The sequence below is a fragment of the Urbifossiella limnaea genome (genome assembly GCF_007747215.1).
Taxonomy (GTDB): Bacteria; Planctomycetota; Planctomycetia; order Gemmatales; family Gemmataceae; genus Urbifossiella; species Urbifossiella limnaea.
In genome coordinates this window covers 3,604,323-3,661,993 of the sequence record NZ_CP036273.1, presented here as the reverse complement: position 1 = coordinate 3,661,993, position 57,671 = coordinate 3,604,323, and the positions used below count along the sequence as shown (strand labels likewise).

The window sequence follows — 57,671 nt, the reverse complement described above, 5'->3', positions numbered from 1 at the left end:
CGCGGCCAGCGACGGCGGCGCGGCGCGGCGGGGGGCGGAGTGGGTTCCGGGGTCATGCTCGGCCTCCTGCCGACGGACCTGGAGTTATCGGCCGGGCGGGTGCGGATTAGACCGGGAATGACGGTCGTGCGGCAACCGCAATCGGGGGCTGGGCGAAAGGCGTGCGTTACAACCCGCACGACCGGACGGCGTGGACCATCGCGTCGGCGATGCGGGCGAGCGAGTCGTCGGACGTACACAGTGGCGGGAGCGCGTAGAGGACGTTGCCGAGCGGCCGGAGCAGGACGCCGCGCTCGAGCGCGGCCAGCCGCATCGCGCGGCCCACGTCGGCGAGGTAGCCGCCGGGCACGTCCAGCTCGGCGGCGAGGATTAGCCCACGGACGCGGGCGTCCTTTACACCGTGGAGCTTGCGAAGGCCTGCTGCCGCGGCGAGCCAGTGGGCCTCGATCCGTCGCACGTCGGTCCGCCAGCGGCCGGTCTGGAGCAGCCGCCAGGACGCGACTGCGGCGGCGCAGGCGATCGGGTTCGCGGTGAACGAGTGACCGTGGAAGAACGTCCGCGTGCGGTCCGCGGTGTCGAACGCGGCCACGACCTCGGGCGACGCGAGCGTCGCGGCCAGCGGCAACACGCCGCCGGTGATTCCCTTCGCGGCGCACACCAGGTCCGGGGCGATGCCGGCCTGCTCGAACGCCCACAGCGAGCCGGTGCGGCCGAACCCGGTCATCACCTCGTCGGCGATGAACGGCACGCCGTGCCGGCGCGTGACCTCGAACAGCGCGCGTAGCTCCTCGGGCGTGTGCAACCGCATCCCGCCGGCGCCCTGAACGAGAGGCTCGACCAGTACGCCGGCTACCTCACCGGCGTGGTGAGTCAACGCGGCGTCGAGCGCGTCGGCGGACAGCGGCACTTGTAGCGCGCGGAATAGCAGCGGCTCGAACCGGCCAAAGAAGACGGGATCGCGGCTCAGGCTCATAGCGCCGAACGTGTCGCCGTGGTAGCCGTGCTCGAAGCCGACGAACAGCGTGCGGCCCGCCTCGCCGCGGTGACACCAAGCCTGATACGCCATCTTCAGCGCCACCTCGACGGCCGTGCTGCCGTTGTCCGAGTAGAAGACGCGGCCGCCCGGCCCCCATGGCATCGAGCCGAGTAATGATGTGGCCAGCTCGACGGCCGCGGGGTGTGTCGCGCCGGCGAAGAGGACGTGGTCGAGTTGGTGCGTGGCGTCGCGGACCGCCTGCATGATCGCGGGCGGACGGTGGCCGTGGAGAATCGTCCACCACGACGAAATGCCGTCGATCAGGCGTCGCCCGTCGTCGAGCGTCAGGAATTCGTCGTCGGCGGCGGCCACCGCGAGCGGCGCGTCGGGAGATTGAAGCGGCGTGTACGGGTGCCAGACGGCACGGGCGTCGGCTGCGGCAATGTCCGTCGGACGGCCGCCGAAAGTGGGTCCGGCACGAACGATCGGCTCGACCCGTTGCAACGCCCACCGAGATCGTTCGGCCGCGGCGGCGAGACTGTCTCGCGTCCACTCGCCGGCCGGGAATTCGTGACACGCGACAGGAATTCCGCCGAGTCGCCGCGTGATTTGGTCGCACGCGAAGGCGTCGTCCGCGCCAGTCAGGGCGACCGCGACCGGTCTAAGTCCTGCGTGTTCGAGTGCGGCCGCGGCCTGGAGTGTGCGCGCCACCGCGCCAACGGCAGCCGACGACACCAGCACGACGGGGAGTGCGAACGCGCGGATCAGGTCGAGTTGCAACACGTCGTCGGTCAGCGGCGACATCGGCCCGCCGAACGTCTCGATCAGAAGTGGCCGGTCGGCAGACGGGCGGGCCGCGAGAATGTCGGCGACGCCCGGCATCGCCCGCCCTTCCCGCCGGGCCGCGAGTACCGGCGCGACGGGTTCGCTGAACCGCGCAAGTGGCGGTAGCACGACCGCGCGGGGCACCAGCCGCCGAACCTTCTCGGCGTCCGAATCGCCGGTTTCGACCGGCTTCCAGTACGCAAAAGTGTCAGGGAACGCGGCGAGAAACATCAGCGAGAACGCGGTCTTGCCCGCGTCGGTGTCGGTGCCGACGACGACGAACCCGGTCACGGGCGGAGTACCCCGGCTGTGGCGGCGGCGAGCTGGTCCAGGACGGCGGGGTCGTGGTCGGCGTGGACCGACACGCGGAGCCGACACGTGCCCGCGGGAACGGTCGGCGGGCGGATCGCCCGAACGTCGTAGCCGCGGGCCTGGAGTTCGGTCGCGGCACGGACCGACGGTTCATCCTGACCAACGATCACGGGCACAACGTAGTCGCGGCCCGCCGGCGCGACGCCGTGGCGGGCCAGGGCGGCGCGAAAGCCGGCGGCGTTATCGTGGAGGCGGCGGCGGCCGGCGTCGTCGGCCTGCACGCGGGGGATGTGTTCGCGCCACCACGCCCCCACGGCCGCGGGGAGCGCGGTCGTGAAGATCAGGTGCCGGCAGGTGTTCGTCAGGAACTCCTTGAGCAATTTCGACCCGCAAACGTATGCGCCCGGCAGTCCGAGAGCTTTTCCGCCCGTGTGGACCGTCGCCAGCACGCGGCCGCGCAGGCCGGCCGCGTCCACGTAGCCGGAACCGCGCGGGCCGAAGCAGCCGGTCGTGTGCGCCTCGTCCACAATGAGATGGGCGCCGTACCGCTCGCACAGGTCGGCCACCTCCCGCAGCGGGGCCGTGTCGCCGTCCATGCTGAAGAGCGACTCGGTGACGACGAACAGTTCCCGCCCCTCCGGCCGCTTCGCGCTCTCGGCGCGAAGGCCGTCTTCGAGGTTGTTCAGGTCGTTGTGCCGGAACAGGAACTTCCGGGGCCGGGCAACACGGAGGCCGTCGATGATGCAGGCGTGGCTCACTTCATCGACGGCCACCCAGTCGCCGGGCTCGGCCACGGTGGCGAGCAGACCCTCGTTCGCGGCGTAGCCGCTGGTCATCATCAAGGCGGACTCGGCGCCGTGCCACGCGGCCAGCATCGCCTCCACCTCGTCCCAAACGGCGTGGTGCCCGCGGAGGAGGCGGGACGACATGCCACTCCGCGGCAGCTCCGGAGTGACAGCGGGCTGACACTGTGGGCCGTAGCCGAGGTAGTCGTTCGAGGTGAAGTCGATCCCCGCGGGCGGGCGGAACGCGCGGTACCGCCCCTTGCCGCGCAGGTCGTCGAGCGTGGCCGTCCAGCGGCCGGCGAGGGTCATGGGGCGGTCGCCGGTTCACAGCGCGGCGGGTTCACGCCGATGGCCCGGAACAGCGCCTCGTCGGCGCTCTCGTGCGGGTTCGGGGCCGTCAGCAGCTTGTCGCCGAAGAACACCGAGTCAGCCCCGGCCAGGAAGCAGAGCACCTGGAGTTCACGGCTCATCCGGTCGCGGCCGGCGCTGAGGCGAACCCGGGCCGTCGGGAAGGCGACGCGGGCGGTGGCGACGAGGCGCACGATTTCGAGCGAGTCCACCTTCGGGGCCATCGCCAGCGGCGTACCCCCCTGCGGCATGAGGCAGTTGATCGGCACGCTCTCCGGCGGCGGGTCCAGTTGCGCCAGTTCGCACAGCATCATCAGCCGGTCGTCTTCCGTCTCGCCCATGCCGAGGATGCCGCCGCTGCACACGCTGATGCCGGCGCGGGACACGGCGCGGAGCGTGTCCAGCCGGTCGTCGTAGGTGCGGGTCGAAATCACCTCGGGGTAGTGGCGGCGCGACGTGTCGAGGTTGTGGTTGTACGCCGTCAGCCCGGCGTCCTTCAGCCGGCCGGCCTGGCTGTCGGTCAGCATCCCGAGCGTGACGCACGCCTCCATGCCGAGGCCGCGGACGGTGCGGACCATGTCCAGCACGCGGTCGAACTCGGGGCCGTCCTTCGGCTGCCGCCACGCCGCGCCCATGCAGAAGCGGGTGGCGCCGCGGTCACGGGCCTCCGTGGCACGCTCGCGCACCTCCTCGACGGTGAGGAGCGGCTGGCGGTCCACCGGGGTGTCGTAGTGGGCGCTCTGCGAGCAGTACTTGCAGTCTTCGGGGCAGCCGCCGGTCTTGATGCTGAGGAGTTCGCAGCGCTGGATGTCGCGGTAGTCGCGGAACTGCTGGTGGGCGGCCGCCGCCTTCAGGATCAGTTCCGCCAGCGGCAGGCGGTAGACGGCGCGGAAGTCGTCGAGCGTCTTCATGCGGAACAGGGTAGGAAGTGAGTCGACGAGCGGCCCGCGTGAGCGGGCTGTTCCTGAGCACATCGAACCGCTCTGGAACAGCCCGCTCACGCGGGCCGCTCGCCCCGGTAGCTCGTCAGCGCCCGAGCTCCTGTCGGAAGAGTGCGGTCATCCGCTTCCACGAGTCCTCGTCCGCCGCCTTGTCGTACTTCATCCCGGGGTTGCCGACCTTGTCCGCCCCCGGGACGGTGAAGCTGTGGACGACGTTCGGGTAGCCCACGAAGTCGAGCCCCACCTTCGCGCCGCCGAGCGCGGCCTTGAAGTCGGCGACGGCCTTCGCCGGGATGAACGAGTCGGCGTCGCCGTGGCACACGAGTACCTTCGCCTTCACCGCCGTCGCCTCGGCCGCGGTCGGCGTCGGCAGCGCGGCGTGGAACGTGGTCACGGCCTTCAGGTCGGCGCCCGTGTACGCCAGCTGGAGGGCCGTCGAGCCGCCGAGGCAGTAGCCGATGGCGGCGACCTTCCTGGCGTCCACCTGCGGCCGCGAGGTCAGCTGCTTCATCGCCGCCTCGGCCCGGGCGCGCCACGCCCCGACGTTCGCCCGCAGCGTCCCGGCCATCTTCGCCGCGTCCTGCGGGTGGGCGGTGTCGATGACCTTCCCGTCGCCGTACAGGTCGGCGGCGAACGCCACGTAGCCCATCCCCGCCAACTGCTTCGCCCGGTCCTTGGCGTAGTCGTTGAGACCCCACCACTCGGGGAACACGATCACGCCCGGCCGGGTGGCGCTGACCGCGTCGTCGTAGGCGAGGAAGCCCTTGAGCTTGGTGCCGCCGGCCTCGTACTCGACCGTCTCGGTCTTGACCGCGGCCGGGGCCATGTTCGCTCCCAGGGTCAGGGAAAGGATTGCTACGGCGTACCGTATCATCAGTGCCTCCGGATGGGCGAAGGGGTTCGGATGTGATAGGCCGTGGGGTGGAAACGAACAACGCCCGGGGGAGAATCCCGGGCGTCGTGCGGCCGTCGGGTGACGGTCACCCGGCGATGTCGTCGGCGAGCTTGGCGAGAACCTCGTGTGTGAGTGCGAAGGCGACCTGCTCGCGGCCGGGATTCGCCTTCGAGCCGTGGAAGCGGCGGACGACGGCGCGGCCGTCGGCGTGCAGGTTCACCTCGTAGTACGCGAGCGCCGCCCCCTTCGCGCTGGGGGCCGTGCTCCGCAGCACCGCCTCGCCACGGCCGGCATCGACCTCGTGCAGCGTCAGCGGTTCCACGAGCCCGGTGGCGCGCTTCGCCACGGCCGCGGCCCAGTCGCGCAGGGCGGCGGGCTCGGTGGTCGTGACCGCCAACTCCCACACGAGGCACGACAGGGAGTCGGCCTTGTCGGCGGTGAGGTGTACCGTACGGGCGTCGGCGGTGTGGGTCATCGAGTGCCGACCGACCCCGGCCGGCGCCCACTCACTAAGCTTTGGCAGCAGGCTTTCGCTGAGCGTCATCGGTTCCTCCGGTCGGCTGCTGGGTGTGGTCGGTGCCGTCGAAGCACAGCACCGTCGGCTTCCCGTCCAGTACCGTCTCCAGGCACACCGGCCGCGACCACAGGTACTGCAGGTTCACCAGCGTGTCGCGGGCCTCGTCCAATTTTAAGTCTACCCCGTTGTGGTCGTGCCGCAACAGCAGTTCGCCGCGGTTGTGGTGGTTGCCGTCCACGACGTAGATCCACGGCTTCCCGAAGTTGGTCAGGCTGTGGAGGAGCCGCTGCTTCACCTTCTGGAACTCGCGGCTCTCGATGACGTAGTTCTTCGTCGGGTCCTGGTAGTTGAACGAGAACAGCCGGTGCTCCTTGCAGAACTCGGGCGTCAGGAAGGTGTCGATGAAGGTGATGTCGTTGTGGACGCGCCGCACCTCGAAGATCTTCTTGCGGCCGAGGCCGAGCTGCTTGTCCCAGGTGCGCTTCTTGTCCATGTCGTCGCAGTCGTCGTACTCGGGGCCGAACTGGCCCATGTTCCAGCGCCGCTCCACGTCGCGCAGCAGCTCGATGCCGAGCTTGTAAGGGTTGAGCCGGCGCGAGCTGGTCGCCATCGTGCCGGAGTGGTGGTCGGCGTAGTCGATGACCTCGCTCGGCTGCAGCACCTTCTGCGTCATGATGGTGCTGTGCCAGTACGAGGCCCAACCCTCGTTGAGAATCTTCGTCTGCCCCTGGGGGTGGAAGTAGTACGCCTCGTCGCGGATGATGCTGAGCACGTCGCGCTGCCAGTTCTTGAGCGGGGCGTGCTCGATGAGGAACAGCAGCACGTCCTTCTCCGGCCGCTCCGGGAAGTGCGCCACCCGCTGGTCCTGGAGCTTCTTCCGCTCCTCTTCGGCGGCCCGCAGTTGGTCGCGCGGGTTCACGAACTCGTCCATGTACCCCTTCGACTTGAACCGCGTCGGCCGATCGTCGGCGTCGTCGCCGTCCTTCGGGGCGAAGTCGTACTTCGAGTGGTCGTCGCGGCGGCGGATGGCGACGGAGTGGATGTCGATCAGGTCGTCGACGGACATGCAGCGGTCGACGAACGCCTCGACCTCGTCCTCGCCGAACCGCTCGGCGTACCCGCGGATGCGGGCGGCGTGGTTGGCGATCTCGTCCATCATCTTCCGCGTGGTGTGGCCGAAGTACGCGTTGCACTTGAAGAAGTCGCAGTGGCCGTACACGTGGGCCATCACCAGCTTCTGGTCCACGGTGTGGTTGCACCGCATCAGGTAGGCGTAGCACGGGTCGTTGTTGATCACCATCTCGTAAATCTTCGACAGGCCGTACTCGTAGCTCTTTTTCAGCTCCTCGTACTGCATCCCGAACGACCAGTGCGGGTAGCGCGTGGGGAAGCCGCCGTACGCGGCGATCTCGTTCAGGTCGTCGGCGTCCACGACCTCGAAGATGGTCTCGTAGAAGTCGAGGCCGTAGCCGCGGGCGTACCCCTCGATCTCGTCCTTGAGCACCCGGAGGTGGGCGGGGAGGTTCGTGTTGTAGAACCCGAGGTTCATCGGCGGCCCTCCGGCCGGGTGGTCAATTCAGAAAGCCGTTGTTCACGAACAGCCACAGGAAGTAACCCTGGGCGGGCAGCGCCGCGATCAGCCACGCTACCCGCATCATACGCGACCGCCCCAGTAGCTCGCCAAGCTCGAAAGCCGCCGGGAAGCTCGTTAGCACGATCCGCTCGATGCTGAGTGTCGTCCCGGTGCTGAGCGCCTGCCCGACGGGGATGAGAATGAGGCACCCCCACAGCGGCCCACGCTTCACCCAGCCGCGGATGCCGAGCGCGAGCGTGCCGAACAGCGCGATCGGCTTCACGACGGGAAACGGCCGTTCCCACTGCCCGAGTTCCTGGACGGCTTGCAGTAGCGCCCGCCCGACCCCGCCGAGGCTCGGCGACTCGCGGCCCCACGCGGCGTGGGCTTTGAAGTGTGCAAACGGGTCACCGAGCGCCAGCCACAGGTAGCCGACGAGGACCGCGGCGCCCGCCGCGGTCGCGGCAGAAACCAGCCACGCCCCACGAGACGGCCAACGACGTGCCAGCATCGCCTCGACGAACAGCCCGATCGGGAACGCGACCGCCGTGAGCCGAGCCGTCGCCGCGATCAAGCCTGAGAGCCCGGCGAGGGCGGGCCTTCGGTCGTACCAAGCCAACAGGCCGCCAGCCGCGGCGAGGAGGTACAGCGATTCCTGGTACGGGGCCGAGAAGTAGAACGCGAACGGGTATGTCGCCAGTACGCCACACCCGAGCCAGACAGTCCGGTGGCCCCCGGTGACACGAAGCGCGGCCCTTCCGGCGCAGGCCGAGCCCGCGACGAACGCGACGTTCGGAATCACCACGCCGGCGAGGACCGGGTTCACGCCGACGGTCGCGGCGAGCGCGATCAGCGCCGGCAGCAAGGGGAGGAATCCGGCGTTCGGCCCTTCGCCCTCAGCCGGCGGGTGGTAGCCGTCGCGGGCGATGGCGAGGTAGAAGCCGGCGTCGAAGCGGACCCACGGTTCGAGCCAGGGCACAGGCCCGGCCAGGACTTCCGCACGGAAGGCGAGTTGGTCGGCGGTCCAATGTGGGCCTGCGGCGGCGGGGGCGAGAAAGAGGCCGGCGGTGAGGGTGAGGACGCGTGAGACGAGCGCGAAGAGGGCGAGGCGCCCCCACGTCGGGGCGTACCAGTTCTCGGATTCGGGGCGGGGCATAGACATCGATTACCGCCCCGTCTTCAGGAATTCCTTGATGCTGCCGAGGATGGCCTCGCGGTCGGGGACGCGGCTCACCACCACGTTCTCGTGAGCGTCCACCAGTTCGTGGACGTGCTCGTAGAACTCGCCGCTGCCGTACGGCGACTCCACCTGCCCGTACCCGAACAGGTTCAGCTTCGGGAGCAACTGCTCCGTCAGGAGCGCCAGGCACTTCGGCACGTCGTCGCCCCAGTTGTCGCCGTCCGAGAAGTGGAACGCGTACACGTTCCACTCCGACGCCGGGTAGCGGGCGTCCACGATCTTGTTGCACAGCTCGTAGGCCGAGCTGATCTTCGTGCCGCCGCTCTCCCGGGTGTGGTAGAACGTCTGCTCGTCCACCTCCGCGGCCACCGCGTCGTGGATGATGTAGACCGTCTCCACGCCCGAGTAGTGCTTCTTGATCCAGGTGTCGATCCAGAACGACTCGATCCGCACGATCTCCTTCTGCTCGTCGGTCATGCTGCCGGAGACGTCCATCATGTACACCACGCACGCCACCGCGTCCGGCTTGGGAACCTCCTTCGCGCTGCGGTACTGCTTGTCCTCCCGCACCGGCACCACCACCGGGTTCCCGGGGTCGTAGGTGCCGGCAGAAATCTGCCGTTTCAGGGCGCGCTTGTAGGTCCGCTTGAAGTGCCGCAGGCCCTCCGGGCCGACGTTGCGGATGCTCGTGTACTTGTCCTTCTGCGTCACGACATTCTTCTTGCCCCGCGGCTCGATCCGCGGCAGGGCCAGCTCCTCGCCCAAAATCTCGGCCAGTTCCTCCATCGTGAGGTCGACTTCGAGGATGTGGCCGCCGGGGGAGTCGCCGGCCTGCGGGTCGCCGTCGTCGTCCTGCGGGCGCGTCAGCGGCTGGCCCGGCTGCCCCTCGCCGACGCCGACCCCGCCGGAGCCCTTCTGCCCGTACCGGAACTGCGGCAGGTTAATCGACGGGACTGGGATCGACACCAGGTCGTTCCCCTTCTTGCCGATCATCTCGCCGCGGCTGATGTACTTCGACAGGTTGCTCTTCACCTTGCCGCGTACCAGCTTCCGGAAGCGCTGCAGGTCTTGCTCGATCTTCTGTCCCACGGGGAGCCGCCTGGGTTGTAGGGTTCCGATCCCTCTACCCCAATCGTACCAGACGCGGAGCGGCAAAGTGAAGCGGAGGCGCACGACGAGAGGGGTTCGGCAAACGGAAAAGCCCACCGGTTGCAACCGGTGGGCTTCGCCCGGATCGAGTCGGCTTAGCGCCCGGCGACGGTCGCCGGGTCGGTCACGGCGGCGAGCAGCCGCGGGAACGTCTCCACCAGGTCGGCCCCGGCGGTCACGACCACCCGCTTCTCCTCGGTCACCGTCTGGCCGTTCACCACGACCTCGGCCCGCACGTCGTAGAAGTAGCGCTGGCCGGCCTGGAGCGGCGGCGTGTAAAAGGCCCGGTCGGCCCCCTGCCCCGCGACGCGGTTACCGTCCACGAACAGGGCCGCGGTCGGCGGCAGCTGGAACCGCAGGCTGGCCCCGTCCTTGCCGGCGCCACCGCTCTTCGGGAGCGGGTTGGTCTTCGGCGCGGGCTCCGACATCGGGGCCGCCGGCGCGGTTTCGACCGGGATCACGACGGCCGGTGGGGCGTAGCCGGCGCTGCCGTAGCTCGAGCCCCAGCAGCCGTAGCCGCCGCCGTACACGGTGCCCCAGCAGCCGGCCGCCGACGGGCCGTAGCTGACGGTGCCGTGACACCCACCCCACGCCGCGTACGCCGACGAGCCGAAGCACGCCCAGCCGCCGCAGCAGCCCGAGCTGTAGCCGCCGCAGCAGCCGCTGCTGTGCTTGTGACGATGGAACAGCCCGCCGCGGCCGCCACAGCAGCCGGCCGAGTAGCTGCCGGTGCACGAACCCCAGCAGCCGACCGAGTAGCTGCCGGTGCAGCCGACCGCCACCCCGCCGCAGCACCCCGCCGCGACCGGAGCGGCGACCACGACCGGCGTGTGGTCCGCGGCCGGCGCGACCGGCCCGCCCGTCGTAGCCGCCATAAGAACGATGCTGTACATCCCGTTGCCCTCCTCATTCCGTGATTCACGGGCCGGCGCGCGTCTGCGCACCGACCGCCCCCGCGGTGAGGATAGTAGTTCTGGGCAAAATGGGGGTCAAAGGGAAAGTGCGGGAAATGGTGCGGTCGTACCGGTCGGGCCGGCGTTACGACCGTCACAGCCGCACCGACGCAGCCTACTGCCAGCCCCGACGACGGAAAAGCCACCCGGCCGCGGTCAGCCAGATTACCGCGAGCAGTATCGCCCCGCCGAGGTGCCCCCAGTGTCCGCTGTGAACCTCGCCGGCGAGTGAGGCGTGCAGGATGCGTGGCCCGTGGTACTCGACCGCCAGGTACGGCAGGAACGGAATGCCGTTCGTGGCGCAGATGAGCAGCAACATCGACACCGAGAGCAGGTAGCACATGCCGCCGAGGAACGCGGCCCGCTGCGTCTTCGCCAGCGTGGCGACGGTCATGCCAATTCCGAGGAACCCGCCGGCGACGGCGAACAACGCCAGCCAGAAGAACAGGCTTTGAAGAATCGCAACCTTGTAGACGCCGGCGATGATCGCCGCAAGGATGATTCCCGCCGTGGGGTAGAAGAAGAACTTCGCCGCCACGATCTCCGCCGGCGACGCCGGGGACAGCGCCTGCGCCAGCAGCACGCCGCGCTCGCGCTCCTCACAATTCAGCGTCGGCAGCAGGTATACACACGAGAAGTACAGGGCGAACACCACCATCCCGGTGGCGATCGCGGCGCGGAAGTCGAGCACTTTACCGCCGAGCCCCTTGCGGTCGATCACCAAATCGGGGATCAGCGGCCGCGCCTCGTCGGTCCCGCGGGCGGCCTCGACGCGCTCCTGCAAGCGGACGTGCGCCTCCGTCACGAGCCACGTCCCGCCGGCTGCGAAATCGGGGTCGGCGGGCACGTCCGCCCCGGGCAGCGTCTTGCGGGCCTCGGCGGCGAAGTAGCGGCGCGTCTCTTTCCAGAACCACGCCTCGTAGGGCGCCAGCGCCAGCGGGTCGCCCTCGGGGTGCCAGATGTCCGCCTTCACGGCCGGGCGGCGCTCCGGGGCCAGCGTGTCCTGCCGCAACTGGATCGCGCCCGTGCCCGGCGGGTAGACGATGACCGCGTTGATGGTGTCGGCATTCGCCAGTTCACGGAACTGCACCTTCAGGTCGGTCGGCTTGTTGTCCTGGAGATGCTTCACGAGCGGCGTCGAGCGGTCGAACTCGACGAAGCAGTGGTGGACGCCGCCGACCATGCCGGTGCCGCTGGCGGTTTCTTCCGGCGCGAACACGGACAGCAGCACGGCGGACGCCACGAGAAGGACGGCGAGTACGATGCCGCCGCGGTTGGCGACGTGCCGCTGCGCCTCCTTCGTCACCAGCGCGTGGATCACGTACGGACGCATCGGCGACCCCGCTACTCGAACGCCTGCCCGGTCAGCTTCAGAAACGTGGCGTGGAAGTCGAACTCGCGCGTCCGCAAGGTGGCGACGCCGCCGGCCGTGACGAGCGCGGCCAGGGCGCGGCGGCCGGCTTCGGCGTCCAGGTCGAAGACGACGCGCTCGCCGTCCGGGCGCGTCACGTCGACCATCCGCTCGGTGTGGGCCTGCTTGAGCGTCAGCGGCGAATCCAGCGCCACGAGCTTGCCGCGGCAGACGATGCCGACGCGGTCGCAGATGCGTTCGACCTCGTCCATGTCGTGCGTCGTGAGGACGATCGTGGCGCCGTGCTTTACCCGCTCGCGCAGGATGCGGTGCACCACCTCGGCCGAGTGGATGTCGAGGTTCGCCGTCGGCTCGTCGAGGTACAGCACCTGCGGCTCGTGGAGCAGAGCCCGCGCCAGCAGCAGCTTCTTCCGCATCCCCAGCGAGTAGCCGCGGACGGGCAGGTCGGCGACCTCGCCGAGCTCGACCATCTCGAGGCACTCGAGCGCCCGGCGACGGGGGACGCCGTACAGGCGGCCGAAGAATTCGAGGTTGCGGCGGCCGGTGAATTCCTCGAAGTGGTTCTCGCGGTCGGGCACGTAGCCGAAGATCGGCTTCACCTTCGCCCACTCGCGGACCACGTCGAACCCGCCGACGGTGACGCTGCCGGCGGACGGCCGCCGCTGGCCAATGAGGACGCGGATGGTGGTGGACTTGCCGGCGCCGTTCGGGCCGAGGAGGCCGAACAGCTCGCCGCGGCGGATGTCGAGGTCGAGCCCGTCCACGGCCGCGAACGAGCCGTAGAGCACGCGCAGGCCGGACAGGCGAATCATGGCGTCGCTGTTTCCCACGCCACAGGTATAGGACACGCTGCAAATGGGGCTTGAGTTGGGGAATGACCAAATCCCAGTGACCCACCAATGACCAAGGAAGACGATTGCATTCTCCCCTTGGTCATTGGTGGGTCACTGGGATTCGGTCATTTCGGCAGAGGCGCGGCGACGAGCAGTCCGCGCGAGCGCATCCACTCCGCGAGCCGGTCCGGCCACGTCGCCACCGACGGCTCGCCGCCGGTCCACTTCGGGTCGCGGCCGAGCCCGACGCCGTGGCGGCCCTTCTCGTAGATGTGGAGCTCGCACGGCACCCCCGCCGCCTTGCACGCCAGGTAGAACCGTACCGGGTTGTCGGCCAACACGGACTTGTCCTCGCTCGTGTGGAAGAGGAACGTCGGCGGCGTGTCCTTCGTCACCTGCTTGTCGTTGCTCAGGTGCTCGACCAGCTTCGCGTCCGGGTTGGCCCCCAGCAAGTTGTTGCGGCTGCCGCCGTGCGTCACGCCCTTCTCCATCGAGATGACTGGGTAGGCGAGGATGGCGAAGTCTGGCCGGCAGCTCGCGCCGTCGATCGGGTCGCCCTTCTTCCCGGCGTCGAAGTGTGTGGCCGCGGAGCTCGCCAGGTGCCCGCCGGCCGAGAACCCCCAGATGCCGACTCGGCCCGGGTTCACCCCGTACTCCGCAGCCTTCGACCGCACGAGCCGGATGGCCCGCTGCGCGTCCTCCAGCGGGGCCGGGTGGAGCGGGCCTGGCCGGTCCTTCGCCACGATGCGGTACTTCAGAACGAATGCCGTCACGCCGAGGCCGTTCAGGAACTCGGCGGCCTGCTTCCCCTCGTGGTCGTCGGCGAGGAAGCCGTAGCCGCCGCCGGGGCAGATCACGACGGCGGTGCCGTTCGCCTTCCCGGCCGCGGGGCGGAACACGGTGACGTGCGGCTTGTCGGCCAGACTGTCGCCGACGGCGTGCGGCGCCTTCCCCTCCCAGAGAGCCACGATGGGCGGGTTCGTCTGGGGTTGGGCCGGCAAGAGTGAGGCGAGCAGGAGAGGGGCGGACAGCATGACGGACTCCGAGGACGAGCGGGCACCGGGCGACATCCTAGCCGGCGGGCCGGCCGGTCGTCTCGATTTTTCGGTTGACAACCGGGAAACGGGACGTGATGCTTCGAGGTGACGGATTCTTTCCGTCCCCCGCCTCCGCCCCCGTCCCGGCCTCGGACCCGTTCCCATGCTGAACCTCCGCACCGGCACAACCGCCGACTGCACCGGTCTGTCGCGCCGCTCGTTCCTGCAGGTCGGCGGGCTCGCCGCGTTCGGCCTCGGCCTGCCGGCGTACCTCCGTGCCAAGTCTCAAGCTCCGGCCGCGGCGCGGGCCAAGAAGTGCATCCTGCTGTGGATGCAGGGCGGCCCCAGCCACCACGACAGTTTCGACCCCAAGCCCGACGCCCCGGCCGAGGTCCGCGGCGAGTTCGGCACCGTCCCGACCACGCTCCCCGGCGTCCGCTTCGCCGACCCGCTGCCGATGCTCGCGCGGCAGTCCGACCGCCTCGCCGTCATCCGCGGGCACGACCCGCAGAACGGCTCGCACGGCGTCGCGGACCACCTGATGATGAGCGGCCACAAGTTCAACCCGTCGCTCCCCTTCCCCACGTTCGGCTCGGTGGTGGCGAAGGAGCGCGGCTACGTCAACGGGATGCTCCCGTTCGTGCAGCTCGGCCGGGCCGTGGACCGCCGCTTCAACGGCGGCGTCGCCGGCTTCCTCGGCGACGAGTTCAACCCGTTCGAGGTCCACGAAGACCCGAGCGCCGCGGTGTTCCGCGTCCGCGACCTGAGCGTCGGCACCGACGCCGAGCGCGCCCGCCTCGACCGCCGCTACGGGATGCTGGCCGAGTTGGAGAATTATCAGCGGGCCGCGGAGAACGACCCCGGCGTGCTACGGGCGCGCGACGAGTTCTACGAGCGCGCCCACGGGATCATCACGAGCCCCGCGGCGAAGCGGGCCTTCGCGGTGAACGAGGAACCCGAGCGCGTCCGCGAGCGGTACGGCAAGAACATGTTCGGCCAGCAGTGCCTGCTGGCCCGCCGGCTGGTCGAGGCCGGGGTGCAGTTCGTGACCGTGACCGACGGCGGCTGGGACACGCACACCAACAACTTCCGCAGCCTCAAGGACCGGCTGCTGCCGCGGGTCGATCGCGGGTTGTCGGCGCTGCTCGACGACCTGGCCGCGCGCGGGCAGCTGGACGACACGCTGGTGGTGTGGTTCGGCGACTTCGGCCGCACCCCGAAGGTGAACCCGACCGCCGGCCGCGACCACTGGAGCACGGCCGGTTGTGCCCTGATGGCTGGCGGCGGCCTGAAAGTGGGCCAGGTGGTGGGCCGGACGAACGCCCTCGGCGAGTACGTGACGGACAACCCGGTCCGCCCTAGCGACATCGCCGCGACGATCTACACGACGCTGGGCGTAAACCTGCACACGTGGTACCGGGCGCAGGACGGCCGGCCGATCGAGCTGTGCCCCGAGGGGAAGCCGGTGCGGGACTTGGTCGGGTAAGGCGGGTTGGCCGCAAAAAGGCACAAAAGACACAAAATAAGAACAAATTGCAATCAGAATAAATTTCCTAATTTATGTCTGATCAATTTTGTGTATTTTGTGCTTTTTTGCGGCCAACCCGTATTCACCCTTCGCGCTTCGCCCGCGTCTCGGCGTAGCCCGCTTCCAGGCCCGTCATCAGCGCCGGCAGTTTGTCCATCAGCCGCTTCAGCGGCCGCTTCTCGACGCGGGTCAGCGTGTACGCCGTGAGCAGCGGCAGCGCGATCGTCGAATCGACATAACACGTCACCGAGTCGGGGAGCTTGTCCGGGTCCACCTTGCCCCAGGTCATTGCTTCGCTCGGCGTCGCGCCGCTCAGGCCGCCGGTGTCCGGGCGGGCATCGGTGAACTGAAGGAAGTAGTCGTGCCCGGCCTCGGCCAGACCCAACACCTCCTGAATCTGCGGCTCCGTTTGCAGCATGAAGTTCTTCGGGCTGCCGCCGCCGAGAATTAGCACCGAACTCGTTCCGCCGCTCACCTTCGCGTCCCACACCAGCGCCGCCGACTGGTTCACGTCGCGGAGCGGGTCGATCCGCAGGGCCGAGCCCTCCAGCGACAGCGCGGCCAGGTTCATGCCGATGGAGCTGTCGCCGGGCGAGCTGGTGAACGCCGGCACGCCGGCCCGGTAACACGCAGCCAACAGGCTCTTGCCGCGGCGGCCGGTTTGGTCCTCGCGCTCGGCCAGATACTTGCCGACGAGGTGGTGGAACTCGGCCGTGCCGAAGGTGTGCTGGAAGGCGTCGCCGCGACACAGCGTGCGGAAGAAGGCGTCGGTGCCGAGCAGGTTCTCGTAATCGAAGATGATGTCGTAGATGCGGATGACCTGATTCTCGCGCAGCTCGTGGTCCGGGAGGTTCGGGCCGGCCTGAAACAGGTCCATGCCGAGGGCGTAGTGCGTGTCGTGGTACAGGTTCGCCCCGGTGCTCACGATCCAGTCGATGTACCCGGCCTCGACCAGCGGGACGAGGCAACTCATGCCGAGCCCGGCCGGCGTCAGGGCGCCGCTGAGCGCGAGGCCGACGGTGCCGTTGTCCGCGAGCATCTTGCGGGCGAACAGCTGACACCCCTCGCGGAGGCGGCCGCCGTTGTACGACAGGAACGCCGCGTCGATGAGATCGGCAACCCCGGCCCCGGCGGTGACGGCGGGCGGGTCGATCTTCTGCCGGCTGATGCGGTGGAGGAACTGCTTGTTGGCGTCAGTGCCGGCGTGGCGGTCGTAGTGCGGCTTGTGCGGGTGCATCGGGGCTCGGCGTCGTGGGAACGGACGCGGAGATTGTAGCAGCCGGCCGCACTCACGGCGGGCCGAGTTCGGACAGAAGTCGGGCATACTCGTCGGGCGTGTTGACGTTGCGGAGCGACCGCAGCTGCGGATCGATGTCTGCCAACTCGGACGGAGTGACGAGGCGGGTGGGAACGTGTTCGAAGAGTGCGCCGAGCCGCAGCCGCCCGGCCGCGAGCAGCGCCCGCACCTCCGCCAGCACAGCGACGGCGTACACCCCCGGGAGCGGGCGTGGGATGTCGTCCGTGACGGTCACACACGTCGAAGCGTCGGCTCGAATCTCGACGAGTCTTCGGAGGACCGCGGACGAGAGGAGCGGGCAGTCGCACCCGGTCACGACCGCGGCGTCCGCCCGGCCGGCGAGCGCCGCGAGTCCCGCTGCGAGCCCCTGAAGCGGCCCGTTTCCCTCGGCCTCGTCGCGGACCACCGCAACGCCGTCGGGTAGCGTCGGCAACTCCTGCCCCGCCGCGGCCACGACGACGACCGGGTCGCCGACCGCCGATACGACCCGCAGAACGCGCAGCAGCATCGGCTCGCCGCCGACCGGGAGCCAACACTTCGGCCGGCCCATCCGCGACGACAGTCCTCCGCACAGGACGATTCCGCCGGTCCGCGTTCGCATCGTCACCGGCCCTCGGGTACGCTGGGGCATCCTACCATCGGCAGCGTCCGGAGTCGCCCGTGGCCGGTCCGTATCGCGTCGCCGTCGTCGGGGCCGGGGTCGCTGGCACGGCCACCGCCTTCCTGCTGGCCCGCGACGGGCACCACGTCACGCTGCTCGAACAGGTTGCCGACCCGGGGCCGATCGGGGCGGGTATCTTGCTTCAGTGTTCCGGCCAGGAAGTGCTGCGGCGCCTCGGCGTCCTCGACGAGGTGCTGGCGCACGCGGCCGAGCTCCAAGAACTGCACGCCCGCCACCTGTCCGGCGGCACGCTGATCCGCACCCGCTACCCGGAACTGGACCCGAGTTGCCGGGCCTACGGCGTCCACCGCGGCGTGCTGTTCCAAACCCTATACCGGCTCCTGCCGACACAACCCCTCGACGTGCGAGTCGGCTGTGAAGTCGTGGGCCGGCTGCGATCGTCGGACGGCGAGTTCGTCCAGGACCGCAGCGGCGGGCGGCACGGGCCGTTCGATCTGGTGGTGATCGCCGACGGCTCGCGTTCCCGGCTGCGGCAGGTGTTCGGCTTCCGAGCCCGCGTCCACCGCTACGCCCACGGCACGCTGTGGGTCACCGGACCGTCCACGGCGGTGCGCGGCAAGCTGCTCCAGGTCGTCCGTGGCTGTCGCCAGTTGCTTGGGTTGCTGCCGCTCGGCGACGGCCTGTGTTCGCTCTACTGGGGGCTGCCGGTCCGCGACTTCGAGCGGGTGAAGGCGGGGAAGTTGGAGCCGCTCAAGGACGAGATCCGCGCGTTCGCCCCCGAGGCCACCGAGTTGCTCGATTTCGTTCACGACACGGAGCAACTCCTCTTCACCGGCTACCAGCACGTGTGGGTGCGCCGCCGGCACGACGACCGCGTCATCCTCATCGGCGACACCGCCCACGCGATGAGTCCGCACCTCGGCCAGGGAATCAACCTCGCCCTGGTGGACGCCTGGCGGCTAGCGGCCTGCCTGCGAGAACAGCCGTCACCCGCCGCCGCGTTTCGAGCGTTCTCGCGGCTGCAACGCGAGTACCTCCGCTACTACAGCGTCGTGACGTACCTGCTGTCGCCGTTCTTCCAATCCGACTGGCCAATTCTCGGCTGGGGCCGCGACATCGCCCTGCCGGTGATGCCGCTCGTGCCGTGGGTGAAGCACCAAATGCTGCTCACGGTGACCGGGCAGAAGGGCGGCTTCTTCCGGGGCCGGATGACCGTCTAGAATCACCGGACAACCCCACTTCGGAGACGACCCGTGCCGCAAATCCTGCTCGTCATCGGCGACGCCGCCGAGGTGCTCGACACGTTCTACCCGCTCCACCGGCTCCAGGAAGAGGGGTACACGGTCCACGTCGCCGGGCCGGAGAAGCGACTGTACCACCTCGTGCTTCACGAGCGGCCGCCGGGCTGGGACATCACCGAGGAGCGGCCCGGCTACCACCTCGCCGCCGACGTGGCCTTCCGCGAGGTGGACCCGGCCTCCTACGCCGGGCTGGTGATCAGCGGCGGCCGCGCCCCGGAGTACCTCCGTTACGATACCGACCTGCTGAACCTGACGCGGGCGTTCTTCGCGGCGAACAAGCCGGTGGCGAGCGTGTGCCACGGCATCGAGATCGTGGCCGCGGCAGACGTGATCCGCGGCCGGGAGGTGACGACGGTGGCGAAGTGCAAACTGGACGCGGAGTTCTCGGGCGGCAAGTATGTGGACCGCGAGGTGGTGGTCAGCGGCAACCTCGTCACCGCCCGCACCTGGCACGACAACCCGGCGTGGATGCGGGCGTACATCCGGCTGCTGAAGGAGTCGCGGTAGCGGTCACCACATCCACGGCAGAAAGCGCGACTCGCCCGGCTGGAACGGAAAGAAAGGCCCAGTTTCGTCGTCAGCCGGGGGCAGGAGTTCGTCGCCGGGGTACGGCGCGGAGCCGGGCGAGCGCGGCGTCGTGGGCGGGACGTAGTACGCCGACACGACCCCGCGCCGCGACACGAGCAGCGGGTTGTAAGCGACCGACGGCGGGGCGAAGTCGGCCGGCGGAATGAGGAGGGGGAACGGCGGCGGGATTCCGGGGTTGAACGCGGCCGGGTTGTTCGGCACGCCCGGATTCGGCAGCGGTACGAACGCGGGCGCCCGTGCCTGTCGAGGCTGGAATCGCGTACCTGGCGAAACCGACGGAAGTATCGACATCCCCGCGAACGGGTTCACGCCACGGGCGGCGGGCGCGGTGGACTGGGTCTGGTACGCTCCGCCAGCAACCTGCGGTTGCAGGCCCGAACCGCCGGGACCGACCACGCGCGGCGTCGCTTGCTGGGCTGCCGCGGTAGTCCCCGCGACCAGCGCGAGGGCGACGGACAGGGCGTGTGATCGCGTCATGACCGGTCCTCTCGGCCTACACTTCCGCGCCACACTCAACGGCCCTCGCGGCGCGCCGTTGGCGCGCCAGTAATACGATCGCGCCTCCACACATCGACACCAGCGCGCCCTCGCCGAGTGCCCACCACCACGCGAATCCGGCCGACCAGTCCGTCCAGCCGACGGCGACACCGAGGCCCACGTGGGACCAGCCGAGGACGCGGGCCAGCGGCCGATAGCGACGCACGTCGAGCGACACGGCCACGACCATCGCCCCGTGAACGGCGTACAGCGCCGACAGGTGCCGCGCCAGGTACTCGACGATCCGACCGGTCGGTAGTGGGCCGAGGCCGAGGACGCGGTCGTGTACGGCCTCCATCCAGCCGAGCGGGGCGACGACGAAGACGACCGCGGCCAGCTCGGCGGCGCCGAGGAGGCGGAGGAGGAACGTGAGGCTGGCGTCGGACGCGGACATGGGGCTTGGATAGAAGTCGCCGGGTACGCGGCTACTCTGAAGCGACCCACGGTATTCGCGTCATCATTCGCGCCTGCGGTTGCTTGCCGCGCAAGGCTTCGGCCGTAGAGTCTGCCCTGAACCCGTTCGCGACCACCACCCGCCTTCCGGAGGCTCTCCCCATGGGGTTCCGTCAGACCGCGCAGCACAAGAACGGTAAGGGCTCGTTCCACCAGATCGGCCTCGTACGCGGCCAGTTCGGCAACGTGCCGGAAGGCCCGTGGATCAAGTTCCTCCAGGACGCCGGGTTCGACGGTTGGGAAGAGGCCAGCTGGGAGCTCGACCTGCGCCGCTGCGACACCGACGCCGGGGCCGCCGCCTACGCCAAGGAACGGGTCGCCATCGCCAGGCAGCACGGGCTCGAAATCTTCACCGTGGCCACGCACCTCCAGGGGCAGGTACTCGGCGACGAACCGAGCTGCAAGACGCTGAACTTCTGCAGCGGCAAGGGTGAGGCGAAGGCCGCGTACAAGGCGTGGCGCGCCGCCGGGAACAAACCACCGCGGACCGACCCGTACTTCGTGCCCGAGAGCGTCGGCAAGCTCGTCCACGCCGAGGCGCTGAAGGACCTTCAGGCGTGCGTCCGGTACGCCGGCCACCTGAGCAAGCTGCAGGACCGCAAGGTGGCGCTGCCCGGCTTCGTCGGCAGTCCGGCGAACTGCTGGAGTCACTGGTTCCTGTTCCCGCCGCTGCCCGGGAACATCGAGGGCTACGACCTGCCGGACGTGCGGCAGCTGAGCCTCGAACTGCTGGTCGAGCGGTTCGCGCCGGTGTGGGACCTCTGCAAGCAGTACGGCATCACCTTCGACCTGGAGTGCCACCCGAGCGAGCGGGCGATGGGCGACATCGAGAGCGCGTCGGATTACATCTCGCACATGTGCAAGGCCGGCTACGAGGGCGTCGTCGGGTTCAACCTCGACGGCTCGCACATGGAGTGGCAGAACGTGTCGGTCATCGACTTCATTCGCGAGTTCAAGGAGTTCATCCACTGCGCCCACGTCAAGGGCGTGTGGGTGGCGCGCGAACACTGCCGCGCCGGCCGGCTCGGCGGGCACCGGCCGATGGGCCACTGGACCAACGGCTGGAACTTCGTGACCGCCGGCACGGCCCGCGACGCGAACAGCCTGGAGGACATCTTCATCGAGCTGAACCGGGTCGGGTTCGACGGGGCGGTGTCGATCGAGTGGGAGGACAACGACGCCGACCAGTTCGCGGGGGCGAAGGCGGCGCTGGGCAACTGCCGCCGCGCCGACCTGCCGCCGAGCGGCATGAAGCACGACGAGATGCTGAAGGGGTAACGCGGCGTTCGACGCCCCCCGCCGCGGCGGGGGGCTTGTCGGCTTACAACTTCCTCACCGTCACGAAGAACGCCCCGCACAAGTCCGTGCCCGCGGCGTCCGAGAACCAGGCCTTCAGCCGCGTCCGGCCCGCCGGTAGCGTCATTCGCACCGACACGCCGGTCGCCTTCGGGTCGGCGGGGCCTCCTTGCTTCGCGCCGGCGATCTCGACCGTGCCGCGTGCGATCGTCGGGAACGTGGCGGTCTTCGCCTTCGCCTTCGCCCCAACAGCTCCGACCGGCTCGTAGTCGTCGCGGAGCGCGGCCTTGGTCTGTGCCGGCCACCGGCGGAGGACGAATTCGTACTCGCCAGCTTCCTCCACCTTCACGTGCCATGTTCCGCCGGTCGGGCCGCCAACGGCCTGACGCACGTAGCCCGTGTTGTCCGCGTAGATGTTCTCCCAGTCGCCGCAGTTCATCTCCACCACAGGCTGCGGCTTCGCACCAAGGCTGATCGGCACGAAGTCGGTGATCGTCGGTTCCACCCCCTTCCACCAGTCCTCGTAATCGGCGCGGAGCCGCTGAACCACGTCCGGGTGTTTCGCCGCCAGATCGGTGGCTTGGGCGCGGTCCGCGTCGGTGTTGTACAGTTCGGCGCCCTTCACTAGCCGCCAGCGACCTCGGATCACGCACGCCTCGTGCTGCTTCGGCGTCTGCCCGTACTGCACCACCATCGTTCGCTCTGGGAGTTCCCTCACGCTGCCACGCAACAGCCCGGCGAGACTCACCCCCGAGTAGCGCAGGTCGGACTGTGCGCGAACCGGGACCGGGACACCGCAGAAGTCGCATAGCGTCGGCAGGATGTCGGTGTTCTGCGTCGGCGTGCTCACGTCGCGCGGTTCGCCCAGGTTCCCGGCCGGCCAGCGAACCCAGCACGGCACGCGGTGGCCGCCGTCGTAGTACGTCGTCTTGCCGGCTCGGAGGCCGGCGTTGAAGGTTGCAACACCTGCGGTGCCGCCGTTGTCGGTCATGAAGATGACGATCGTGTTGTCGCGCAACCCCTCGGCTGCGAGGAAGCGGTCGAGGTCGCCGAACCGCTTGTCAAGGTGGGCGATCATTCCAAAAAACCCGGCCGGGCCGCGGCCTTGGTACGGGCGGACGTACTCGTCCAGTTCCACAAACGGGGCGTGCGGGGCGTTCGTCGGCACGTAGCACAGGAACGGCTCGCCGCGGGCCTTGCGCTCCTTTATCCAGGCCGTCGCCGACTCGAACCAGAAGTCGGTGCAGTGCCCGCGGTAGCGCTTCTCGACGCCGTTGTGGAAGTAGCGGCCGTCGATTAGCGGCATGTCGAACTCGGGCGTGGAGTCGCGCTGGCCCCAGCCGAGGTGGTAGACGCTTTCCTGAAAACCCTTGTCGATCGGGCGGTGCGGGTAGTGGTCACCCAGGTGCCACTTGCCGAACAGGCCGGTCTTGTAGCCGGCCCGGCCGAAGAGTTCGGCTATCGTCGGGATGCCGGGGCGAAGGAAGGTGCGGCCGGCGGTGACCGAGGTGGCGCCGTTCCTCATGGCGGCGAGGCCTGTCATGAGCTGGCCGCGCGTCGGGGTACACATCGGGGCGACGTGGAAGTCCGTGAGTCGCACCGACCAGGCCATTCACGGTGTGAGACTCACGGATTCCGGCTGACTTTCGCCTGACGGGTCTTCTTCCCCTCGTCGAGCAACCGGGCCGTGGAAACATGTGGGCTCTTGTCCTTGATCCGTCGGGTCGCCGTCCTCGTCGGCTTCCGGGGCGGCGCTTTCTTGATCCTCCCAAGGTCGACCTTGCCCGCCCACTCGCGGAGGTGGCCGGCCAACTCCGGGCTGGGCATCGGACCGAACGCCTCCCATTCCGACGCGGGCAGGGCGATCATCATCCCCGCGTACACCATCGCCCACTCCAGCGCCAGGTAATACCCCGACACCTCCTCCTGCACCTTCTTCTCACCATGCACCGCCCGCAGGGCCGCCTTCAGTACGGCCAGCACGTTGTACGCGGCCACCGCCACGCAGAACCCGAACAGCGCGGCCCTGGGGTACCCCAGGGTGTTCACCTCACAGTTCAAGGCGACTGTCAACTCGTGGAAGGCCCCCTCGATCTTCCACCGCTTGAGGTAGATCTCGGCCACCTTCTTGGCCGGCACCTTCGCCGGCAGGTTGGTCAGGATCTCCACCTCCGCGTCCCCGTCCGCGGTCGGCGCCCGCAGCCGCACCCGCACCTGCCGCAGGCGCACCAACCGCGCCCCACCCCAGCAGACCCAGACCCGCCGCTCGCCCACCCAGCCCCGGTCCGTCGCGACCTCGGCCCCGTACCCGGCTTCGGCCTCGACGCTCAGGTTCCCGTGGCGTCGGATGACGACGTAGGCCCGCCGGGCGGCCACCTCACACAGGAACTCCGCCGTGCAGAAGTTGCGGTCCGCGACCCACACGTCCCGCTCCCGCACCAGCGGCACAATCTGGTCGATCAGCGCCCGCTCCTGGGTGTGGGCGTCCTCGCACGGGACGATGTCGGTGACCAGCATCAGGGCCGGGTCGAGCACGACCAAACTCTGCCCGGGCAAGGGGCCGGCGGTGTGCCCCCGGGTGACGCCCAGCCGCCGCTGGGTGGCGGCCAGGTGGTTGCCGTCGAGGACCCGCACCCGGTAGCCCGGCAGCAGGCTCTTGCACCCCCCGCCCAGCGCGGTGATCAGCCCCTCGCACCGGCCCGACACGTGCGCGACCAGCCCCGCGGACACGCCCGTCTCGATGTTCCGGAGCTTGTCGTAGACGCACTTGAGGGTGACCGGGACGCGGTCCCGCAGGTGCCGGTAGGCGGCCTGGACGTGGAGGGCCTTGCCGCCGACCACCAGGGTCATCAGATCGACCGTCGTGGAGAACAGCAACTCCCGGGTGTACCCGCGCTCGGCGGTCCGGTCGAACAGCGCGTCGAGGGCCGAGGCCGAGAGGGCGTGCTCGATGGTCGCCCGGGACATCACGCTGAGCGGGCTCTCCTCTAGGAACCGCTCGAAGACCCCACCGAACAGCATGGGCGCGCCCTCTCCCTGGCTTGGCCAAGTCCCTGCCAGCGGACGGCTTACGACCGGGATGCGTCACCGTGAATGGCCTGGTCGCACCGACTCACGAGCGAAGGCATCAAACGCCGGGGTCCGCAGGACGGGGTTGCCGGTGTACGAGAAGTCACCGAGTCCTTGGTCGTCGGTCATGACGATGACCACGTTCGGCCGAGCGGCCTGCGCTGCTGCCGGCGCGACGACCGCGACTGCGGCCGTGGCCGCGAGTACCCAGCGCATCGGTCCCTCCAGGTTATTTCGGCGGGGCGTTCGCCCGCCACCCGTCGGCCAGCCGCCGTGCCAGCCCAGCGACCGCGTCGCGGTGGGCCGGGTCGGCGGCCACGTTCCGGTCCTCGGCGGCGTCGGTGCGGTGGTCGTACAGCTCGCGCGCCACCACCTCGCCGCCGTCGCGCTTCCGCCACTCCACGTAGCGGTGCGTGTCGGTGCGCACCGCGTACCCCATCAGCGGCCCAACGCCCGGTCCGCCCGGCCGCGGGTACTGGCTGAACGCCGCCGCCTTCCACGGCTTCGCGGGGTCGTCCAGCAGTGGGGCGAAGCTGCTCCCTTCCACGCCCGCCGGCGCCGGGAGGCGGCACACGTCGGTGAGTGTCGGGTAGATGTCCACGAACTCGACGAGCCGGTCGCACGGCCGACCGGGGGCGCGCTGACCGGGCGCGCTCACAACGAGCGCCGCGCGCGTGGCCAACTCGTAGTTCGTGTGCTTGCACCACATGCCGTGATCGCCGAGGTGCCAGCCGTGGTCGCCCCAGAGGACGACGACGGTGTTGTCGGCGAAGCCGGATTCGCGGACCGCGTCCAACACGCGGCCGAGTTGGGCGTCCATGTAGCTGACGGCGGCGTAGTAGCCGTGCACGAGTCGGCGGGCGGTTGTCTCGGGAACAGGACCGCTCTTCGGAACACCGACGTAGGCGCGCAGCTCGCCGCCGAACTGCGGGGCGAACTTCGGCGCTCCGGCGGGCGGTTCGGCCGACGTGCTGACCGGCAGCCTCGCCGCGTCGTACAGGTCCCAGTACCGCTTGGGCGCGACAAACGGCAGGTGCGGCTTGGCGAACCCGACCGCGAGAAAGAACGGCTCGGCCTTCCCCTTCCGTTGCTTGAGAATCTCGATCGCCCGGTTCGCGGTCCACCCGTCGTTCAGGTCGCCGTCCGGAACTTCCGGCGCTTCGACCGGCAACCCGCGGACCTTCGTCACGTCGGCGTTTTCCGCCTTCGCTTTGGCCTTCGCGTCGGCGAGGACGCGCTGGCCGTCCGGGCCAAAGCCCTTCCCCTTCGTCGCCTCCCACGGCACCGACCACGAGCGTTCGTCGTTGTACCCCGGGTGGTAAATCTTGCCGACGCCGTGGACGTAGTAGCCGTTCTGCAAGAAATGTTGGGGCAGCGTCACCACGTCGGGCAGGGCGGTGCGGAAGTGCGTGACCAGGTCGTACACCTTCGTCGTGTCCGGCCGCCGGCCGGTGAGCAGCGACGACCGCGACGGGCTGCACACGGCCTGCTGACAGTACGCCCGGGTGAAAACGGTGCCGCGGCTGGCGAGTTGGTCGATGGCCGGGGTCTTGGCGTGCGGGTCGCCCGCGCAGGCGAGCGCCGGTCGGAGGTCGTCCACGGCGACAAACAACACGTTCGGCCGCACCAGCTGAGCGGCCACCGGGCCGGCCGCGGCTAGGCCGACGAGCACGAGCATGAGGCGATGCATGGCGTGTACCTCCTCGGGGCTTAGCGCTTGGCCGGCGGCGTGTTCGGCGGAAACCGACCGTGCAGCGCCCGCCTTACAGCGGCCGCTTCGCGATTGTCCTTTACGGCCTCGTAACGGTTCACGCGCTCATGTGGGTCGCTGGAGTGGTCGTACCACTCGGACGCGATGACACGTCCGGTCGTCCAGTCCCGCCACTCGGTGTAGCGGCCGTGGTCGGTCCGGGCGCTGACGCCCATCGCCTCGGGGACGCCGGCCGCAGTGCGATCGTAGTAAGCCGGCCGCGGGTGCTGGGTGAACGCGACCGCCTTCCCCACACGCGTCGGGTTGGCCAACAGCGGCGCGAACGAAGTGCCGTCGAGTTCCTGCGGCGCGTCCAACCCAGTGAGCCCGGTCAGGGTCGGGTACAAGTCCACCAGCTCGACCAACCCACTGGCGGTGCGCCCGGCTGACGTCATGTTCGGCGTCGCGACGATGAGCGGGACGCGGGCGTCGAGCTCGTAACACGAAGTCTTACCCCACAGCGAGTGCTCGCCGAGGTGGTAGCCGTGGTCGGAGAGGAACACGACGATCGTGCGGCCCGTCAGCCCGTTGTCGGCTAGCGCCTGCAGTACCTTGCCGACCTGGGCGTCGAGGTAGCTCACGTTGGCGAGGTAGCCGTGACGCATCTCCGCGGCCTGAGCCGCGGTCGGGGTGAACCGGGCCGGTGGGATGCCGAGGATTTCACGGCCGTCGTGTAGCGCGACGTCCGGGCCGCCGACGGGGCGCGCCGGGTTGTACCCCGGCACCTCCGGGGAGTGGTACACGTCCCAGTATCGCTTCGGGGCATTGAACGGGGCGTGCGGCTTCCAGAACCCGACCGCCAGGAAGAACAGTTTGTCCTTCACCTCGCCGATCACCCGTACGGCCTCGGCGGCGACTCGGCCGTCGTAGTAGGCTTCGTCCGGCACGTCGCGGCGTTCACAGAGCGGCACCGAACCGTACTGCCGCGGGAACGCACCCGCGACGTTCGGCGGCAACACGCCGCGTACCTGCGGCGCGTCGTCCCCGTGGTTCGCGTAGTGGAGGAACTCGTCGGCCGACCACGAGCGGCGGTCGCCCTTCTGGGTCGTGTGCCAGTTGTGGAAGACCTTCCCGACGCACCGCGCCTCGTACCCGTTGCGAAGGAACAGCTGAGGTAGCGTCAGCACGTCCGGGTTCCGCTCGCGGAAGTGCATGCCGTTCGACCACAGTTGGAGCGTGTCGGGCCGGCGGCCGGTGAGGAGCGACGAGCGCGACGGGTTGCAAACCGCCTGCTGACAGTACGCCCGGTCGAACCGCACGCCGCGGGCGGCCAGGGCGTCCAGGTTCGGCGTACGGGCCGCGGCGCCGTAGCAGCCGAGGTCGCAGCGGAGGTCGTCCGCCATCACGAACAGGACATTCAACCGGGCGGGTTGGGCGCCGGCCGGGGCGGCGGACACGAGCAACGCCGCAACAGCCAGGATGAGGCGGGACACGGGGGCCGTCCTCAGGAGGTGCAGCAAAGTGTAGGTTGGCGTCACGGCCGATGAAAGACGACGTTCACGAATCGCAGCGCCGCCACGCCTCGACCCGCGTCGGCCGCAAACTCCACCAGTCGGTCGGCATGGTAGCCGTCGGTGACGCGAAACGTGTCGCCGTCCCAGTGTTCCAGTGGACAGCGGAAGCTGCTCCACGTCATCGTCAGCCGGCCGGCCGCGACGGCCACCGTCGCGGTGCCGAAGGCGGGGTCGACATATTCCCCCGCGTAGCGCTCCAGCGGCAGCGTCGCCTTGCGGTCCGGTTCGCGGGCGGCGTTGCGGGCCGCTGTCGCCGCGCGCTTCGCCGCGTCGGCGTCGGCCACCACCTTCCGGAAGAAGCCGTTCCAGTCGCGCGGCGAAAGCCCGCAGTAGCGGTCGATCAGCGTGTTGGTGACGGCCTGGTTCATCCGCGTCTCGTGCAGGTTGTTCAGCACCGCGATGCCGAGCTTCTCGTCGGGCAGGAACGTGATCTGCGCGCGGACGCCGTCGATCAGGCCGCCGTGGGCCATCACCCGCTTGCCGCGGTGGTCGGCGACGATCCAGCCGAGGCCGTAGCCGAGCTTCTCGGTGTCCGGGTTCATGGCGCGGGCCGCCCCCTCCAGCGGGATTGTGTTCTGCGACCGGATCAGTTCCGCGAACGTGTCCACTCGAACGAGCCGTTTGCCCCCCGGGGCGACGCCGCCGGCGACGAGCATCCGCAAGAACGCGGACAAGTCGCGCGCTGAGGCGTGGACGGAGCCGGCCGGGTTCGGCTCCGGCATCGGGTACGCCGGCGTCGGCTCGGCCGCCCCCCCCTTCCCTGGCCGGTGCCCCGTCGTCGCGTCCGCCGGCAGCCCGTTCGACGTGAATGCGACGCCGCTCATGCCGATCGGGTCGGTGACGCGGGCCTTGAGTAGTTGCTCCCACGGCCGGCCGCCGGCGGTCGCGGCGACGCGGCCGGCGGCCATGTACATCAGGCTCGAATACTGGAAGCCGCCACGGAACGGGTACTCGGGCGGTAGCTTTCCGATCTTCCCGAGAAGGGCATCGATACCCCACGGGGAGCGGTACCACAGCAGGTCATTACCGCCGACACCGGTGCGGTGGCTCAGCAGGTCGCGGACGGTTACCCCAGCGTCGGCCCGCGGGTCGGCGAGGCGGAAGTCGGGCAGGTGCTTCCGCACCGGGTCGTCCCACGTCAACCTCCCCTCGTCGACCAGCGTGGCGAGTAACAGCGAGGTGAACGGCTTCGTACACGAGGCCAGCGGGAACGCCGTGTCCGCGGTCACCGGCTCGGGCCGCCCGACGTGCCGCCGGCCGTAGGCGCTCAGCACCACGACCTCGTCGCCGCGGACCACGGCGAGTGCCGCCCCGGGCACGCCCCAGGCCTTGAGGGCGTCGGCCATCAGCCGATCAACCTCCGCACCGGGCAAGTCGGCGGCGCGACCCACCGTGGGAACGGCAGCGACGACACAAGCGACGACAGCCGCACGGCTCAAGCTCATCTCGACGACTCCGATCCCGGGTTCGGCCCACCTATGCTACGCGCCGAGCGGCCGACGCGTTGGCCAGTTCCCCCAGCCCTCGTGACCTACCGGCGGGGGTGCCACGACGCCACTTCGCCGGTCGGCGGCGGCCCCCCCAGCTTCGCGCGGCGCGGCGAAAAACCTACGAAATCCGGCCTGAAATGCGGTTTCGGGGCGGTTCTCGGCTTGACCGGGGTTGGCGGCCCGTTATCGTCCCCGCGAACTTTCCGCCACCGAGCGCGAATGTGAACCAGGGGACCGCCCGCGGACTCGTCCGCGGGTGGGGCCGGGGAGTGGGTTGGGGAGCCCGCCCCGGGCACGTCGTCCACGAGGCGAAGGGGGAAGTGGGTTATGCGCCAGTGGTTCATCAAGGGAGCGGTCCTCGCGGCCGCGCTGGGTGGTACCGGACGGGCGTATGCCCAGGACGGCCCCCCCGACAGCCCACTCGACTTCCTCGAATCGACGTACACCGCCCGCGGCCAGGCGCCGGCGAACGTCGGATTCGATGCCGGGCTGAATACCGAGCCGACGTTGCCGATCCCGACCGGGGCGGCCGGGTCGCCCGGGTTCTACGCGTCGGCCGAGTACGTCATGCTCACCCAGACCCGCACGCTGGGCGACCAGGTGGTCGCCTACCGCGGGCTGATCGACTCGACCGGCCTACTGTCCGGCAACGCCGGGACGTACATCGGCCAGGGGGTCGAGGCGCTGAACACCAACCAGCTCGGCCGTACCACCTACACGCCCGGCTTCCAGGTCGAGCTGGGGTATCGGTTCGAGGACGGCACCCGGCTGTACGGCAACTACATGCAGCTGTTCGACGCCCACTACTCGGCGAGCGCGTCGCTCGTGGCCGAGGGCTTCCAGGCCGGGCCGAACCTGGTGAACAGCTTCCTGGTGTCGCCGGTCTACAACTTCAACCCGCAGTACTCCGGCCCGGCCTCCAAGCTGGTGCAGGACCTGCCGGGCGTCGGCTCGCGGACGGTGACGCAGTTCGTCATCACCGGGGCCACGGTCACGGTGACGCAGCCGCCGCCGCTGTCGAACGCCCCGCCGATCATCACGACCACGCCGACCGTCGGCACCATCCAGGTGTCGGTGCCGGCCAACCAGATCATCGTGACCCGGCCGACGCAGATCGGCAACGTCACGGCGGTGAACGGTAACACCGGGGCGCTGCTGTCCAGCACGCCGGTCATCGTCAACCAGCCGCAGGGCGTCGCCGGCGGCAACCCGGGGTTCAACGCCTACGGCATCTGGAACGGTGCCAGCGTCATGGACATGAAGTTCACCCAGCGGTACCAGCAGGCCGAGATCGGCGCCCGCATCCCGGTCTTCCAGACCGACTACAGCCGGGTGTACGGCATCGCCGGCGTCAAGTTCGGCTGGTTCTTCGAGCGGTTCAACTGGCGGACGGTCAGCTACGACATCAACGGCGTCGCCCGCGAGGTGGACCAGGCGTTCTACACCAACACGCTGTCGCAGCGGCTGTACGGCCCGATGGTCGGGGCCGGGCACGAGATCTTCGTGTCCAACCAGTTCTCGCTCAGCTGCGACCTGACCGCGGCGATGCTCCTCGGCGTCATCAAGGAGCGGACGACGTACGAGCTGGGCGACAAGAGCAACCGCGCCAAGCGGAGCAACAACGAGTGGGCGCTGGTGCCGAACGCCAACGCCAACCTGAACCTGTGGTGGTACCCGGTCGAGGGGGTGCAGGTGCGGGTGGGGTACAACGCCCTCACCTACTTCAACACCCAGCGGATGGAGGAGCCCGTCAGCTTCAACGTCGGGGCCATCGACCCGAAGTACGACACCCAGTGGTTCCGCCTCCTGCACGGGGTGAACGTCGGGGTCGGGCTGTTCTTCTAGTCGGCGGGCGACGCCCCGACTCCCCACACCCCGGCCGGGCGCGGCCGGGGTGCTCTTGTTGACGCTGGAGCGAGCCACCCGTATTACGGACTAATGGCCCGCCCGCCGCGGACTACCCGGGAACCGGCCGTGACCTCGTCCATCTTCCTGGCCTTCGACCTCCCCAACGCCGCCACCTGGTTCTATTTCTCGCTCCTGCTCACCGTCGCGCTGTTCTTCGGCTTCACCCGCCCCTTCTCGACCCGCAACCTCGACCTGCTCACGCTATTCCTGCTGGTACCCGGCTTCCTCCTTCTGCAGGAGGTGCAGTCGCTGAGGTCCGCGGTGACCACGGGCGAGGCGGTGCGGCTGGAATTCCTCGCAGGGCTCGCCGGCCGCTGCGCGGAGGGCGTGGTCGGTAGCCCCGAGTTCGTGGACGCCGCCCTCCGCCTGTCGGACGCGACTTTTACGACCGAAGCCCTGCGGGTGCGGGCCGACCGGGAGCAAGTACTGGCCTACGCGTGGCTGATGGCCGGGTCGGCTTACTGGTTCGGGCGGGCACTCCTGGACCTGGCACTCGTCCGCCGCCCGCCGGTGACGCCCAATCTGACGACGGCCGGGATGGCGTGGCTCGGCCTGATGCTGTTTGCTTGCATGGTCGCCGTCGCCGTGAACCGGACCGGCGAGCCGGTGGTAAGGGGCCCGGTCGGAATGCGGCCGTTCCCGATTACGCAGTTTCAGGACGGGGCGGTCGCGGTCGTGCAGCAAACGCAAGCCGGCCCGGGTCAGGCAACGCCGGCCGAGTTGCGGTTCTGGGTGAATCGCGGGCTGGCGATGGCGTGTCACGCCGCGATCGTGGTCGCACTCGTGATGACCGGCCTGCGGCACTTCCAGGATACGGCCTGCGGCATTGGCCTGGGTACGCTCTACCTACTTGTGCCGTACACGGCGTTCCACGTTGCGCAGTTCCATCTGGTGTGGCCGGCTGCGTTCGTGTCTTGGGCCGTGTTCGCGTACCGCCGCCCGGCCCTGAGCGGCTGGCTGCTCGGGCTGGCAGCCGGGAGCTCGTTCGTGCCGTTGTTCCTCTTCCCACTCTGGGCCGGATTCTACGCCGGCCGCGGGCTCGATCGGTTCACAGGCTGGTTCCTGACGGCGCTCGGCGTCAGCCTCGGCATCACAGCCGCACTGCTGTGGTGGGACGGCTGGCTGGGGACCGGGCTGAGCTGGCAGGGAATGTCCGACTGGCTGCCGTGGCGGCGGCCGACGAGCGAGAGCCTGTGGACCGGCGTCCACGGGGCGTACCGGCTGCCAATCTTCGTTGTGTACGTCGGGTTCGTGGTCGCCGTGGCGTTCTGGCCGTCGCCGAAAACACTTGCGCACCTCGTGGCGCTGTCCGCGGCGGTGCTGCTGGGGGTGCAATTCTGGCACGCCGACCGCGGCGGGGTGTACGTGCTGTGGTATCTGCCGCTGATACTGCTGATGGTGTTCCGCCCGAACACCGCCGGACTAGCGCCGCCACTCGTGGAGCCCGGCAGCGGTTTGTTCGCGTGGGCCGGCGCGGCGTGGCGCCGCGTGCGATCCGGACGGGCGTCGGGCGAAACGAAGGAACTCGCGGTTTGAGACCGGGTCGGGGTGCGGCTCGATTCCAATGTTGATTTGTCTGGTTGGATCCGAGTCGTCTGGCGAGCCCCAAGGGCGGCCGCCAAACACCATATGCCCCGTCCCAGGGACGAACGTTTTCCTACTTGCGATTGAAGCGGAGGACGCGGCCGGAGAGTACAACGGGGTCGAAGCGTCCGTCGGCGACGACGGGCCTGCCGTTGACGAACACCCACTTCACGCCCGTCGCGTACTGGTGTGGCCGGTCGAACGTGGCGGTATCGCGGTAGGTGGCGGGGTCGAGGACGACCACGTCGGCGAAACTGCCCGCCTTCAGGTAGCCGCGGTCCGTCAACTTGAGGATGTCCGCCGGGAGGCCGGTCGCGCTGCGTACCGCCAGCTCGACCGGCAGCAGTTTCTCCTCGATGGCGTAGCGGCCGATCTTGCGCGGGAACGTGCCGTAGCTGCGAGGGTGCGGCACGGTGTTGCCGGGGCGGTGGGTGCTGCCGTCGCTGGCCGTGGCCACCCACGGCTGCCGCATGTAGACGCGCACGTCTTCCTCGCTCATGCCGAAGTTCACGACCTGCGCCCCGCCGTTCCGCTCGATTTCCAACACGATGTCGATCGGCTCCTTCCCCTCGGCGTCAGCGACGGCGTCGAGCTTCTTCCCCTGCCACGTCGGCTTCGGGGTGTAGCGGGCGATCTGAATCCGGGCACCACCGGCCCGTCCGTCCAGCGCCGCGGCGATGTCTTTCGTCATCTGCGGGCCGACCACGGGGTCGTCGAGCCGCTTCACGAAGTCCCTCTGCGTGCCCTCGCGGTAGCGAGTCGGCACGACCGTGGCCCGGAGTGAGGTGCTGCTGGCGATATAGGGGTACTGGTCGGCCGTGACCGCGAGGCCCTTGCGGCGGGCGCCTTCGATGAGGGCGACGGCCGCGGCCGACTTGCCCCACACGGCCGGGCCGCTGGCCTTGATGTGCGAGACGTGGACGCGACAGCCGCCTTCGCGGCCGATCCGCATGGCCTCCTCGATGGCTTCGAGCAGGCCGCCACCCTCGTTACGGATGTGACTCGCGTAGAGCCCGCCGTGCCGGCCGACGACACGAGCCAGCGCGACAATCTCCTCGGTGCGGGCGTAGGTGCCGGGATTGTAGATCAGCCCCGTCGCCAGTCCGACGGCCCCGTCGGTGAGTGCCTTCTCGACGAGTTCCTCCATTTGCTTCAGTTCGTCGGCCGTGGGGGCGCGGTTCTGGTTGCCCATGACCTTGTCGCGGACGCTGTTGTGCGGAGCCTGGTGGACGACGTTCGTGCCGACGCCGCCGGCTTCGAGCTTGGCGAAGTACGCGGCCGTGTCCACGGGGCCCGAGCCGCAGTTTCCCGTGACGACCGTCGTCACACCCTGCGTCACGTAGTTCTGGTTCGGGCGGCCCGCAGCGTCGGTGAGGGCGGGGCTGCCGGTGTCGCAGTGGGTGTGAAGGTCGATAAACCCGGGGCAGACGAAGAGGCCGGCGGCGTCGATGACGGTGGCGCCGTCGATCTTCCCGACCGCACCGACGGCCGCAACGCGGTCGCCTTTGATGTGTACGTCCGCCTTGACGCCAGGGGTGCCGCTGCCGTCGTAGATTGTGCCGCCGCGGAGAATGACGTTGGTGTCCTGTGCCTGTTGCCCGACGGCGACTTGCCGGGGTCCGGGCATGACCGCAACAACGGCGACGATTACGACAGGTGCGACGCGAATCATGGTGGAGGCTCGTGTCGTGTGTAGATCACAGTTGGTCGGCGGAGGAGAGCTGGACCCGAGCACCGCCCGGCACGTAAGTCATCTCCTGGTGCGCGTGAGCGCTGGACGCCACGGGCGACGTCATCGGCGTGATCGCGGCCGAGACGACTGGAGTGTGCAGGACGACGGCGTGATCGCCGGCCGGCGCCCGGTCCGAAGGGACGGTGACGGTCGTACCCTCGGCCGCGGTGACGACGCCGGACGTTTCGGTCCTCGACATGGCAGCCTCCTTTGCGGATGATACCCCGCGCGCGACAGGGGGGAAACGCGAAACGCCCGCGGGATTACCCGCGGGCGTTCGGCGTGGATGCGGTCGCGGGTCAGCCCTCGACCACTTCCTCCTCCTTAGGCTTACCGTCGTCGGTCTTCTCGACCACTTCCTCGGGAGCCAACTCGTGGTGCCCCTCGCCGAAGATCAGGAGTAGCGGCGCGGCCACGAAGATCGAACTGTACGTGCCGACCATCACCCCGATCACCATCACGAACGAGAACAGGTGCACCCCCTCGCCGCCGAAGACGTACAGCACGCCCACCACCAAGAACACCGTCAGGCTCGCCAGCACCGTGCGACTCAGCGTCTGGTTCACGCTGTCGTTGATAATCTGCGGCGTCAGTTTCGGGTTCTTGCCGCGCACCTCGCGGATGCGGTCGAACACCACGATCGTGTCGTTCACCGAGTACCCGACCAGCGTCAGCAGCGCGGCCACCGCCGGCAGGTCGATCTTGAAGTCTTCCAACCCCAGCAACCGGCCGAGGGCCGTGTCGTGCACGTAGTGGCACGCGGCGATGATGCCGAGCGTGAAGCACAAGTCGTGAATCAGGCACAGCACGGCGGCTGCGCCGAACGTCCAGTTGCCGAAGCGGAACCACAGGTAGAGCAGGATCGCCGCCCAGCTGGCGAGGATGGCGTAGAACGCCTTCGACCGCGTCTCCGTGGCCAACTGACTGTCGAACACCTCAAGCCGCTCCGGTTCCGGCCGCGTCTCCAAGGCTGTCTCCACGACAGTCAGCATGCGCACCAGCGACGCCGCCTCGGATTCAGCCTGCTTGGCGTCCACCGCGGTTGCGGACACGACCGTTGCCGGGCCGCCCGCGACCGCCGCTCCGGCGGCGCCGGTCGCCGCGCCGACCGCAGCGCGGCCCTTCAGCGAGGCGAAGTTTGTGTTCTTCGACACGTCCAGCCGCATCGTCCTGAACCGGCCGTCCTCGGCGTCGCCGACGCCCTTCAGGTCGAAGGTGAAGCCGGCCGGGTCGGTCAGGTTCTCGGCCCGGAACCGCTGCTCGAGCAAGTCCTTGATCCGGCTCGGCGACGTGGGCACGTCGAACCGCAGGTCTACAACCGGGCCGGTGACGACGGGGACCAACATGTCCGGGCTGGCGACGAGAGCCTGGCCCTTCTCGTCGCGGAGGAGGCGGTCGATGCTCGCCTGTACCAATTCCTTCTGCCGTTCAGTCGTGCGGACGGTGAAGTAGCGACTTCTTCCGTCGGCAAAGTTGTCGCCGCTGAGGAACATCTGCTCGACCGACACGTCGGGCAGGTGCGACGCCCGCTCGCGAACGTCCTTCTCCATATCCTCGGCGGTGGCGCCCTTCGGCTTTTCCGTCAGCGCCACCGTCGTCTTGGCGCCGTCGCCGTAGACGATGTCGAAGATGTACACACCGAGCGCGTTGATGTCGCCGCCGGCGGCCGGCTTGTTCTCCCACCGCACGTCTTTGACGGCGAGCTTTGCCTGAACGTTGGCCGGGTCGGTCAGCAGTTCGCGGAACCCTTGCTGGCCGCCGACGTTGCTTAGCGCCCGCTCCTCGCCGTCCTTTAGTTTCCCGGCGTAGACCGTGCCGCCGCGGAAGTCCACGTTCAACCCCTGGTCACCGCGGGCGAGGAACAACGCCAACCCGGCAACCGTCAGAGCCGACGTGACGGTGAAAAAGATGAACCGGTACTTCATCGGGTCGAAGTTCGGCCGCTCGAACAGCCGCATCATGCGGAGTTCGGTCACCCACCGCTTGTGGAGCCAGAAGTCGAAGATGAGGCGAGTCATGTACAGCGACGTGAACAGGCTGATGATGAGCCCGACCGTCAGGCTGATGGCGAAGCCCTTGAGATTCTCGTTGCCGAAAACGTACAGCACGATGGCGGTGAAGATGCTAGCCATGTGCGTGTCGATGATCGTCGGGAAGGCCCGCTCGTAGCCGTTGCGGATGGCGGTGGCGAGGTTCGCCCCCTTGCCGCGCTCCTCGCGCAGCCGCTCGTAGATGAGGACGTTCGCGTCCACCGCCATGCCCAGCATGAGCACCACGCCGGCGAGCCCGGCCAGGGTGAACGCGGCGTTCACCGACACCATGAACCCCAGCGTCAGGAGCAGGTTCGCCAACAGGGCGACGCAGGCGACCGTGCCGGCGAAACGGTAGTAGATGACCATGAACACCATGACCGTGAGGAACGACAGGCCGACGGCCATCGTCCCCTTCTTGATCGTGTCGGCGCCGAGGGTCGGCCCGATGGTGTTCTCGCTGACCGGCTTCTCACGCAACTGGGCGTTCAAGGCACCGTTGCGGAGGATCATGACGAGCCGGTCCACGCTCTTCTTGTCGAACCGGCCGCTGATCTGCCCCTGCGTCGTGATGACGGCGTTGAGCGTCGGGGCGCTCACGACCTTCTGGTCGAGAACGATTGCCAGGCTGCGGATGTTGTTCCCCTGCGGCTTGTTCCGCTCGGTCATCCGGCCGAACGCCTGCCCGCCGGCCCCGTTGAAGCGGAAGCCGACCGCGGGGTTGAACTTCTGATCGGTTTCCGAGAACGCGCTGAGTGACACGTCTCCCTCGACCTTAACGTTGTCGATCGGCGACACGCGGGTGAGGAGGTAGTACTCATACTTCTTGGGGTTGAATTCGGCGCCCTTACCCTCGGCCTCCAACTTCGCCTTGTCGGCGGCCTCTTGCTCCAACGCGGCGGGGTTCTTCACCTCGCGGCTGTAGAGGAGCATCGAGTAGGTCTTCCCCTCGTTGCCGCCGGTGTGGAGGTACGTCTTCCCCTCCGCACGGGCTTTCGACATGTCCGTCCAGAGCTTCGAGTTCCCCTCGGCGGCGTTATTGAGGTTAAGCGACTCGCGCTCCTCCGGGCCGAGTTCGGTCCACAGGTAACGGACCTTGTGGGCCTTGTCCGACTCGGCCTTTACGTCGAACTCACCCTCGGGCGGCGGCGGCGGAGTGCCGCGAACGGCCCAATCGCCGCGCACTTCGGGGCTGGCGGACTCGATCAGGCCGCGGGCGGCGATGATGCCGGCGCTGTCGTCGTGGTCGTTGGCGAGGATGCGGAACTCGAGCACGCCCATCTGCGACACGAGCCGCTTGATCTCCTCGATGTCCTCGGCCGACAGGTTGGCGCGGCTGCCGCTCGTCGCCCCGCCGGTCGGCAGGATGATCTCCACGCGACTGTTGCCGAGCGGGCGGACCGTCACGTTCTTCAAGTCGGCGGGGTCGATGCGGCGCTTGATCTGGTGGGCCAGTTTCGTCATGTCCTCGCTGGACAGGCCCGGGGCGTCGGTCTTCGCGGCGGCCGGGCCGCCCTCGGCCTTGGCCGCCTGACTCAGTTCGCGAGTCCGCTCGAGGTTGACCTCGTAAACGAGGATGGTGCCGCCGGCGAGGTCGATGCCGAGCCGGTACTTGTCCGGCTGGAACGCGTACACCCCCGCCAGAAGGCAGGGGACCAGGCAGATCAGCAGCCCGCGCAGGAAGTTGCGTTGCATGGCGTCCGCTACCACGTGAGGGCGGCCCGGTGCGTCCGGCGTCCGCCGTTCGTAAGACCCTGGTTCGACCGGCTACTTCGCCGCCTCGGCCTCGTCGGTGCCGATCACCGCCTGGACCGCACTCCGCTTCACCCTCAGCCGGGCGTCCTCGGACCGGATGACAATCTCGTCGTCCCCGTCCTTGAGCGTCACGACCGTGCCGACAATCCCCGACCCCGTCAGCACCTTGCTGCCGCGCTTCAGGCCGGCGAGCATCTTCTCCTGTTCCTTCTTCTGCCGGCGGCCGGCCGGGATGATGACCACCACCCAGAACAGGACCATCAGTCCGACGATAAACATCGGGAGGAACGGGTTCGGGGCGCCTTCGCCGCCGGCCGCCTGCGCGAACAGGGTGCTGCTCATCCGGGAAACCGCTCCGGTCTGCGTAAGCCGAACCCTCAATCTATGGACCGCCCCTCCCACCGGGCAAGCCGCCCGGCTCGGAACGCTTCGAACCGCCCCCCGCGGATCGCCTCGCGGGCCGAAGCCATCAACCGGAGGTAGTACGAGACGTTGTGCAGGCTCAGCAGCGTCGGGCCGAGCATCTCGTCGGCCGCGAACAGGTGGTGCAGGTACGCCCGGCTGAACGTCGTGCAGCAGTCGCAGGGGCAACCGGACTCGACGGGGGCGGTATCTCGCCTGTGCTTGGCGTTTCGCAGGCGGATTGGGCCGTCGTCGGTGAAGGCGAGTGCGTTTCGGCCGTTGCGGGTCGGCATCACGCAGTCGAACATGTCGATGCCCGCGGCGACGCCGGCGAGCAAGTCTTCGGGCCGGCCGACGCCCATAAGGTAGCGCGGCTTCGCGTCCGGCAGCAGGACCGCGCACGCCGGCAGGGCCGCGTGCATCGCCTCCGGGCCCTCGCCGACGCTGAACCCGCCGAGGGCGTAGCCGGGGAAGTCCATCGCCACTAGCTCGCGGGCGCACTCCTCGCGCAGGGCCAAGTTCGTGCCGCCCTGAACGATGGCGAACTGGCTCTGATCCGCCCGCGTGTGGTGGGTCTTGCAGCGCTCGGCCCACAGGATCGAGCGGCGGACGGCGGTACGGATCACGTCGTCCGGTGCGGCGCCGGGCGGGCACTGGTCCAGCACCATGGCGATGTCGGAACCCAGGTTCTGCTGAATCTCGACGGCTCGCTCGGGCGTGAGTTCGAGCGGCGAGCCGTCGATGTGGCTGCGGAAGGTGGCGCCGCGGTCGGTGATCTTCACCTGCGTGGCGAGGCTGAACACCTGGAAGCCGCCGGAGTCGGTGAGGATCGGCCGGTCCCACGCCATGAACCGGTGGAGGCCGCCGAGCTCCGCGACGAGGGTGTCGCCGGGGCGTAGCGCGAGGTGGTAGGTGTTGCCGAGGATGATCTGCACGCCCGCGCGGCGGACCATGTCCGGGGTCAACCCCTTAACTGTCGCCTGGGTGCCGACGGGCATGAACACCGGCGTCTCGACCCGGCCGTGCGGCAAGGTCAGGACGCCGGCGCGGGCGGCGCCGTCGCGGTGTTGAACGGTAAATGTGAGTGCCATGACGAGTGAAAGCCCGGGGACAGCCGTCCCCGGGCTTTCAAATGCTCAGTCCCCGCGGAGCTTGAGGTTGTAGCCCCGCAGCTTCTCTCGTACCTCGGTCAGCGACGTCTGGCCGAAGTTCTTCGCCTCCAGCAGTTCGTCGGCGGTGCGCTGACACAGGTCGCCGAGCGTCGTCAGGTTCAGCCGGTTCATACACTTGCGGGCGCGGACCGACAGGTTCAGGTCGCTCACCGGCTTGCTCAGGACCGCTTGCTCCTCGGGGCTCAGGTTCTGCTGGTGGTGCCGCGGGCCGCGGAACTCGTACTGCACGCCCTGCTCCAGCGACTGCCCGATCCGCAGCCCCTTCGCCACCATCACCGCCTTGATCTCGTCCAGAGACGTCTCGCCGAAGTTCTTGCTCGCCAGCAGCTGCGCCTCGGTCACGCGGGTCAGGTCGCCCAGGGTGCGGAGGTTCATCCGCTTCAGGCAGTTCCGGCTGCGGACGCTCAACTCGAAGTCGGTGATCGGCACCTCCAGCACCTGCCGGAACTGCACCGACATCTGCTCCTCGCCCGGGTCGTAGCCCTGCGTCAGCGACGCCTCGGCGTCCTTCACGAACAGCTTGGCCCGCTCGTCGGTCGGGTCGGCCTTCGCCAGCCGGCGGTAGCAGTCGGCGGCCTTGTCGTAGAGGTCGTTGTCCTCGTACAGGACGCCGAGGTTGTACAGCACGCCCTTGCCGATCGGCGGGTACTTCAGGCACCGCTCGTAGTAGCCGATCGCCTCGCCGTCGTTCCCTTGTAGGTCGTTCAGGAAGCCGAGGCGGAACAGGGCGCCGGCGTGGCGCGGCTCCAGCTCCACCGACCGCTCGTACATCTTCGCGGCCCGCGGCACGTCGCCCTCGGCCTCGGCGACGCCGCCCTCCTGGTGGTAGTACTCGGCGTTGTGCGCCGCCGCGTCCTTCAGCTTCACCAGGATCGCCTTGGCGGCGCCGGTCTCGCCCTGGAGCCGCAGGGCGCCGGCCTTCTGCAGCTGCACCTGCTGCGCGGAATACCCCGTCTTCTCGGCCCGCTCGAAGGCGGCGAGCGCCTCGGCGTACTCGTGCCGGGCCACGTGCGCCTGCCCGAGGTAGAACGCGGCCAGCGGCCCCTCCGACTTCTGGAGGTGCTCCACGGCGGCGGTCATGTACCCGAGGAAGTAGTGGGCCACGCCCAGCTTCAGGTGAATCTTCTTCTGCTGCGGCGGGGCGGCGACTGCGAGCCGCTTGTTCAGGATGTCCACCACCTCGCGGAGGTGCTGGACCTGACGGCCGCCCTGGGCCAGCCCCTCGCGGAGCTTGGACACCATGCCGCCCTCGAAGTCCTCGCGCTCAACCAACAGGGCGCGCAGGTCGATGAGTTGTTCCGTCACGTACAACCCCACGGGATCGGGCCGGGCCTTGCCGCGTGTCGGCTTCACGCGAGGGCCGGCCGGTAACGTGCGTGCCGAAGGGAGGAACTATACGGGCCACCCGGGCGGTGGACAAGTGGAGGTCACCCGTGACGGTCGGATCGAAATCAATGTTTCCGGCCGAGGGGGGTCGATTCCCGGAACCATGTCACCGACTCATAAAAAAGTTGGTTCGTTCCAGCTCCGGCCACGACGTTCGGCGTAAAACCCTCATTCGAATCGGGTTCCGCCGCAGTCACTTGAGCAACGGGTCGGCCCAGGCACGTTGCTCAGCACTCAGCCGGTCCGTCATCTCCCGGAGCGCCGCGGCGTGGGCCGGGTCGGTGCTCAGGTCACGTAGCTCGTCTGGGTCAGCGTGCAGGTCGAAGAGCTGCGTGCGGCCGATCTTCGGGTAGCGGATCAACTTCCAGCGTTCCGTGCGCACGCTGCGCTGTACGTCGCGGTACGCGCCGAACACTACTTCTCGCACGCCCACCTGTCGACCGGCAATCACACCCGTGAGGCTGCGCCCGTCCACGCCGGCGGGTGGCGCAACGCCGAACCACTCGCACGCGGTCGGGAACAGATCGAACAGGTACACGAACGCCGCCGACCGACTGCCGGCGGGGATGCCGGGGCCGGTCATCAGCAGCGGCGCCTTCGTGCTGTGCTCGTAGAGGTTCTGCTTCCCCAACAGGCCGTGCGAGCCGAGGGCCAGCCCGTGGTCGCTGGCGAAGATCACGATTGTGTTCCGCAGGCAGCCGCGGCGCTCCAGCGCCTCGTAAACGCGCCCCACTTGCGCGTCGACGGACTCGATCATGGCGTAGTACGCGGCCAGCTCGCGGCGCACGTCGGGCTCGCTGCGCGGCCACCCGAGCAGCGCCTCGTCGCGGATCTTCAGCTCGCCGTTGTCGAACGGGTGGCGTCCCAGGAAGTTCCGCGGCAGCGGCAGCGTCGCCGGGTCGTAGCGTGCCTCCCAGCCGGCAGGCGGCGTCCGCGGGTCGTGCGGGCTCGTCAGCGTCAGGTACAGGAAGAACGGCTTGTTGCCGCGGTAGTCGGTCAGGAAGCGGACCGCCGCGTCGCCGAACTGCGTGGTCGAGTAGCCGCCGTCGGTGCGGAGGTTCGTCTTTGGATAGGCGCCGCTCGGGTCGAACGGGTGTGCCGGCACCTTGTTCTGGTCGCTCATGCCGCCGAAGAACACGGGGCCGCCGGCGTCGAAGCTGCGGGCGTAGCTCGCTGTCCCGTTGTGCCACTTGCCGACGCCGAAGGTGTGGTAGCCCGCGCGGCGGAACGTCTCGGGCCACGTCGGCAGGTCGCGGAGCTGGTCGTTCACGCGGAACAGCGAGCGGCCGGTCAGGAACATGGCCCGGCTCGGCACGCACACGGCGGGCTGCGTCGAGCCCATGCAGTAGGCGTTCGTGAAGGCGACGCCGTCGCGCGCCATGCGGTCGAGGGCGGGCGTGCGGATGTGGCGGTTGCCGAGGGCGGCGATCGTGTCGGCGCGCTGGTCGTCGGAGCAGATGAAGACGAGGTTCGGGGCCGCCGCGACGGGGGAAGCGGCGAGGAGGAGAGCGAGGAGGGCGCGGGACATGGGAAGGGCTCCCTCGGTCCGCCGCATGCGGCTTAGCGGCGTCGACGCCGCTAAGCCGCAAGCGGCGGAACCAATCACGTCAGTTCCAACCCCCACCCTTGCAGCTCGGCGAGGCGGGCGTGGTCGGTCAGGTCGAACTTCAGCGGCGTCACCGTGACGTACCCCTCGGCCAGGGCCGTCACGTCGGTGTCGGGGTGCGGGTCGGCGCAGCGGAACTCGGGGTCGGCCCAGAAGTAGGTGCGGCCGCGCGGGTTCACCCGGCGGTCGAACTTCTCCTGGTACGGCGAGACGTTCTGCGGCAGCACCTTGATGCCGCGCACCGGGCCGCGCTCCAGCACCGGCAGGTTCACGTTGAACAAGCTGCCGGCGGCGGGGTTCCGCGCCAGAATCTGCTCGATGACGCGGCGGGCGAGGCGGGCGCCGCCGGCGAAGTCTTCAATCTTCTTGTCGTACTCCAGCGACACGGCGATGGCCGTGCGGCGGAAGAACGCCCCCTCCACGGCCGCGGCCACGGTGCCGGAGTAGAGCACGTTGATGCCGGCGTTCGAGCCGGCGTTCATGCCCGAAATGATCACGTCCGGCGGGTCCGGCAGCAGCTCCAGCAGCGCGAGCTTGACGCAGTCGGCGGGGCGGCCCTCGACCGCCCAGCCGATGAAGGTGGTGCCGTCGTCCTCGAACACCTCACTGACGAGGAGCGGGTTGAGGAGCGTGACCGAGTGCCCGGCGGCGCTCTGCTCGGTGGCGGGGGCGACGACGGTCACGTCGCCGAGGTGCTTCAACTCGTTCCGCAACGCCCGCAGGCCGGGGGCGTAGATGCCGTCGTCGTTGGTCAGCAGAATCCGCATGCCCCTATTCAACGGATTCGACCGGCTCGTGTCAGCAGCGGTCGAGGCGGAGCATCAGCCGCTCGGCGTCCGCCGCCCACGGGAACACGGCGATGAGCTTCGGCCGGAACCCGACGGCCTCGGCCACGCGCAGGAAGTGGTCGCGGTTGACGCGCATCTCGCCGCGGTGGCCGGCGCCGCGGGCGACCAGCGGCGACACGATCACGTCCGCGATCACCGCCCCCCGCGGCCCCAGCAGGCGGGCGCACTCGGCCAGCAGGAGGGCCGACTCGTCCACGAACGTGTGGGTGAAGACGCTGAAGAAGATCGCCAGGTCGAACGGGCCGGCGGCGGTCGGGAACGGCACCGTGGTCATGCCGCCGACGTCGAAGTGGAAGTTCGGCCGGCGGTAGGTGCGGCGGCAGAACTCGACCGCCTCCCGGCCGATGTCCGTGCCGTAGTACGCCCCGCGGTCGGACAGGTAGCCCTCCAGCGCCATCGCCATCTGGCCGGTGCCGCAGCCGACGTCCAGCACCCGGGAGTCGGGCGTCAGCCCCTGCTCGACCAGCATGCCGCGCCGCGCCGCGCTGGACCGGGCGTACTCCTCGCGCGAGTGGTAGGCGCCCACCACCCACCACGAGTTCGTTTCCAGGTCGGCGGTGCGAAAGACGTGGTGGTAGTCGATGTCGGTGGCGCGCGCGAAGGCGACGTGGACGGCGGCCGATTCGGTCGGCCCGTCGGCGACGGGGCTCCCGCCTGCAGTCACGTCCCAGGTGAGTGTGTAGTCGCCCGGCGCGGCGGGGGGCGTGACGGCGACCGGGACGTCGGCCCAGTCACCGGGCAAGAGGGTCGCCGGCAGCGCGGTCGTCACCGCCGGGCCGGCCGGCTTCTCGGTCAGCCCCACCCACTGGTGCCGCAGTGCGACCGCGCCCGGTCCGGAACGCGGCCACGACCGGCGCGAGTGGTTCTCCAGCCGGACCACCCACTCGCCGGGCACGCCGGTTTCGGCCACCCCGCGGGCGAGCCGGAGCGACAGCCGGCCGACGCCGACCGGCTCGGCCGAGGCGGCCAGCGCCCAACGCACGCGACGCAACAGACGGCCGACCGGCGTGGAGCGGAGGAGTTGGCGCATGGAACGGCCTCGGGTACGGACCCGTGTGGAGTACCTTCCGGGCCGCCGCGGTGTCAATCCGAACGTTCACCGTGGGCGGGACAGCAGTTCGATCGCGTCCACGCGGAAGGTCGTGCCGGGCTCGAACAGGTCGAGCCGGAGGACGTCCGTCTCGCGGTCGATGAGCACGATCGACGGGGCCGAGCCGGGGTGAAGGTCGAGCGCGTCCACGATCCCGTAGCCGGGGGCCGGGGGGATGCGGCCGTCCCGGTCCCAGCTCACGACGCTCCGCGCGAACGTCCCGCCCGGCCGCTCGGCGACGTAGGTCAGCCGCACCGCGTAGACGTGCCGTCGGGTGGGGAGTTGGAACACCACGCCGCCGCGCTGGCCGGTCACGCGGTAGCCGGCGGCGTCGCCGGTCACCCCGTCGACGCGCGCCACCCGGACGGGCACCGCCTCGACCGTCAGCGCGGCGTCGGGCGTGAGGCCGTCGAACGGTGGCACCCGGTGCGTGCGGAGCGTGTCGAGCCAGACGCGCCGCCCGTCCGGCTCGCCGGGAAAGAGCCACGGGTTGCGGTCGGCGACGATGCCGACGGGGAGCCCGATCTTCGCCTCGTGCTCGACGCGCTTCAGCCGGGCGGAGTGGAACTCGGCGACGCCGGCTGCGAACCGGGCGTTCGGAATCGCGAGGGCTGCGGCAACTACGGCAACGGCGGCGGGGATGAACCTCATGCGGCCGTACCACACCCAGGCGAAATAGGCGGCGACGAGGCCGGGGGTAAAGAGGGTGACGTAGCGCGCGGCGAACACGCCGCGCGGGTGGCCGCTGCGGCCGTAACTGATGCCGACCGCCAGCCCGGCGATCCCCGCCAGGAGCGCGAGCAGGGCCAGCGCCCGGTCGCGCTCCGCCGGCGCCGCCCGCACGACGCGGAACAGCATCACGGCGGTGGCGAGGAGAAACACCGTCGTCAGCACGCCGGCGGCGGTGACGCCCTCGTACGCCTCGCCGTGCGGCAGGTACGCCGCGGCGCCGAACCCGAACCCCGGCAGGTTCACCAGCCCGGAGAGGAACGCCCCGACGCTCCCGGCCGGCCGCGGAACCCGATTCAGCCCGACGAACGTGGCGACCACGACTCCCGCCGCGGCGATCCCGCCGACGATAGCGATGCCCGCCGCCGCGCGAGCAGAGCCGATGTTCCGGGCGCCGACGACGACGAGCAGACCGGCCAGCGCGACCCCAGGCGGCGCCCCGTTCGCCCCGCACAGCGGCAGCGCGGCGGCGACCGCGGCGAGGGCGATGAACCGCCCCGGTGAGACGATCGACCCCGGCCACGCGACCAGCGTCAGCGCCGCCAGCACGAGGGCCGTCGAGAGGACGAACTGGACCTGAAAGCCCCACAGCAGGTTGTCGAAGTGTTGCGTGCCGAGGAGGAGTAGCGGCACGGCGACGTCGCTGACCGCGAACCGCCCGCGGCGCGCGCGCAGCGCCGTCATCACGGCGGCCGTCGCGGCGGCGAGTAGCACGACGTTGAGGGCCAGAGGGGCGCGGAAGTCGGTGCCGGCGAGCGTCACCGCGGCGACGTACAGCACTCGCGGCAGCGGGATGCGGTGCTCGTTGTGCTGGGCCCAGTAGTCGGCCGCTGTGGCGCAACCGAACAGGTAATGGAAGTACGCGTACTCGTCGTGGAACGGCGTCCGGGAGCTGTACGTCGCCACGAACGCGACGAGTGCGACGAGGCAGCCGACGGCGGCGAGCGGGACGAACCAGGCCGCGACCGGGCGTGGGGGCGGCGAGAAGACGAGGCGCGGGGCGAGCGACCGCAACCGGGTGGCGAGCAAGGTGACCTCCGCCGCTGGCGAGGGGCCGGGCTCCGTCCGGCCGAACGCCTGCCGAACTACGGCCGGCTGGAGACCGGCCCCACGCCGACTCCCGGCAGCAACCCCAGCGCCCGCTCGGCCCCGGCCAGCAGCGCGTAGCCGTACCAGTAGCCGTACTTCGGCAGCCACTTCTTCAGGTTGAACCGCGACTCGCCGGCCACCCGGTCGCGCCACGTCGTCGGCAGCTCGGCGATCCGCGCGCCGCGGCGGAACGCCTTCGCGGTCAGTTCCAGCGCCAGCTCGAACCCGCCGACGCTCTCGACGCCCAGGTCGTTGACGAGGGCCGCGTCGTACAGGCGGAAATTGTTGGTGGCGTCGCGCGTCGGGAAGTTCACCAGCAGGTGGAGGCTCAGCCCCGCGGCGCGGCTCATCGTCCGCTTCAGCCACGGGCCGCCGAGTTGCTTCCCGCCGGGGCAGTAGCGGCTCGGGCACACCACGCTCGCGCCGCCGCGGTACAGGTCCAGCATCCGCGGCACGTCGCGCAGGTCGTCGGACAGGTCGGCCATGACGACGAGAACCGGGCCGCGGGCCACCACCTCGAAGCCGGTGCGGAGCGCGCCGACGACGCCCTTGTGGCGGTTCTTCACGAGCCGCAGCCACGGCCGGGTCTGCGCGAACTCCCGCGCCACGGGCACGGTGGTGTCGGCGTCGAAGTCGTAGACGACGGTGAGCGTGAACGGCTGCGGGACGTGCGCCTCCACCTCCCGCAGCAGGTTCGGGAAGTTGGCCGCCTCGTTGTACACCGGCACGACCAGGCTCAGCGGGTCGACGGCGGTGGGCGGGGGCATCAGATCACCCCCAGTTCCACCTGCTGGGCGATCCACGGGATCACCTCGTCGAGGATGGCTTCGAGCGGCGTGTCGGCCACGAACCCGAGCTGGTCGCGGGCCTTCGCCGTGCACGGGATGCGGCACTGCACGTCGTACGCGTAGGGCTTGTCGCTCGTGTAGCGGAACGGCTTGGCGCCGCCGTGAATCTTCGTCCAGATCAGCTCGGCGAGTTCCAGCACGGTCGTGCTCTGCGGCGTGGACAGGTTGAAGTCCTCGTTCAGCGCGTTCGGGTGCTCGACGCACAACCGGATGCCGCGGGCCAGGTCGCCGCCGTAGGTGTAGTGCCGCACCTGGTTGCCGCCGCCGAGGACGTGCAGCGGGTCCTGCCCCTTCAGCACCTTCTGCACCAGGTCCGGCACGACGTGGCTCATCGCCAGCTTCACGTTGCCGCTGAAGACTTCTTCCTCGCCGCGGGCGCGCTTCTCGCCGACGCCCACGCAGTTGAACGGCCGGGCGATGGTGAACGGTAGCCCGTACTGCTCGTAGGCGCCCTGCGCGAAGTACTCGACGGCCAGCTTCTGGAACCCGTAGGTGCTGGCCGGCGGCGGGCACGTGCGCTGGTCGCCCTCCTTGCTCGGGAACGTCGTCGCGTTCTCGAACACCATCGACGACGAGATGACGGTGATCTTGCGGAGCGAGCCCGTGCGGTAGGCGTGGATGGCGGCGTCGAACGCGGCGGCGGTCAGCCGCTCGTTCTCGGCGATCAGGTCGTAGGCGTAGGCGTGGAAGTACGTGATGCCGCCGATCATCGCGGCCCCGGCCACGAACCCGTCGCAGTCGGCGAGTAGCGCCTTGAGCAGGTCGGCGTCCTTGGCGTCGCCGACGACGAGCTTGTAGCGCGGGTGGTCGTCGCAGTCCTGCCGGGTGGGGCCGTACTTCGAGTAGTTGTCCACGCCGACCACGTCGTGGCCGTGGGCGAGCAGCTCCTTCACCACGTAGGTGCCGATGAACCCCGCGGCGCCGGTGACGAGAACCTTCAAGGCGAACCTCCGGTCACGCGGCCTGGCGGGCGGCGTCGGGGCGGGCGGGCAGGAAGTCGAACACGTCGATCACCGGCTGGCGGAACCGCAGGTGCTTGTACTCGGCGTGGCAGGCGCCGACGAACACCACGTCCGCGCGCCGCACCACCTCGTCGGCGGTGACGAACGACGGGTCGGCGACGTACGGGTCGGTGCAGAGCACCTCGCGGCACTCGAGCGTCAGCACCTTGCGGAGCTTGTACGACAGCGAGTCGCGCGGGTCGTCGCAGTTCCCCTTGAACGCCATGCCGAGGATCGCCGCCGTGTCGCGGCTCAGGTCGCGCGTCTGCTTCACGAAGTCCACGAGCGCCGCGGGCAGCCCCTCGTTCACCATCATGGCCGCCTGGCCGAGCGGGAACGAGTTGTGGTTGAACCCGGCCAGCTGCATCGTGTCCTTGAGCAGGCACGGCCCGCCGGCGAAACCGGCCTTCGGGAAGCCGCCCAGCCGCGGGTACTTGTGCGTGACCGCGGCGTGGATGCGGGCGAAGTCGGCCCCGTGCCGCTGGGCGATGAGGTACAGCTGGTTCGAGACGGCGAAGTTGACGTACCGGTACGTGTTGGCGAACAGCTTCGCCAGCTCCGCCTCCCGCGGGGGCAGCTCGACGAGGTCGGGCGTGAGCAGCCGGAACAGGTCCTTGGCGCGGCGGACGGCGGCGGGCGACCCGCCGCTGACGATCTGCGGCAGCTCGTACAGCTCCTTCAGCGCGTACCCCTGTGCGATACGCTCGGGGCAGAACGCGACGTCGACGGCCGGCCCGCTGTCGCGGAAGCGGGCGATCAGGCGCTCCGTCATGCCGGGGTAGACGGTGCTGCGCAGGACGAGCAACTGCCCCGGCCGCAGGCGGTGGCGCAGGTCGTCCATCGCGCGGTCGAACGTGCGGACCTTCGGGTCCAGAAACTCGTCCACCGGCGTGCCGATGGTCACGACCACGACCTCGGCCGCGCTGACGCAGTCCGCGTCGGTCGTCGCCGTCAGTCTGCCGGCGTCGAGGGCGCGGGCGAGGGCGGCGTCGGCGCCCCATTCGAGGAACGGCATCCGCCCGGCGTTCACCTCACCGACCCGGCCGGCGTGCGTGTCCAGGAGCGTGACCGCGGCCCCGGCCTCGGCGAACGCGATGCCCAGCGGCAGGCCGACGTGCCCGCACCCGCCGACGACGGTCGTTCGAGGTGGCATCCGGCGTCCTTGCCTGGCTTCTGGTATGGCGTGTGCGGGGGCAATACCGTGGCACCCGCCCGACAGTCAATCGGAAGTCGGGCCGGGTCGGCTTGAGCGGCAAGCGGCCGGCCGGTAACCTAGCCCCACCCCCGTCGGAGGCCGAGGCATGGCCGAACCGCTGCACGACGACGACCTGCCGGCCCCGACCCGGTCGCGCCGCTCCACGGCGCTGGCGCTCCTGAACGCCGACCCCCCGCCCCCGCCGGACGGCGCCGTGCTCCACCCGCCGACGGGCCCCGACCCGTCGGCCCGCAAGTGGTTCCTGGCGCAGCTCTTGGACGAGGCGCGGCTGGCGTTCCAGATGTACTTCGACAGCCGGTACCGCGTCAGCCGGGTGTTCCAGTTCACGCTGCCGGCGGTGCTCGCCCTGTTCGCGCTGAACTACTTCTTCTTCGCCGTGTGGTTCTCGTTCCCGATCGTCAGCCCGCTGCTGGAACGGGTCGGCTGCGTGGTGCTGGGCGTGTTCCTGTACCGGCTCCTGGTCCGCGAACTGGCCCGCTACCGCGACGTGCTCGATTACCTGGCCCGCTACGCCCGCTGATCCAGGGGACAGGGGACAGGAAGCAGAAAAAGAGGCCGGCGGCGAACTCCTCGTGTCGCCCGTTGTCTCTATCTCTGACTCCAGTCCCCTGCCTCTGCCCCATGGTCCCGCCGTGATCCTCCTCGGCGTCAACATCGACCACGTCGCCACCCTCCGCCAGGCCCGGCGGGCGAAGGAGCCCGACCCCGTGGCGGCCGCCGTCCTCGCCGAGTTGGGCGGGGCCGACGGCATCACCGTCCACCTCCGCGAGGACCGTCGCCACATCCAGGACCGCGACGTGTACCTCCTCCGCGAGACCGTCGCCACGCGGCTGAACCTGGAACTGGCCGCCTACGACGAGATCGTCGCCATCGCCCTCAAGGTGAAGCCGGACGAGGCCACGCTCGTTCCCGAGAAGCGGCAGGAGCTGACCACGGAGGGCGGTCTCGACGTGATCGGCACCGAGGCCCAGACGCGGCCGGCGGTCGAGAAGCTGAAGGCCGCCGGAATCCACGTGTCGCTGTTCATCGACCCAGACCCGGCGCAGGTCGATCAGGCGATGGACCTGGGAGCGGACGCCGTCGAGTTCCAGACGGCGAGTTACTCCGAGGCGGTCGGCGCGGACGCCGTCGCGGCCGAACTCGCCAAGCTCCGCACGGCGGCGGCCCACGCCGTCGGGCTCGGGCTGCACGTCCACCTGGGGCACGGGCTGAACTACACCAACGTGAAGCCGGTCGTCCGCATCCCGGGCGTCGAGGAGCTGAACATCGGGCACGCGATTGTGTCGCGCGCGGTGTTCGTCGGGCTGGAGCGAGCCGTGAGGGAAATGAAGCAGGCCATGCAGGAACATTACCCGGACAGGCGAAAGTAACGGCTCACCCGGAGAGTTTTTCCGCCAGCGGCAGTTCGCTCGGCCCGCGCGTGTGGTCCAGTACGTACCGCTGGAAGGCGTGGACGCGTTCCTCGCGGGTGCCGATCACGCCCGGGAACGGGCTCGCCTCCAGGCCGCGCTGCACGCCGCGGTAGATCGTCCCGTCCTCGTCGAACACCTGCACCGCGATTCGAGTCGCAATCCACTTCAGGAAGCGGCCCAGCACCCACGCCACCGGGCCGCGGCGGGTGCCGCGCAGGGTGAACAGGATGCATCGGTAGCGGCACGTCGTCGGCCCCGTGGGGAAGACGCACTGCATCATGCGGAAGATGTCGAGCGAGCTGCCGGTGGCGTGCGGGTGGAGCACGCGGTGCCAGTACTCGTTCGTCACCGGCACCCCGAGCCGCCGGACCATCCAGTTCATGGCCCGGCTGGCGAAGTCGAGCGGGGGCACCGTCTTGAACGAGCTGAACCGCTCCGCCAGTTCGTGCCACGCGTTCTCGGCCGGCGGGTACTCCTTGAACGTCTTCGGGTGCACCTCGGGGATGTGGTACGACTCCAGCGAGTTCTCCAGCACCACCTTCCAGTTGCAGGGGAACTCCTTTTCCCAGGTCGCCGCGTGGCGGTAGGCGCCGCCGTAACTCTCCCAGTGCCCGCGCACCGGGGCGAGCCAGTCGTCGAGTGACACGCCGGTGTCACTCAGCCGGACGAAGACGAGGTCGCCGCAGGTGCCCACGGCGAAGGGGCGGAGGCAGGAGTTTTCCCGGTCCCAGGGGCGGAACGCGGGCGCGTCCGGGATCTTCCCCGTGCGGCCGTCCTCGCGGAACTCCCACCCGTGGTACCGGCACCGGAGGCGTTCGGTGTTCCCGCACGGCTCGTCGGTCAGCCGGCTGTGGCGGTGCGGGCAGACGTTCAGGAACGCCCGCAACTGGCCATCGAAGTTGCGAATCAGGATCGGCGTTTCGAGCAGGTCGAGCGAGACGAAGTCGCCCGGCTTCGCCAGCTGATCGACGACGGCGACCGGGTGCCAGGCCGGCAGGAACAGGTGCCGCAGTTCGGCCCGGTACTGCTCCGCCGCCGTGTAGTGCTCGGGGCGAAGCAGGTGGCGGAGGTGGTGCTGGTGGATGAACATGGGTGCGGGGTCACGGGTGGTTGACCCCGATTTTAGCAAGGCGTGGGAAGCCCGAGCCCGGGCGACCCCAGGCTCGGCACCACGCCGGCCTTACTTTCCGCCCAACTTCTCCATCGTGAGCTCTGGCTGCCAGAGGCTCAGGAACGTCGGCAACTTGGAGCGGTCGAGCCCGGGAATGTTGGGGAGCAGCCCCGCCCCCTGGAGCGGCACGTTGGCTGTGACCGCGTAGACGGAGTGCGCCGGGTCGTTGGCCCGCCGGTACATGACGACCTGTGGGCGGAAGCCGTCGCCGCAGCCGAGCCCGGCCGCGACCGCGACCGCGTGGTCGAGGTCGCCGATCTGGTCGACGAGCCCCTGCGCCTTCGCCTGCGTGCCGGTAAGGATGCGGCCGTCGAATACGTCCGCCCGTGCGGCGGGGCGCGACTTGCGGACGTCGGCCACCAACCGGCCGTGGAACTCGTCGGCCATCGCCTGCAGGAGTTGCTTCTCCTCCGGCTGGATGGGGCGGGCCGAGCTGCCGATGTCGGCCTTGTCGCCGGCCTTGATCGACTGCGGGATGACGTTGAACTGAGCCATCAGGTCTTGCAGGTTGAACAGGTTCAACACCACGCCCACGCCACCGGTCACGGTGCCCTCGGTGGCCACCACCTGGTCGGCGGCGGAAGCCAGGTAGTACGCCCCGCCACAGGCCGTGTCCAGCAGCGCCGCCACGACCGGCTTGCCGCAGCGGCTCTTGAACCGCTCCAGGTCGCGCCGCATGGCGATGCACGCCGCCACGCCGCCGCCGTGGCTGTTGATGCGGACGACCACGGCCTTGACGCAGGGGTCCGCCTCGGCGGCGTCGAGCCGCTCGCGGAACAGGGCGACCGGGTTCTCCCCGAGCGACGAGAAGCCGGCGAACGGCGTGTTGAGGATGAGCCCGTCCACGTCCACGAGGGCTACCCGCGACACGGACGAACCCGGCGTGACGACCACCGGTCGGACCGGCCCGGCGTTCGGGCTGACGGGTGGCAGTTCGGTGGTCACCCTGGTGTCCACGGGGCCAGCGAAGGCGACGCGGTTATCGGTCCGGACCACGAACCGCTCGCAACCGGTGGCGAGAAGCACGCCCGCAAGAATGAGATAATATCTACGCATCTCCCGCCCCCCGGCGTGGTCGTGAACTCCCCGTCCCGCGCCTTTTGACAGGATCGGCAGAATCGCCCCAGCCGGTTGAGCCCTCCTACCCGGCACAGGAGATGCAACCCACCCGACCCTCCCGAAACCGGCCGGGAACGCGGGTCGGTCTGACCGCTCCCTATTACCCGGACCGCGGGGCATGCCGTAGTTTTCCACACTACCCAAATTGCCAACTCGCGGCAGTTTGCGGATAATAACGCATTGGTCTTACGGCCCGCAGCACGGCCCGCCGCACGAGACGCGTGATGGATTCGAGCGACGTTTTAGTTCTGACGCCTGCCGCCTCTCCCGACCCGTCGCTGGCGATCGCCGCAGCCCGCGCCGGCGCCCGCGGCACGCTCGACCTGGAATTCGCGAGCCCGGACTTTGTGGCGCCCGCGGTCGAGCGCCTGGCCCGGCTCGGCCGCGGGCCGTTCGGCGTGAAACTCGGCGCGACCGCGGCGGAACTTCTCCCGCTCGTCCTTTCAGCCGGCCGACCCGCGTGGGTGATCCTCGCCGACGGCGATCATACGGACACGACCCGCCGGCTTCGCGAAGCCGGCGTCGAAGTGCTGGCCGAGGTGGTGAGCCGGACGGAGATCGCCGCCGCGGTGGCCTGGGGCGTGGACGGCGTCGTGCTGAAGGGGCACGAGGCGGGCGGCCGCGTCGGGGCGGACACGGCGTTCATCCTGGTGCAGGTGTGGAAGCAGTACGCGGCGAAGACCGGCGTGTCGCTGCCGTTCTGGGTGCAGGGTGGCGTCGGCGCGCACACCGCGGCGGCGTGCCTCGCGGCCGGGGCCCGCGGGGTCGTCCTCGACTCGCAGCTGCTGTTGACGCGCGAGTCGCCGCTGGGCGACGCCGCCCGCAAGCGCGTCGCCGGCCTCGACGGCGGGGAAACGGTTGTGCTCGGGGCGCGACACGGGTACGCGGTGCGCCTGTACGGCCGGGCCGACAACGCCGCCGCGCAGGAGCTGATCCGCGACGAGGAGCGGGTGACGGACCCCGCCGCGTGGCGGGCCGCGGTGCGCGACCGCGTTGCGGAAGGCGCGTGGCTGGTCGGGCAGGACGTGGCTCTCGCCGCGGGGCTGGCGGCGAAGGGCGTCACCGTCGCGGGCGTCGTCCAGCACGTCCGCGAGTCGGCGGGCCGGCTGTTCGAGTTGAGCCGCAAGGCGCCGCACCTGGTCGCCGGGGGGCCGCTCGCCGCCTCGCACGGGACGCGGTTCCCGATCCTCCAAGGGCCGATGACCCGGGTGAGCGACACAGCCGCGTTCGCCGCCGCCGTTGCCACCGGCGGCGCGCTGCCGTTCCTGGCGCTGGCCCTGCTCCGCAAGGCCGAGACGGAAGCGCTGCTGAAGGAAACCAAGGCCCGGCTCGGCAGCAAGCCGTGGGGCGTGGGCGTCCTCGGCTTCGTACCGGCCGAGATCCGCACCGAGCAGCTCGACGCGATCCGCGTCACGAAGCCGCCGTTCGCGGTTATCGCCGGCGGCCGCCCGGATCAGGCGAAGGAGCTGGAATCGCAGGGCATCCCGACGTACCTGCACGTGCCGTCGCCGGGCCTGCTCCGCCAGTTCCTCAAGGACGGTGCCCGCCGCTTCATCTTCGAGGGCCGCGAGTGCGGCGGGCACGTCGGCCCGCGCGCCAGCTTCGCCCTCTGGGAGGCGATGGCCGAGGTCCTGACCCACCACCTCTCCGGCGGCAAACCGGCCGACGGGCTGCACGTCGTCTTCGCCGGCGGGATCCACGACGCGACGTCGACGGGAATGGTCGCGGCGCTGAGCGCGGGCTTGAACGAGCGCGGCGTGAAAGTCGGCGTGCTGCTCGGCACCGCGTACCTGTTCACGACGGAGGCGGTGGCCGGCGGCGCGATCACGGATCGCTTCCAGCGCGAGGCGCTGGCCTGCGCCGACACGGTGCTCCTGGAGACGGGGCCGGGCCACGCCATCCGCTGCATCCCAACGCCGTACGCCGAGACGTTCGAGGCCGAGAAGCGCCGGCTGCGGGCCGAGGGGAAGTCGCCGCTGGACGTGGGCCTGGCGCTGGAGCGGATGAACCTCGGCCGGCTGCGCGTCGCCAGTAAGGGCGTCGACCGCGCCGCCGGCACCGGACTCGCGGCGGTTTCGGGCGACGACCAGTTCGCGCGCGGCATGTACATGATCGGCCAGGTCGCCGCCCTCCGCGACGGCGTCACCACCGTCGCCGAGTTGCACGCGGACGTGTGCACTCCGCCGGCATCGTCATTCGTCATTCGTCATTCGTCCGTTGAGGAGCCGCCCGCCCCGCCGCCGTGCGACGTCGCCGTCGTCGGGATGAGTTGCTTCTACCCGAAGGCGGTCGGGGCCGAGTCGTACTGGCGGAACATCCTCGGCAAGACGAACGCGGTGATCGAGATCCCGCCGACGCACTGGGACTGGCGGCCGTACTACGACCCCGACCCGCGCGCCCGCGACAAGATGGTGTCGAAGTGGGGCGGGTTCATGTCGGACGTGCTGTTCGACCCGCTGAAGTACGGCATCACGCCGAGGTCGATCCCGAGCATCGAACCGCTCCAGTTGCTGCTCCTCGAAGCGGTGAACCAGGCGCTCGGCGACGCCGGCTACCTCGACCGGCCGTTCGCCCGTGAGCGGACGTGCGCCATCCTGGGCGTCGGCGGGGGCGGGATGCCGCTGTCGGTGTCCTACGGGTTCCGGGCGTGCATGCCGCTGATGGAGTCGATCCCGGGCATGCCCGTCACGTCTGACACGATCATCGCGCTGGGGGAGGGAATGCTCCCCGAGTGGACCGAAGACTCGTTCCCGGGCATCCTGCTGAACGTCGCCGCCGGCCGGGTGGCGAACCGGTTCAACCTCGGCGGGCCGAACATGGCCATCGACGCGGCGTGCGGCTCGTCGCTGGCCGCGCTCTACGCCGGCGTCCGCGAGCTGCAGGACGGCACCAGCGACGTGGCCATCGTGATGGGCGGCGACGCGGTGCAGACGCCGTACGCGTACGTCGCGTTCTCGAAGACGCATGCCCTCAGCCCGAAGGGCCGCTGCCGCCCGTTCGACGCCGACGCCGACGGGATCGCGCTCGCGGAGGGCGTCGGCGTCGCGGTCCTGAAGCGGCTCGCCGACGCCGAGCGCGACGGCGACCGCATCTATTCCGTCATCAAGGGCGTGGGCGCGAGCAGCGACGGCCGCGACAAGGGGCTGACGGCGCCGCGGGCCGAGGGCCAGCTGCGGGCCCTGCACCGCGCCTACGCCCAGGCCCGGGTGAACCCGGCGAACGTCGGCCTCGTCGAGGCGCACGGCACCGGCACCGTCGTCGGCGACCAGACGGAGGCGCGGGCGATCGGCCAACTGCTGCGCGACGCGGGGGCAGACGCGCAGTCGTGCGCGATCGGCTCGGTGAAGTCGATGATCGGCCACAGCAAGTGTGCCGCCGGGCTCGCGGGGTTGATCAAGACGGCCTACGCGCTCCACTACAAGGTGCTGCCGCCGACGCTGGTCGAGAAGCCGAACCCGAAGGCAAACCTGGACGGCGGCCCGCTGTACCTCAACACCGAGGCCCGGCCTTGGGTCCACGGCGCCGCCCACCCGCGGACGGCCGGGGTGAGCGCGTTCGGCTTCGGCGGCACGAACTTCCACACCGTGCTGGAGGAGTACACCGGCGACTACCTCGACCGCCCCGAAAGCGGCCTGCGGGCCTGGCCGGCCGAGCTGTTCGTGTGGCGCCGCCCCGACCGCGCCGGCCTCATAACGGCCGTGACGCACTGCCGTGACGCCCTCGCCGCTGGCGCGGAACCGGCACTCGCCGACCTCGCGGCTTCGGTGTGGCAGGCGAGCCGCGCCGGCGTCGGGCAGCCGACGCTCGCCGTGGTCGCCGCCTCGCTCGCGGAGCTGAAGGAGCGGCTCGGCGTCGCGCTGGATCTGCTGGCGAAGAAGGAGGACGCCGCGAGCGACCCGCGCGGCGTGACCTTCAACGCGAAGCCGCAAGCGGCTTCGGTGGCGTTCCTGTTCCCGGGTCAAGGGTCCCAGTACCCCGACATGCTCGCGCAGCCGGCGATGGCCTTCTCGGAAGTGCGGCAGGTACTCGACACCGCGGACCGCGTGCTGGGCGGGAGGCTGGAGAAGCCGCTCGGCCGGTTCGTGTTCCCGCCGTCGCCGTTCGGCCCGGAGCAGGAAGCTCACAACCGCACGGAACTGCAGCGGACCGAGGTCGCCCAGCCGGCCATCGGTGCGGCGTCGCTGGGCATGGCGCGGCTGCTGTCCGCCCTCGGCGTCGAGGCGGACGTGCTCGCGGGTCACAGCTACGGCGAGTACGCGGCCCTCGCCGCGGCCGGGGCGCTGACCGACGACGACTTCCTGGCACTGTCCTACGAGCGCGGCCGCGTCATCCGCGACGCCGCGGGGAGCGCCGCCGGCGGGATGCTCGCCGCCGACGCCACTCCCGCCGTGCTCGACCCGCTCCTCACGGGCGTGGAGGGCGTGTGGGTCGC

47 protein-coding genes (2 of these 47 cut by a window edge) are annotated in these 57,671 nt (G+C 69.8%); 9 read left to right on the top strand and 38 right to left on the bottom strand.

The window, feature by feature from the left end; all coding sequences use genetic code 11:
* From ETAA1_RS15030 to ETAA1_RS14970, 13 genes are all read right to left on the bottom strand, one after another.
* Window positions 1-56, bottom strand: partial view of an AsmA family protein gene (locus ETAA1_RS15030; RefSeq protein WP_145239796.1) — the 5' end (the start) only. It extends 3,358 nt beyond the left edge of the window; 56 of the gene's 3,414 nt are visible here — the first part of the coding sequence; it begins with the start codon at window positions 54-56; its stop codon lies beyond the left edge, outside the window.
* 110 nt (window positions 57-166) lie between these two features.
* Entirely contained in the window at window positions 167-2,092 is a 1,926-nt protein-coding gene (gene bioA, locus ETAA1_RS15025; protein WP_202920911.1) for an adenosylmethionine--8-amino-7-oxononanoate transaminase, read from the bottom strand.
* On the bottom strand, window positions 2,089-3,207 hold the full coding sequence (locus tag ETAA1_RS15020; RefSeq protein WP_145239790.1) for an aminotransferase class I/II-fold pyridoxal phosphate-dependent enzyme: 1,119 nt from the start codon (window positions 3,205-3,207) through the stop codon (window positions 2,089-2,091). Before ETAA1_RS15020 ends, bioA begins: the two co-directional genes overlap by 4 nt.
* On the bottom strand, window positions 3,204-4,157 hold the full coding sequence (bioB, locus tag ETAA1_RS15015) for a biotin synthase BioB (RefSeq protein ID WP_145239787.1): 954 nt from the start codon (window positions 4,155-4,157) through the stop codon (window positions 3,204-3,206). The genes ETAA1_RS15020 and bioB overlap by 4 nt, the downstream gene beginning before the upstream one ends.
* A gap of 115 nt (window positions 4,158-4,272) precedes the next feature.
* Entirely contained in the window at window positions 4,273-5,061 is a 789-nt protein-coding gene (locus ETAA1_RS15010) for a dienelactone hydrolase family protein (RefSeq protein ID WP_145239784.1), read from the bottom strand.
* A 106-nt stretch (window positions 5,062-5,167) separates the two neighbouring features.
* The gene (locus tag ETAA1_RS15005) at window positions 5,168-5,557 is read right to left on the bottom strand and encodes a hypothetical protein (protein WP_145239781.1); all 390 of its coding nucleotides are present in this window, start codon (window positions 5,555-5,557) and stop codon (window positions 5,168-5,170) included.
* A gap of 34 nt (window positions 5,558-5,591) precedes the next feature.
* A complete protein-coding gene (locus tag ETAA1_RS15000) occupies window positions 5,592-7,148 on the bottom strand; it encodes a SpoVR family protein (protein ID WP_145239778.1) in 1,557 nt (518 codons plus the stop codon).
* A gap of 22 nt (window positions 7,149-7,170) precedes the next feature.
* Entirely contained in the window at window positions 7,171-8,328 is a 1,158-nt protein-coding gene (locus ETAA1_RS14995) for a hypothetical protein (protein ID WP_145239775.1), read from the bottom strand.
* A 9-nt stretch (window positions 8,329-8,337) separates the two neighbouring features.
* Window positions 8,338-9,441 carry a DUF444 family protein gene (locus tag ETAA1_RS14990; RefSeq protein WP_145239772.1) on the bottom strand — a complete coding sequence of 368 codons (1,104 nt, stop codon included), beginning with the start codon at window positions 9,439-9,441 and terminating at the stop codon, window positions 8,338-8,340.
* Window positions 9,442-9,596: 155 nt separating this feature from the next.
* A complete protein-coding gene (locus ETAA1_RS14985; RefSeq protein ID WP_145239769.1) occupies window positions 9,597-10,394 on the bottom strand; it encodes a TIGR03000 domain-containing protein in 798 nt (265 codons plus the stop codon).
* A gap of 175 nt (window positions 10,395-10,569) precedes the next feature.
* Entirely contained in the window at window positions 10,570-11,787 is a 1,218-nt protein-coding gene (locus ETAA1_RS14980) for an ABC transporter permease (protein ID WP_145239766.1), read from the bottom strand.
* An 11-nt stretch (window positions 11,788-11,798) separates the two neighbouring features.
* Window positions 11,799-12,638 carry an ABC transporter ATP-binding protein gene (locus ETAA1_RS14975; RefSeq protein ID WP_145239763.1) on the bottom strand — a complete coding sequence of 280 codons (840 nt, stop codon included), beginning with the start codon at window positions 12,636-12,638 and terminating at the stop codon, window positions 11,799-11,801.
* A 146-nt stretch (window positions 12,639-12,784) separates the two neighbouring features.
* Window positions 12,785-13,693 carry an alpha/beta hydrolase gene (locus ETAA1_RS14970; RefSeq protein WP_145239760.1) on the bottom strand — a complete coding sequence of 303 codons (909 nt, stop codon included), beginning with the start codon at window positions 13,691-13,693 and terminating at the stop codon, window positions 12,785-12,787.
* 166 nt (window positions 13,694-13,859) lie between these two features.
* On the opposite strand from ETAA1_RS14970, the gene ETAA1_RS14965 reads away from it, so the two are divergent.
* A complete protein-coding gene (locus ETAA1_RS14965) occupies window positions 13,860-15,182 on the top strand; it encodes a DUF1501 domain-containing protein (protein WP_145239757.1) in 1,323 nt (440 codons plus the stop codon).
* 124 nt (window positions 15,183-15,306) lie between these two features.
* Here ETAA1_RS14965 and ETAA1_RS14960 read toward each other — a convergent pair whose 3' ends face one another.
* Complete coding sequence (locus tag ETAA1_RS14960; RefSeq protein WP_145239753.1) at window positions 15,307-16,461, bottom strand: homospermidine biosynthesis protein; 1,155 nt, start codon at window positions 16,459-16,461, stop codon at window positions 15,307-15,309.
* 52 nt (window positions 16,462-16,513) lie between these two features.
* Window positions 16,514-17,122, bottom strand: coding sequence for a molybdenum cofactor guanylyltransferase (mobA, locus tag ETAA1_RS14955; RefSeq protein WP_202920910.1), 609 nt, complete (start codon window positions 17,120-17,122; stop codon window positions 16,514-16,516).
* Window positions 17,123-17,181: 59 nt separating this feature from the next.
* On the opposite strand from mobA, the gene ETAA1_RS14950 reads away from it, so the two are divergent.
* Window positions 17,182-18,363, top strand: a complete 1,182-nt coding sequence (locus ETAA1_RS14950) for an FAD-dependent oxidoreductase (RefSeq protein WP_202920909.1) — start codon at window positions 17,182-17,184, stop codon at window positions 18,361-18,363.
* 33 nt (window positions 18,364-18,396) lie between these two features.
* Window positions 18,397-18,951 (top strand): DJ-1/PfpI family protein, encoded by a 555-nt coding sequence (locus tag ETAA1_RS14945; RefSeq protein ID WP_145239745.1) that lies wholly within the window; start codon window positions 18,397-18,399, stop codon window positions 18,949-18,951.
* 3 nt (window positions 18,952-18,954) lie between these two features.
* Here ETAA1_RS14945 and ETAA1_RS14940 read toward each other — a convergent pair whose 3' ends face one another.
* Together ETAA1_RS14940 and ETAA1_RS14935 are read right to left on the bottom strand one after the other, a co-directional pair.
* A complete protein-coding gene (locus ETAA1_RS14940; protein ID WP_145239742.1) occupies window positions 18,955-19,233 on the bottom strand; it encodes a hypothetical protein in 279 nt (92 codons plus the stop codon).
* Window positions 19,234-19,525: 292 nt separating this feature from the next.
* A complete protein-coding gene (locus ETAA1_RS14935; protein WP_145239739.1) occupies window positions 19,526-19,963 on the bottom strand; it encodes a hypothetical protein in 438 nt (145 codons plus the stop codon).
* Between the two features lie 161 nt (window positions 19,964-20,124).
* On the opposite strand from ETAA1_RS14935, the gene ETAA1_RS14930 reads away from it, so the two are divergent.
* Entirely contained in the window at window positions 20,125-21,300 is a 1,176-nt protein-coding gene (locus ETAA1_RS14930; RefSeq protein WP_145239736.1) for a sugar phosphate isomerase/epimerase family protein, read from the top strand.
* Between the two features lie 43 nt (window positions 21,301-21,343).
* Here the strand turns inward: ETAA1_RS14930 and ETAA1_RS14925 are convergent, their stop codons facing one another.
* From ETAA1_RS14925 to ETAA1_RS14900, 6 genes are all read right to left on the bottom strand, one after another.
* Window positions 21,344-22,918 (bottom strand): sulfatase-like hydrolase/transferase, encoded by a 1,575-nt coding sequence (locus ETAA1_RS14925; protein ID WP_202920908.1) that lies wholly within the window; start codon window positions 22,916-22,918, stop codon window positions 21,344-21,346.
* Window positions 22,919-22,944: 26 nt separating this feature from the next.
* The gene (locus ETAA1_RS14920; RefSeq protein WP_145233609.1) at window positions 22,945-24,339 is read right to left on the bottom strand and encodes a transposase; all 1,395 of its coding nucleotides are present in this window, start codon (window positions 24,337-24,339) and stop codon (window positions 22,945-22,947) included.
* Between the two features lie 63 nt (window positions 24,340-24,402).
* Window positions 24,403-24,603, bottom strand: a complete 201-nt coding sequence (locus ETAA1_RS14915; RefSeq protein WP_145239730.1) for a sulfatase-like hydrolase/transferase — start codon at window positions 24,601-24,603, stop codon at window positions 24,403-24,405.
* A 13-nt stretch (window positions 24,604-24,616) separates the two neighbouring features.
* Window positions 24,617-26,077: a sulfatase gene (locus tag ETAA1_RS14910; RefSeq protein ID WP_202920907.1), complete on the bottom strand. Its 1,461-nt coding sequence runs from the start codon at window positions 26,075-26,077 to the stop codon at window positions 24,617-24,619.
* A 20-nt stretch (window positions 26,078-26,097) separates the two neighbouring features.
* Complete coding sequence (locus tag ETAA1_RS14905; protein WP_145239727.1) at window positions 26,098-27,570, bottom strand: sulfatase; 1,473 nt, start codon at window positions 27,568-27,570, stop codon at window positions 26,098-26,100.
* A 41-nt stretch (window positions 27,571-27,611) separates the two neighbouring features.
* Window positions 27,612-28,997, bottom strand: a complete 1,386-nt coding sequence (locus ETAA1_RS14900; RefSeq protein ID WP_202920906.1) for a serine hydrolase — start codon at window positions 28,995-28,997, stop codon at window positions 27,612-27,614.
* A gap of 471 nt (window positions 28,998-29,468) precedes the next feature.
* Between ETAA1_RS14900 and ETAA1_RS14895 the strand changes: the two genes are divergently transcribed.
* A complete protein-coding gene (locus ETAA1_RS14895; protein WP_145239721.1) occupies window positions 29,469-30,986 on the top strand; it encodes an Lpg1974 family pore-forming outer membrane protein in 1,518 nt (505 codons plus the stop codon).
* Window positions 30,987-31,115: 129 nt separating this feature from the next.
* Window positions 31,116-32,585, top strand: coding sequence for a hypothetical protein (locus tag ETAA1_RS14890; RefSeq protein WP_145239718.1), 1,470 nt, complete (start codon window positions 31,116-31,118; stop codon window positions 32,583-32,585).
* Between the two features lie 121 nt (window positions 32,586-32,706).
* On the opposite strand, the gene ETAA1_RS14885 is transcribed toward ETAA1_RS14890, so the two are convergent.
* The 13 genes from ETAA1_RS14885 to ETAA1_RS14825 form a co-directional block, all read right to left on the bottom strand.
* The gene (locus ETAA1_RS14885) at window positions 32,707-34,305 is read right to left on the bottom strand and encodes an N-acyl-D-amino-acid deacylase family protein (RefSeq protein WP_238389447.1); all 1,599 of its coding nucleotides are present in this window, start codon (window positions 34,303-34,305) and stop codon (window positions 32,707-32,709) included.
* 25 nt (window positions 34,306-34,330) lie between these two features.
* Window positions 34,331-34,564: a hypothetical protein gene (locus ETAA1_RS14880; RefSeq protein ID WP_145239715.1), complete on the bottom strand. Its 234-nt coding sequence runs from the start codon at window positions 34,562-34,564 to the stop codon at window positions 34,331-34,333.
* 100 nt (window positions 34,565-34,664) lie between these two features.
* Entirely contained in the window at window positions 34,665-38,090 is a 3,426-nt protein-coding gene (gene secD, locus ETAA1_RS14875; RefSeq protein WP_145239712.1) for a protein translocase subunit SecD, read from the bottom strand.
* Window positions 38,091-38,162: 72 nt separating this feature from the next.
* Window positions 38,163-38,492 carry a preprotein translocase subunit YajC gene (gene yajC / locus ETAA1_RS14870; RefSeq protein ID WP_145239709.1) on the bottom strand — a complete coding sequence of 110 codons (330 nt, stop codon included), beginning with the start codon at window positions 38,490-38,492 and terminating at the stop codon, window positions 38,163-38,165.
* 35 nt (window positions 38,493-38,527) lie between these two features.
* Window positions 38,528-39,643 (bottom strand): tRNA guanosine(34) transglycosylase Tgt, encoded by a 1,116-nt coding sequence (gene tgt / locus ETAA1_RS14865; RefSeq protein WP_145239706.1) that lies wholly within the window; start codon window positions 39,641-39,643, stop codon window positions 38,528-38,530.
* Window positions 39,644-39,688: 45 nt separating this feature from the next.
* Window positions 39,689-41,077 (bottom strand): DNA-directed RNA polymerase subunit alpha C-terminal domain-containing protein, encoded by a 1,389-nt coding sequence (locus ETAA1_RS14860; protein WP_238389446.1) that lies wholly within the window; start codon window positions 41,075-41,077, stop codon window positions 39,689-39,691.
* Between the two features lie 226 nt (window positions 41,078-41,303).
* Window positions 41,304-42,638: a sulfatase-like hydrolase/transferase gene (locus tag ETAA1_RS14855; RefSeq protein ID WP_202920905.1), complete on the bottom strand. Its 1,335-nt coding sequence runs from the start codon at window positions 42,636-42,638 to the stop codon at window positions 41,304-41,306.
* 74 nt (window positions 42,639-42,712) lie between these two features.
* Window positions 42,713-43,483, bottom strand: coding sequence for a 5'/3'-nucleotidase SurE (gene surE, locus ETAA1_RS14850; RefSeq protein WP_145239701.1), 771 nt, complete (start codon window positions 43,481-43,483; stop codon window positions 42,713-42,715).
* A 31-nt stretch (window positions 43,484-43,514) separates the two neighbouring features.
* Window positions 43,515-44,594 carry a class I SAM-dependent methyltransferase gene (locus ETAA1_RS14845; protein WP_145239698.1) on the bottom strand — a complete coding sequence of 360 codons (1,080 nt, stop codon included), beginning with the start codon at window positions 44,592-44,594 and terminating at the stop codon, window positions 43,515-43,517.
* Window positions 44,595-44,660: 66 nt separating this feature from the next.
* Window positions 44,661-46,412, bottom strand: coding sequence for a hypothetical protein (locus ETAA1_RS14840; protein WP_145239696.1), 1,752 nt, complete (start codon window positions 46,410-46,412; stop codon window positions 44,661-44,663).
* A 56-nt stretch (window positions 46,413-46,468) separates the two neighbouring features.
* Window positions 46,469-47,239, bottom strand: a complete 771-nt coding sequence (locus ETAA1_RS14835) for a glycosyltransferase (protein ID WP_145239693.1) — start codon at window positions 47,237-47,239, stop codon at window positions 46,469-46,471.
* The gene (locus tag ETAA1_RS14830) at window positions 47,239-48,261 is read right to left on the bottom strand and encodes an NAD-dependent epimerase/dehydratase family protein (protein WP_145239688.1); all 1,023 of its coding nucleotides are present in this window, start codon (window positions 48,259-48,261) and stop codon (window positions 47,239-47,241) included. Before ETAA1_RS14830 ends, ETAA1_RS14835 begins: the two co-directional genes overlap by 1 nt.
* A gap of 13 nt (window positions 48,262-48,274) precedes the next feature.
* Window positions 48,275-49,474 (bottom strand): nucleotide sugar dehydrogenase, encoded by a 1,200-nt coding sequence (locus ETAA1_RS14825; RefSeq protein ID WP_145239685.1) that lies wholly within the window; start codon window positions 49,472-49,474, stop codon window positions 48,275-48,277.
* 148 nt (window positions 49,475-49,622) lie between these two features.
* On the opposite strand from ETAA1_RS14825, the gene ETAA1_RS14820 reads away from it, so the two are divergent.
* Together ETAA1_RS14820 and ETAA1_RS14815 are read left to right on the top strand one after the other, a co-directional pair.
* Window positions 49,623-50,057: a hypothetical protein gene (locus tag ETAA1_RS14820; RefSeq protein ID WP_145239682.1), complete on the top strand. Its 435-nt coding sequence runs from the start codon at window positions 49,623-49,625 to the stop codon at window positions 50,055-50,057.
* Between the two features lie 112 nt (window positions 50,058-50,169).
* Window positions 50,170-50,907 carry a pyridoxine 5'-phosphate synthase gene (locus ETAA1_RS14815; RefSeq protein WP_145239679.1) on the top strand — a complete coding sequence of 246 codons (738 nt, stop codon included), beginning with the start codon at window positions 50,170-50,172 and terminating at the stop codon, window positions 50,905-50,907.
* 4 nt (window positions 50,908-50,911) lie between these two features.
* On the opposite strand, the gene ETAA1_RS14810 is transcribed toward ETAA1_RS14815, so the two are convergent.
* Window positions 50,912-52,039 (bottom strand): aromatic ring-hydroxylating oxygenase subunit alpha, encoded by a 1,128-nt coding sequence (locus tag ETAA1_RS14810; RefSeq protein WP_145239677.1) that lies wholly within the window; start codon window positions 52,037-52,039, stop codon window positions 50,912-50,914.
* Window positions 52,040-52,129: 90 nt separating this feature from the next.
* Window positions 52,130-53,065, bottom strand: coding sequence for a S49 family peptidase (locus ETAA1_RS14805; RefSeq protein ID WP_238389445.1), 936 nt, complete (start codon window positions 53,063-53,065; stop codon window positions 52,130-52,132).
* A gap of 398 nt (window positions 53,066-53,463) precedes the next feature.
* Here ETAA1_RS14805 and ETAA1_RS14800 point away from each other — a divergent pair, with 398 nt between their 5' ends.
* Window positions 53,464-57,671, top strand: the 5' portion of a protein-coding gene (locus ETAA1_RS14800; RefSeq protein ID WP_145239671.1) for a type I polyketide synthase. It continues 3,103 nt past the right edge of the window; only the first 4,208 of its 7,311 coding nucleotides appear in the window; it begins with the start codon at window positions 53,464-53,466; the stop codon falls past the right edge of the window.

What these genes read in the sequence shown, in the direction of transcription:
- ETAA1_RS15020 (WP_145239790.1), bottom strand. Translation starts at nt 3,207, where the DNA reads ATGACCCTCGCCGGCCGCTGGACGGCCACGCTCGACGACCTGCGCGGC.
- bioB (WP_145239787.1), bottom strand. Translation starts at nt 4,157, where the DNA reads ATGAAGACGCTCGACGACTTCCGCGCCGTCTACCGCCTGCCGCTGGCG.
- ETAA1_RS15010 (WP_145239784.1), bottom strand. Translation starts at nt 5,061, where the DNA reads ATGATACGGTACGCCGTAGCAATCCTTTCCCTGACCCTGGGAGCGAAC.
- ETAA1_RS15005 (WP_145239781.1), bottom strand. Translation starts at nt 5,557, where the DNA reads ATGACCCACACCGCCGACGCCCGTACGGTACACCTCACCGCCGACAAG.
- ETAA1_RS15000 (WP_145239778.1), bottom strand. Translation starts at nt 7,148, where the DNA reads ATGAACCTCGGGTTCTACAACACGAACCTCCCCGCCCACCTCCGGGTG.
- ETAA1_RS14995 (WP_145239775.1), bottom strand. Translation starts at nt 8,328, where the DNA reads ATGCCCCGCCCCGAATCCGAGAACTGGTACGCCCCGACGTGGGGGCGC.
- ETAA1_RS14985 (WP_145239769.1), bottom strand. Translation starts at nt 10,394, where the DNA reads ATGTACAGCATCGTTCTTATGGCGGCTACGACGGGCGGGCCGGTCGCG.
- ETAA1_RS14980 (WP_145239766.1), bottom strand. Translation starts at nt 11,787, where the DNA reads ATGCGTCCGTACGTGATCCACGCGCTGGTGACGAAGGAGGCGCAGCGG.
- ETAA1_RS14975 (WP_145239763.1), bottom strand. Translation starts at nt 12,638, where the DNA reads ATGATTCGCCTGTCCGGCCTGCGCGTGCTCTACGGCTCGTTCGCGGCC.
- ETAA1_RS14970 (WP_145239760.1), bottom strand. Translation starts at nt 13,693, where the DNA reads ATGCTGTCCGCCCCTCTCCTGCTCGCCTCACTCTTGCCGGCCCAACCC.
- ETAA1_RS14965 (WP_145239757.1), top strand. Translation starts at nt 13,860, where the DNA reads ATGCTGAACCTCCGCACCGGCACAACCGCCGACTGCACCGGTCTGTCG.
- ETAA1_RS14960 (WP_145239753.1), bottom strand. Translation starts at nt 16,461, where the DNA reads ATGCACCCGCACAAGCCGCACTACGACCGCCACGCCGGCACTGACGCC.
- mobA (WP_202920910.1), bottom strand. Translation starts at nt 17,122, where the DNA reads ATGCGAACGCGGACCGGCGGAATCGTCCTGTGCGGAGGACTGTCGTCG.
- ETAA1_RS14935 (WP_145239739.1), bottom strand. Translation starts at nt 19,963, where the DNA reads ATGTCCGCGTCCGACGCCAGCCTCACGTTCCTCCTCCGCCTCCTCGGC.
- ETAA1_RS14930 (WP_145239736.1), top strand. Translation starts at nt 20,125, where the DNA reads ATGGGGTTCCGTCAGACCGCGCAGCACAAGAACGGTAAGGGCTCGTTC.
- ETAA1_RS14920 (WP_145233609.1), bottom strand. Translation starts at nt 24,339, where the DNA reads ATGCTGTTCGGTGGGGTCTTCGAGCGGTTCCTAGAGGAGAGCCCGCTC.
- ETAA1_RS14915 (WP_145239730.1), bottom strand. Translation starts at nt 24,603, where the DNA reads ATGCGCTGGGTACTCGCGGCCACGGCCGCAGTCGCGGTCGTCGCGCCG.
- ETAA1_RS14910 (WP_202920907.1), bottom strand. Translation starts at nt 26,077, where the DNA reads ATGCATCGCCTCATGCTCGTGCTCGTCGGCCTAGCCGCGGCCGGCCCG.
- ETAA1_RS14900 (WP_202920906.1), bottom strand. Translation starts at nt 28,997, where the DNA reads ATGGCCGACGCCCTCAAGGCCTGGGGCGTGCCCGGGGCGGCACTCGCC.
- ETAA1_RS14895 (WP_145239721.1), top strand. Translation starts at nt 29,469, where the DNA reads ATGCGCCAGTGGTTCATCAAGGGAGCGGTCCTCGCGGCCGCGCTGGGT.
- ETAA1_RS14885 (WP_238389447.1), bottom strand. Translation starts at nt 34,305, where the DNA reads ATGATTCGCGTCGCACCTGTCGTAATCGTCGCCGTTGTTGCGGTCATG.
- ETAA1_RS14880 (WP_145239715.1), bottom strand. Translation starts at nt 34,564, where the DNA reads ATGTCGAGGACCGAAACGTCCGGCGTCGTCACCGCGGCCGAGGGTACG.
- secD (WP_145239712.1), bottom strand. Translation starts at nt 38,090, where the DNA reads ATGCAACGCAACTTCCTGCGCGGGCTGCTGATCTGCCTGGTCCCCTGC.
- yajC (WP_145239709.1), bottom strand. Translation starts at nt 38,492, where the DNA reads ATGAGCAGCACCCTGTTCGCGCAGGCGGCCGGCGGCGAAGGCGCCCCG.
- tgt (WP_145239706.1), bottom strand. Translation starts at nt 39,643, where the DNA reads ATGGCACTCACATTTACCGTTCAACACCGCGACGGCGCCGCCCGCGCC.
- ETAA1_RS14855 (WP_202920905.1), bottom strand. Translation starts at nt 42,638, where the DNA reads ATGTCCCGCGCCCTCCTCGCTCTCCTCCTCGCCGCTTCCCCCGTCGCG.
- surE (WP_145239701.1), bottom strand. Translation starts at nt 43,483, where the DNA reads ATGCGGATTCTGCTGACCAACGACGACGGCATCTACGCCCCCGGCCTG.
- ETAA1_RS14845 (WP_145239698.1), bottom strand. Translation starts at nt 44,594, where the DNA reads ATGCGCCAACTCCTCCGCTCCACGCCGGTCGGCCGTCTGTTGCGTCGC.
- ETAA1_RS14835 (WP_145239693.1), bottom strand. Translation starts at nt 47,239, where the DNA reads ATGCCCCCGCCCACCGCCGTCGACCCGCTGAGCCTGGTCGTGCCGGTG.
- ETAA1_RS14825 (WP_145239685.1), bottom strand. Translation starts at nt 49,474, where the DNA reads ATGCCACCTCGAACGACCGTCGTCGGCGGGTGCGGGCACGTCGGCCTG.
- ETAA1_RS14820 (WP_145239682.1), top strand. Translation starts at nt 49,623, where the DNA reads ATGGCCGAACCGCTGCACGACGACGACCTGCCGGCCCCGACCCGGTCG.
- ETAA1_RS14810 (WP_145239677.1), bottom strand. Translation starts at nt 52,039, where the DNA reads ATGTTCATCCACCAGCACCACCTCCGCCACCTGCTTCGCCCCGAGCAC.